Below are 55,892 nucleotides of genomic sequence, written 5' to 3' on the forward strand. Positions count from 1 at the left end.
GGGGTGGCGGGGGGGGGGGGGTGGGGGGGGCCGGCGGGGGGGGGGCGGCGGGGGCGCCCCCCGGCGGCGGGGGCCCCCCCCCCCCCCCCCCCCCCCGGGGGGGGTACCGCCCACGGCGTGGTGACCGGGTGCGCCGGCCCTCACCGGACGCGGATGGTCAGGCCCGCATCGCGTCCAGCGACTTCTTCAGCGCCTTGGGCGCCGTCGGGCTCCGGGGCGCCTCCGGACGGCGGTCGATCATCCGCTGCCCCATCTCCTGCAACTCCTTGCGCCCCATCGACTCGCGCACCTTCGGGAACCACTCCTGCTCCTCCTCCTCGACGTGGTGCAGGACGTTCTCGATGAGGACCGTCGTCTTGGCGTTGAAGTGTTCGTCGTCGGGCTGCATCGAGGACAGCTCGAAGCAGAGCACGTCGGCGACGTGGTGCTCCTCGTACGACTCCAGGATGTGGTCCTCCAGCTCCGGCAGCCGCTCGCGGACCTCCGGGTACATGATCTCGTTCTCCAGCCAGGTGTGCACGGTGAGCGCCTCGAGGATCTGCTTCACCAGCTTCCCGCGCTTGCTGGCCGGTGCGTCCTCGCTGGCCTGGAACTCCTTGAACAGCCGGCGCATCTCCTGGTGGTCCTCTTTGAGCAGCACGATGGCATCGGTGGACATGTGGCAGACCTCCTCGGATCACTTCGAGGTCTGCCCTCCTACCCGGCCGGAACCGGCGGAAACTGCGGGTCAGGCTGATGTCTGCCGCTGCCGCCGACCACGGGTGGGGGAGTCGCCGCGGCCCGGCGTGCGGCGGTGGCCCGCCGGGCCGGGTGTCGCGTCGTACCCTCTCAGGTGTGGCCACGGCGGCGGAGGCGATCCAGGTGGGGCGGCGGACGGTCCGCGTCAGCAGCCCGGACAAGCCGTACTTTCCCGAGCGGGGGCTGACCAAGCTCGACGTGGTGCGCTACTTCCTCGCGGTCGGCGACGGCATCCTGCGTGCGCTGCGGGACCGGCCGACCATGCTCGAGCGGTGGCCGCGCGGCGTGTTCGAGGGCGCGACCATCGCCACCCGGCAGGACAACCGGGGTGACGCGTTCTACCAGAAGCGGGTGCCGGCCGGCGCGCCCGACTGGGTGGGCACCGCGCACATCACCTTCCCCAGCGGACGCACCGCCGACGAGGTCGCTCCGGGGGAGCTGGCCGTGGTGATCTGGGCGGTCAACCTGGGTACGCTGCGCTTCCATCCGTGGCCGGTGACCAGGGCGGACGTGGAGCGGCCGGATCAGCTGCGGATCGACCTCGACCCGCTGCCCGGTGTCGGGTTCGACCAGGTGGTGCCGGTGGCCCACGAGGTGCGCGCCTTCCTCGACGAACTGGGGCTGACCGGCTATCCGAAGACCACCGGCGGGCGGGGGCTGCACGTCTACGTCCCGATCGAGCCGAGGTGGAGCTTCGGCGACTGCCGCCGGGCGGTGCTGGCCCTCGGTCGGGAGATGCAGCGGCGCCGGCCGGACCTGGTCACCACCACCTGGTGGCGTGAGCAGCGGGACCGGCCGGTCTTCGTCGACTACAACCAGATGGCCCGCGACCACACCATGACCTCGGCGTACTCGATCCGGCCGACCCCGGCCGCGCTGGTCTCCGCACCACTGGACTGGACGGAGCTGGACGACGTCCGACCGGAGGACTTCGACGTGACCACCATGCCGGGTCGGTTCGCCGACCGCGGCGACCCGCACGCGGGCCTGGACGAGCGGCGCTTCTCGCTGGAACCTCTGCTGGAGTTGGCCGACCGGGAGGGCCTGGAGTCCCCGCCCGAACGCTGAGCGGGTCATTCCCAGGGGCTGCGCGTCCCGTCGTACTCCTCGAAGACCAGCCAGCTGCGGGTGGCGAGCACTCCGGAGATGCGCTGCACCCGGTCCAGCACCACGTCGCGCAGCGTGGCGTTGTCCGGCGCCCGGACCAGGGCGAGCACGTCGTGCTCGCCGCTGAGCAGCGCCACGTGTTCGACGTAGCGCACCCGGGCCAGCTCCGCCGACACCTCCCGCCAGGTGTTCTGCCTGATCGTCAACGCGATGTACGCCGAGGTGCCCAGGCCGGCCGGTTCCGGGGCGACCCGGGCGGCGAACCCGGTGATCACGCCGTCGCGCAGCAGCCGCTCCACCCGCGCGTACGCGTTGGTGCGCGAGACGTGCACCCGTTCGGCGAGCGTCCGGATGGAGAGCCGACCGTCCCGGGTCAGCTCGTCGAGGATGCGCCGGTCGACCTCGTCGAGGGCGACGGCCGAACGTCCCGTTCCGACCCGTCGGTCCGCCTCGTCGGCGGTCTCCTGGCTCATCGAACCCTCCTCTGGGTGCCATCCATCCCGCGTTCACTGGCCATCTTGAGTCAATCATCCGACAGCAGGAGCATAGGGCCACCACTCGTCCAGGAGGTTCCGCCGTGACCACCACCCCCCAGGCGGCCCGCAGGGCATCTCCGCGCAAGCGGCGGCCGGCGACCCCGACCGCGCCCGACCCCGCCGCCGGCCTGCTGCCCGAGACCGAACCGGTCCGGCTGCTCGACCCGGACGGCACCCTGCTGCCGGCCCGCGCGGACTATCCCGAACCACCCGTCGAGGCGCTGCGCGAGATGTACCGGCGGATGGTCGTCGGCCGGCGCTTCGACGCCCAGGCCACCGCGCTGACCAAGCAGGGTCGGCTGGCCGTCTACCCGTCCTCCCGGGGCCAGGAGGCCTGCCAGGTCGGCGGCGTCCTGGCGCTGCGCGACGACGACTGGGTCTTCCCCACCTACCGGGAGTCGATGGCGCTGACCGCCCGCGGCATCGACCCGGTCGAGGTGTTGACGCTGCTGCGCGGCGACTGGCACTGCGGGTACGACCCCGCGCTGCGGCGCACCGCACCCCAGTGCACGCCGCTGGCCACCCAGTGCGTGCACGCCGCCGGTCTGGCCTACGGGGAGTCGTACCAGGGGCGTGACACGGTGGCCCTGGTCTACATCGGTGACGGCGCCACCAGCGAGGGCGACTTCCACGAGGGGGTCAACTTCGCCGCCGTGTTCAAGGCGCCCGTCGTGTACTTCGTGCAGAACAACAGGTACGCCATCAGCGTCCCGCTGTCCCGGCAGACCGCCGCCCCGTCGCTGGCCTACAAGGGGGTCGGCTACGGCGTACCCAGCGAGCAGGTCGACGGCAACGACCCGGTGGCCGTGCTCGCCGTGCTCACCCGGGCGGTCGCGCACGCGCGCGCCGGCAAGGGACCGTTCCTGGTCGAGGCGCACACCTACCGGATGGAGCCGCACACCAACGCCGACGACGCCTCGCGCTACCGCGACACCGACGAGGTGGAGGCGTGGCGCGACCGCGATCCGCTGGCCCGGTTGGAGGCCTACCTGCGCGGCCGGGACGTGCTCGACGACGCGGCGGTCGCCGAGATCGCCGAGCAGGCCGAGACGTACGCGGCCGACCTGCGGGAGCGGATGAACGCCCAACCCCCGGTCGACCCGCTCAGCCTCTTCGACCACGTCTACGCCGAACCCACCCCACAGCTCGTGGAACAGCGGGAGCAGGTGCGCGCCGAGCTGGCCGCGGCGACGGAGGAGGACGCCTGATGGCCACCATGACCATGGCGAAGGCGCTCAACGCCGCGCTCGCCGACGCGATGCTCGACGACGAGCGGGTGCTGGTCTTCGGCGAGGACGTCGGGCAGCTCGGCGGGGTCTTCCGGATCACCGACGGACTGCAGGCCCGCTTCGGCGACAAACGCTGCTTCGACACCCCACTGGCCGAGGCCGGCATCGTCGGGTTCGCCGTCGGGCTGGCCATGTCGGGGCTGCGGCCGGTGGTCGAGATGCAGTTCGACGCGTTCGCGTACCCGGCGTTCGAGCAGATCGCCTCGCACGTGGCGAAGCTGCGCAACCGCACCCGCGGCGCGTTGAGCGTGCCGATGGTGATCCGGGTGCCCTACGCCGGTGGGATCGGCGGCGTGGAACACCACTGCGACTCCTCGGAGGCGTACTACGCGCACACCCCCGGCCTGAAGGTGGTCACCCCGGCCACCGTCGACGACGCGTACTCGCTGCTGCGGGAGGCGATCGACGACCCCGACCCGGTGGTGTTCATGGAGCCGAAAAAGCTCTACTTCGCCGGCGCCGAGACCGCGCTGCCGACCCGGACCGAGCCGTTCGGCCGGGCGGTCGTGCGGCGGGCCGGACACGACGCCACGCTTGTCGCGTACGGCCCGGCGGTGCCGGTCGCGCTGGAGGCCGCCGAGGCCGCCCGGGACGAGGGATGGGACCTGGAGGTGGTCGACGTGCGCACCATCGTGCCGTTCGACGACGCCACCGTCGCCGCCTCGGTACGCCGCACCGGGCGGTGCGTGGTGGTGCAGGAGGCGCAGGGCTTCGCCGGAGTCGGCGCGGAGATCGCCGCCCGGGTGCAGGAGCGCTGCTTCCACGCGCTGCACGCCCCGGTGCTGCGGGTCTCCGGGCTGGACATCCCGTATCCGGCGCCGATGCTGGAGCACACCCACCTCCCGTCGGTCGACCGGGTGCTGGACGCGGTGGCCCGGTTGCAGTGGGACGACCAGCCCGACCGGCGCTGGCTGACCGAGGGCGGCGCGGCATGACCGAGAAGGTTTTCCTGCTGCCCGACCTCGGTGAGGGTCTCGCCGAGGCGGAGATCGTGCAGTGGCGGGTAGCGGTCGGTGACGTGGTCACCGTGGACCAGACCGTGGTCGAGGTGGAGACCGCCAAGGCCGTCGTCGACGTGCCCTGCCCGTACGCCGGTCGGGTCGTCGCCCTGCACGGCGCCGAGGGTGAGGTACGCCCGGTGGGTCAACCCCTGATCACCGTCGCCGCGCCGGTGAGCGGTCGCGCCGACGGTGGCGAGCCGTCCGGGCACGCGGTCTACCGCGAGGAGGAGCGGGCCGGCTCCGGCAACGTGCTGATCGGGTACGGCACCGGGCACGGCGGTTCCCGCCGGCGTAGGCGACCACGGCTCGCGGCCGGCGTACCTGACGCTTCGGCGGCCCCGCCCGCGCCGGCGGCACGGCAGTCCGGTCCCGGCCTGCCACCGGCGGCGGCCGGTCCGCAGCCGGACCCGTCCGGAGCGGCCCCGCCCCTGGTCATCTCGCCGATCGTGCGGCGGTTGGCCCGGGAGCATGGGGTGGACCTGGCGTCGGTGCGCGGCAGCGGCCCCGGCGGCGTCATCCGGCGGGCCGACGTGGCGGCGGCGGCCGGTGCGGTCACCGCGCCAGCCGTTGTGGGTGCACCGCTGACCGCGGCGTCGGAGCTGCCGGCGACGTCGGCGGAACACCACCCGGCGCCGGCCGGCGCGGCCCGGCCCGGTGCCGAGGACCTGGTCGTCCCGTTGACCGGAATCCGGCGCACCATCGCGGACAAGCTGTCGCGCAGCCGGCGGGAGATCCCCGAGGTGACCATCTGGGTCGACGCCGACGCGACCGCCCTGCTCCAGACCCGGGCCGCGATCAACGCCGCCCGCCCGGACCGACCGGTGAGCATCCTGGCCCTGCTCGCCCGGATCTGTCTGTCCGGGCTGCGTCGCTACCCCCAGCTCAACGCACGGGTGGACACCGAGGGGCAGCGCATCGTCCAGTCCGCCGGGGTGCACCTGGGCATCGCCGCCCAGACCGACCGGGGCCTGGTGGTGCCGGTGCTGCGGGACGCCGAACGGCTCACCACCACCGAACTGGCCGCCGAACTCGCCGCCACCACCGCGGCGGCTCGGGCGGGCGACCTGCCGCCGGCCCGGCTCACCGGAGGAACCTTCACGCTCAACAACTACGGGGTGTTCGGCGTCGACGGCTCGACCCCGATCATCAACCACCCGGAGGCGGCGTTGCTCGGCATCGGCCGCATCGTGGACAAGCCGTGGGTGGTCGACGGGCAGCTCGCGGTCCGCAAGGTGACGCAGCTGAGTCTCACCTTCGACCACCGGGTCTGCGACGGCGGCGTGGCCGGCGGATTCCTGCGGCACGTGGCGGACTGCGTCGAGCAACCCGGGTTGCTGATCGCGGCGGTCTGACGGCTCAGGTCGATCGAGGGCCCGTCCCACCCGGGACGGCGCGCCCTCGATCGACCGCCGTCCGGGTGCGGACGCGTCCGGCCGGATCAGTGGTACGGCGGCGGACATCGCGCCACAGTCGGCCGAGTTTCGCCCGAAACGTCGTCGTTGGCATTTTCCGTTCCCCCCGGTGCGATTACGGAAAAGCCTCTCCAGGCAATGTTTCCCGCTCTTGGTCGAAACCACGGAAACGTCGGTGCCGAGCTGGCGAGAATGTGCGGAGGAAGCGGCGACAACGGGGGGACGCATCATGATGTTTAGGCGGCGACTGACGCTGTTGGCGGTGAGTGTCGCGGCGGCACCGCTGGCGCTTGGCGCGTGCACCGGCGACCGCAGGACCGGGCAGCCAGCCGAGGCGCGAGCAAACCCGGAGCTGTCCGTGACGCCGGCCGAGGGCACCCGCGACGTGCCGGTCACCGGGGAGATCGGCACCGTGGTCAAGCACGGGCGGGTCACCGCCGTGCGGATCACCGACGACAAGGGCACGGCGGTCGCGGCGGAGCCCCGGGAGGACGGTAGCGGCTGGGTGCCGAGCCGGACACTGGAGCCGAAGCGGACGTACACCGCGGAGGTCACCGCGACCGGCGACTCCGGAAAGTCCGTCACCCGCCGGACGACGTTCACGACCCAGCCCAAATCATCCAAACCAGCCATCGTCAGCACTTTGTATTTCGCCGGTGACCGGACGTACGGAACGGCTATGCCGGTTACCGTCGCCTTCGACCCGCCAATTCCCGAAGAGGCGCGGGCGGATGTGCAGCGCCGTTTGTTCGTGAAAACCGATCCGCCGCAGCCGGGCACCTGGTCCTGGGTGTCCGACGGCAGCCAGGTCTACTACCGGGCGCCCGATTTCTGGCGGCCGGGTACGACGATCAAGGTTCGCTCGGCGCTGGAGGGCCTGCCGATCGGCAAGGACAGCGTCGGTGACGCCGACCGGCGGGCCACCTCGAAGATCGGTCGGCAGGTCGAGTTGGAGATCGACAACGCGACCAAGCAGATGTCGGTGATCCGCGACGGCAAGTTGCTGCGCCGGCTGCCGGTCAGTCTCGGCAAGCCGAGCACACCGACCTCCAGCGGCAAGATGGTGATCATGGAGAAGCACGACTTCACCACGTTCGACACCCGGGGCTCGGCCGACCCGTACGTGGTCGACGTCGAGGACGCGCAGCGGCTCACCTGGGGCGGCGAGTTCATCCACGGCGCACCCTGGTCGGAGGGGGATCAGGGCTACACGAACGTGTCGCACGGCTGCACCAACCTGTCGGCCGCGAACGCGGACTGGCTGATGGGTGTCACCCAGGTCGGTGACCTGGTCACCGTCAAGGGCACCGAGGTCTCACTCAACGAGGGCAACGGCTGGACGGCATGGAACGTCAGCTGGGAGCAGTTCGCCAGGGGCAGCGCGCTGCCGGTGCCCGCCGGCCTGCGGCCCACGCCCACCCAGGCGCCGGACCCGGGGGCGGTCGCCGGAGGCTCGCCCGAGCCGCAACCGTCGGCGAGCGGCGGCTGACCGAGGCGTACGCCGGGCCGCCCGCCGTGGGTCGGCCCGGCGTCTGCTCGCGGCTGGTCACCCGGGCCGGGGTTCGTCCCTAGGGTGGAGCCGGTCGGCCTGCGGGTCATGCCCTGGGCTTACCCGGAACCGCCGCTCAGCAGGGTGGAAGTGTCGGTGGTGGGGGATAGGTTCGTCGTATGCGAGAGCGCGAGGAGCGGTTCCACGTCGAGACGACCGTGTCCGACGACGCGGTGTGCGTTCGCGTGGTCGGTGTGATCGACATCGCCACGGTCGCGGCGTTCCGCGCCGCGCTCTGGGCGGCCCCCGCCCGCACCGAGCTGCGGGTGGATCTCTCCGAGGTCCGGCTGCTCTCCGCGGCCGGGGTCCGCACCCTTGTCGCGGCCCGGCTCTGGGTGCGGTCGCAGGGCGGCAACCTGGTGCTGGTCGACCCGCCACCGATGGTGGAGCGGGTGCTGCGGGCCACCGGCCTGGGGCGGGTCATCCCGGTCGTCGAGGGCACGCCGGAGCGGGTGCTCGCCGCGGCGTGAGGCTCGACGCCGCCCAGCCGCCGGTGCCGGCATGCCGGTAGCTGGGTAGCGGGCGTCCGGCGCCGGGCACGGGGCCGGCGCCGGACGCGTGCTGTCAGCGGACGCCGAGCAGGTCGACCACGAAGACCAGCGTCTCGTTCGGCTTGATGACGCCGCCGGCGCCCCGGCTGCCGTACCCGAGGTGCGGCGGGATGGTCAACCGGCGACGACCGCCGACGCGCATCCCCACCACGCCCTGGTCCCAGCCGGCGATGACCCGTCCACCACCGAGCGGGAAGTCGAACGGCTCGCCCCGGTTCCAGGAGGCGTCGAACTCCGCGCCGGTGGAGTGGGACACCCCGACGTAGTGCACCCGGGCCACCTGCCCGGGCTGGGCCTCCGGGCCCTCGCCCACGGTGATGTCCTCGATCACGAGGTCGGCCGGCGGGGCGCCCTCGATCGGGCCGATCTCGGGCTTGCTCGCTGCCTGGTTCATGCGGATTCTCCTGGTGCGTCGGTTCCGGTCAGCACCATCCTGCCGGATGCTCCGGCCCGGTGCGCGACGTGCACCGACGCGGACCGCCGGCGGCCGGACCGGACGGACACGGTGTCGGCGGGCGCCACCGGTGGGTGACGCCCGCCTCGGGGAGGTGATCAGGGTCAGCGGAGCCAGCCGAACCGCTTGACGATCGGCAACCGCGCCCAGGTGCGACCCAGCCCCCAGGTGTCACCGGCGTTGGTCACCGCGATCAGGGCCAGCACGCCGGCGTAGACGAGGTGGTCGTCCATGAAGGGGTTGTTCTCCGGCGGCAGGACGGCCGTCCACATCAGCACCAGCAACAGGCCACCGGTCGCCGCGGCGACGCGCACCCCGATGCCGAGCAGCAGTGCCGTGCCGATGGCGGCCAAGCCGATCATGAAGAGCCAGTCGGCCCAGGCGGCTCCGGCGATGCTGTTGTAGAAGCCCTGGAACGGGCCGGCGGCACCGAAGCTGAGGAAGCCCTTGGTCGGGCTGCCCCCGTTGATCCAGGCGTTCTTCGTCTCGGTGGCGAAGCCCAGGCCGAACACCTTGTCCAGGAAGGCCCAGAGGAAGACCCAGCCGAGCGCCAGGCGGAGCCCGGCGAGCAGCCAGCGGGCGGCCCGGGTACGGAGGTTCTGGTCCTGGCTGGTCTCGGCCACCGGGGTCTCGGCGGCGGTGTTCCGCTCGATCATCGCGGTCATCATGTCCACGTCCCTTCTCTGCTTCGCACCGCGTGTCCCGGTGGCACTTCCATTGGACGTGGGAAGGGCAGGTGGCGATCAGGGCCGGCGGGCCGTTACCGGCCGGGACCTTCGACCCCTGTTCGTCGGGACCGGTGACCGGGACCGGCCGCCACCGGGACGCCCGCCCGGTCAGTGGGCGACGTGCAGGTCGGCCAGTTGCGCGGCCAACCGGGCGGGAGCTTCGGCCAACGAGGGTCCGTACCAGGTCAGGTGCCGGCCGGACACCAGGGCGCAGGGAATCCCGGAGAACGCCTCGGGCCCGTCGTCGCGGGTGAAGCGGTACGGCTCGTCCGGCAACACGACGAGCTCGGGTGCCTGGTCCCGCAGCTGCGGCAGGCTCGGCCGCGGATACCGCTGCGGCTGGTCGGCGTACGCGTTGGCGATGCCGAGCCGCCGCAGCACATCCCCGGCGAACGTGTCGGCGCCGAGCACCACCCAGGGACGCCGCCAGACCGGGACCACCGCGCGTCGGAGCACCGGGGTCGCCGGGAGCGCGGCCCACTCGGCACGAGCCCGGGTCAGCCACCGCGGTTGCCCTACGCAGCCCAGAGCGCGCAGCAGTTCGGCCAGCTCGGCCAGCGCACCGTCCACGGTGCGCGGATAGGTCACCCGGACCGGTACGCCCGCCGCGGCCAGGGCGTCGGCGTCCGCGCGCCGGTTCTCCTCGACGTTGAGCAGGACCAGGTCGGGGCGCAGCGAACGGACCCGATCCAGGTCCGGGTACTTGGTGCCGCCGACCCGTGGTACGTCCAGGTCCGTCGGATGGGTGCACCAGTCGGTGGCGCCGACCAGCAGCCCGGGCAGGGTCGTCGCCACCGCCTCGGTCAGCGACGGCACCAGGGACACCACCCGCACCGTCCACCTCCTCGGCCCGGCCGCCGGGTGGCCGCCGTCGACCATCGTCCGGTCACCGGCGGCCCGCCGGGGGAGCCGCCGGCATGATCGTCATCCTAGACTCGGTCGGCCGGCGGGAGGAGACCCTTGTCGAGCCGGTCGCGCGCCGCGGTTCCGCGGCCGCCGCCGGCCCGCCAGGAGAGGTTGGGAAGGACTCATGGGTACCACGATGGACGGTGACCACGAGCTGGCCCCGGTGCCGGAGAACGCGGGCCGCGGCCCCGTGCTGGTCCGGGGGGAGCAGCGGGTGCACGCCGGCCTGCGCCTGGGTGAGATCGTCCGGCGGCGCCCACCGGGTCTCACGGCCAGCCAGTGGAACACCGCCAGCCGGACGCTGTTCGACCACGTGGTCTGCACGGCGGCGACCGGACGGCCCGAGTTCGCCGTCGAGTTCCACGCTCCGTCGACCGACGCCACCGCCAGGCGGGCCGCGCGGACCACGGAAGCCGTCGCCGCCGCTACCGGGCTGCCGCTGCTGCGGATCGTCTCCACCACCCTGCGTACCGCCGGACACGGGCCACGGATCGTCGCGTACCTCGTCGACGCCCGCCGGTACGCCGCCGGTGCCGCCGGCTCGGACGTGGTGGCCGTCGGATTCCGGGACATCGTGGGCCGACTACCCGACGGGCGCGAAGGCGCGGTCAACGACCTCGGCGCGCTCGCCCGCGTGGAGGCGGTGCAGGCGTACGTGGCGCGCCGACTGGCCGACCCCATCCTGCGCGGGCTGCACGTGCACTGGACGCGAGGTCCGGCCGAGGGTTGGAGCTGGGCCGAGGTGCGTCCGGGCCAACTGCTTGTGGAACGGGTGACTGTGCAGGCGTACGGGCTCTCCTGCGGCGTCGAGCCGTCCCGGTTCGCCGAGGACCTGGCCGTCCTCGCGGTCGGGGAGCGGTTGCGGACGGTCGAGGCGGACGAGCCGCCGTTGCTGCCCCGCGAGGATCTGCTCGCCGACATCCGGCGGCTACGGGACCGCCGTGACGAACTCGTGGGTGACTTCGCCTACGACCATCTGCTGCCCGCGGTGACCGCATCCTGAACGGTGCCGGGCTGGGCGGACGGTGACCAGCCGGGCGCGGAAAGAAACATCGAAAAAAATTCCGCGGCCTTTGAACCGCCGTCGGAGCGGGCCCGTACCTCACCGCGAATGGACAGGAACTCCCCAACCCGCACCGGCAGGCGCGGGAGACGGTGCGGAAAGGGCATCGTCGTTCGTCGACGTGCCACCGGCACGTTCAGGCGGTCACCGTCGAGCGTGCCACCAAGATTCCGTTCGGTCCGTCGAGTCACGAATCAGGAACCGGATCGAGAAGGAGAGCAATTCGATGCGCAGGTCAACCCGGTCGCGCCGACCAACCGGTAACGCGCGGACCAAGCGACTTCTGGCCGTTGGCGCCACGCTCGCTGTCTTCGGCGGCGTCGTCGCCGTGACCCAGATCTCGTCGGCCGGTGACCGACGGTCAAACCAGCAGCAGCGACCGGTGGCGGCCGAATGCGTCGCGCCCAGCCCCGGCGCCACCGCGCCGCCGGCTCGCGGTGCCACCACGACCCGCACCTGGCAGAACGGCCGCTGGGTGGTCAACCACTGGGGCGACGGGCAGCAGACCGTCGAGGAGTGCCAGGAGACCCGCGACGGCACCGATGACGCGACCACCGGCGCCCTCGCGGTGGCCTGCCCGGACGTGGTCAGCCGACTGCCGCAGGTGCCCGACCGGGCCCGCGCCGAGGTCGACCGCAACCTGAACGCGTTGCAGACCCAGATCACCGAGGCCGACGAGCGGCTCGCCAGGGAGGGCGACAGGGGCGAGGGGTTCATCCGTAACGCCATCCTCAACCCGCTGGCCAGCAAGCGTCGGGCGACCCTCGGCCGGATCACGATCGCCATCGACCGCTTCGGCCCCCGGCCGCGCGGCCTCGGCAACCTCGCCACCTGCCAGGTGCAGCCGGTCGACAACAACAACGGCGGCAACAACGGTGGCAACAACGGCGGTGGCAACAACGGCGGCGACAACGGCGGTGGCAACAACAACGGCCTGGATGTGCTGGCGAACAACTGTGACAACAGCCAGCTTCAGGCGCACGACGGTTTCCAGAACGGCAACCGCTGCATCAGCACCGCCTTCGGCGAGGTCGGTGCCGCGGCCAACAACCCGTCGCTGCTGATCACCGACTTCCCGCAGGAGATCAACCGCAACGAGGGCTTCTCGATCCAGGTCAGCACCCGCAACCTCGTTCGGGACCGGTTCCTGCCGGCCGGGCAGGGCGGCTACTACCTGGAGAGCTCGCTGCTCAACGGGCAGGGCCTGACCCGTGGCCACTTCCACACCGCCTGCCGGATGCTGAACAACACCGACGAGGCGCCCGCGCCGGAGCCGGTGCCGGCCTTCTTCGTCGCCACCGAGGACGGTGGCGGCGGGGCCGAGCCGGACCAGGTGACCATCCAGATCCCGGGCCTGCCGGACTCCGGTATCGCACAGTGCGCGGTCTGGGCCGGTGACGGTTCGCACCGCATCCCGATGTCGGAGCGGGCCAACCAGACGCCCGCCTTCGACGCGGTGCGTATCCAGGTCAACTGACAGCGAACACGCGGCGGGGCCGCCCGGAATTCCGGGCGGCCCCGTCACATGCCGGAAAGCCGAGCAAACCTGTGGTAACCCGGCCCCGGGCCGCGACATACCCGACCCAAACCGTTCCGAGCGGTATTCTCGCTGCTCAGCGGTTCTTGTACGCCTCGGTCACCTCGACCGGGATGCGACCCCGCTCGGAAATCTTGTAGCCGTTCTGGATCGCCCATTCGCGGACGGCGCGGTTCTGCTCGCGGTTCATTCCGGGGGTGCCTGAACCGATGGTACGACGTGGGTTACGGCCCGTGTCGGCGGCGCCACGGCCGAGCCGCCGGCCGGCATTGATAAACGGATCCAGCGCCTTGCGCAGGACGCCCGCGTTCTCGTCGGAAACGTCGATGGTGTATGCCACGCCATCCAGGCTGAACTCGACCGTGCGGTCGGCCTTTCCGCCGTCGAGGTCGTCGGTCAGCACCGTGATTACTTGTTTGGCCATCGTGGATTACTCCCTGTGTCTGGCGGGGTGTGCTCAAAGTTTGACTGATCGTCCGCCAATTGCGCAACAAAAGCGCTTCCGGCGGCGGTTCGCGTTTTGCGCGGCATCGGAATCCCCGATTTCGGATCTGCTCCGCGTGGGCACGGCCCGTCGCGGCGGCCGGTCGACGCCGCCGCGGCGGCCGGCGGGCCGTGTGCCGGGTCACACCGAGGAACAACCTGGGCCCGCCGTGACTTGAGCCAGACACGCTCAACCCAACGCGATAGCAGGTGTTCGATGGCAACTCTTCCGGTACTTCCACTGACCGACGCCGTGCTGCTGCCCGGCATGGTCATCCCGGTGACCCTCGACCCGACCACCCAGGCCGCGGTCGACGCGGCCCGGGCCACCGGCGACCGCCGGCTGCTCGCCGTGCCCCGCCTGGACGGCGAGTACGGCTCCGTCGGCGCGATCGCCACGATCGAGAAGGTGGGGCGGCTGCCCAGCGGCGAACCCGCCGCGGTCATCCGTGGTCTGTCCCGTGCCCGCATCGGCTCGGGTGTGCCCGGCCCCGGCGCCGCGCTGTGGGTCGAGGCGACCGAGATCGACGAACCCGCCCCCGCTGGTCGGGCCCGCGAGCTGGCCCGCGAGTACCGCGCGTTGATGACCTCCGTGCTCCAGCAGCGGGGCGCGTGGCAGGTCATCGACGCGATGGAACGGATGACCGACCTCTCCGAACTGGCCGACTCGGCCGGTTACGCCCCCTGGCTCAGCCCGGGGCAGAAGACCGAACTGCTGGCCGCGCCGGACGTGACGGCCCGGCTGGAACTGCTCGTCGGCTGGGTCAAGGACCACCTGGCCGAACAGGAGGTCACCGAGCAGATCAACTCCGACGTCCGCGAGGGGCTGGAGAAGTCGCAGCGGGAGTTCCTGCTGCGGCAGCAGCTCGCCGCGATCCGCAAGGAACTCGGCGAGGACGCCCCGGACGGTTCCGCCGACTACCGGACCCGCGTCGAGGCCGCCGACCTGCCCGAGAAGGTACGCGAGGCGGCGCTGCGCGAGGTCGGCAAGCTGGAACGGGCCAGCGACGCCTCCCCGGAGGCGGGTTGGATCCGTACCTGGCTGGACACGGTGCTGGAGATGCCGTGGAGCACGCGTACCGAGGACAACACGGACCTGGCCGCGGCGCGGGCCGTGCTCGACGCCGACCACGCCGGCCTGGCCGACGTCAAGGACCGCATCCTGGAGTACCTGGCGGTGCGCAACCGGCGGGCCGAGCGCGACCTCGGGGTGGTCGGCGGTCGTGGCTCCGGTGCCGTGCTGGCCCTCGCCGGCCCGCCCGGCGTCGGCAAGACCAGCCTCGGCGAGTCGGTCGCCCGGGCACTCGGCCGGACGTTCGTCCGGGTCTCCCTCGGCGGGACCCGGGACGAGGCGGAGATCCGGGGACACCGCCGCACCTACGTGGGCGCGCTGCCCGGCCGGATCGTGCGGGCGCTGCGTGAGGCGGGCTCGATGAACCCGGTGGTGCTGCTCGACGAGGTGGACAAGGTCTCCGTGGGGTACGCCGGCGACCCGGCGGCGGCCCTGCTGGAGGTGCTCGACCCGGCGCAGAACCACACCTTCCGGGACCACTACCTGGAGGTCGACCTCGACCTGTCCGATGTGCTGTTCCTGGCCACCGCCAACGTGGTGGAGGCCATCCCCGGCCCGCTGCTGGACCGGATGGAACTGGTCACCCTGGACGGGTACACCGAGGACGAGAAGGTGGCCATCGCCCGCGACCACCTGCTGCCGCGCCAGCGGGAGCGGGCCGGGCTGACCGCCGACGAGGTCGACGTGGACGCCGAGGCGTTGGCCCGCGTTGCCGGGGAGTACACCCGCGAGGCCGGCGTACGGCAGCTGGAGCGGGCCCTGGCGAAGATCATGCGGAAAGTGGCCGTGGCCCTGGCCGACGACCCGACGCCGGTCCGCGTCGCCGCCGACGACCTGGTCCGCTACCTGGGCCGGCCGAAGCACACGCCGGAGTCGGCGGAACGCACCGCGACACCGGGCGTGGCCACCGGACTGGCGGTCACCGGCGCCGGGGGAGATGTGTTGTTCATCGAGGCGACGAGCATGGAGGGTGAGCCGGGGCTGACCCTCACCGGTCAGCTCGGCGACGTGATGAAGGAGTCGGCGCACATCGCCCTGTCCTACCTGCGCGCCAACGGCCGCCGCCTCGGCCTGGACCCGAACGCCCTCGCCGGACGGCGGATCCACCTGCACGTCCCGGCGGGCGCGGTGCCCAAGGACGGCCCCAGCGCCGGCATCACCATGGTGACCGCGCTAGCGTCGCTGGCCAGCGGCCGGCCGGTACGCCCCGAGTTCGGAATGACGGGCGAGGTGACCCTCTCCGGCCGGGTGCTGCCCATCGGCGGCGTGAAGCAGAAGCTGCTCGCCGCCCACCGGGCCGGGCTGACCGAGGTGATCATCCCGGCCCGCAACGAGCCGGACCTGGACGACCTGCCCACCGAGGTGCGCGAGGCGCTGACCGTGCACACCCTGGCCGACGTCGCCGACGTCCTCGCCCTGGCGCTGCGCCCGGCCGAGATCGACCCGGCGTCGCTGGGCGGGCAGCGCGTGACGGCCGCCTGACCGTGCTCGCGCCCCCGGTCACCCGACCGGGGGCGCGTCACGGCGAAGCGGCGACGGAGTCTCCGGGTGCGGAGGGGACCGGACTCAGCGGCGGTCGCGGCGGTCGCCGCCGTCGAAGCGGCCCTCGGGACGTCCCTCGCGGTCCCGGCGGACGGTGGCCTTACGGCCCTTGATGGTGCTGCCACGCAGCCCGGCGATGACCTCGTCGGCCACCGCCACGGGCACCTCCACCAGGGAGAACCGATCAGCGATCTCGATCGAGCCGATGTCCCTGCCCCGGACCCCGGTCTCGCCGGTGATCGCACCCACCAGATCCTGCGGGCGTACCCCGGCCCGTCGGCCCACCCCGATGAAGACCTGGGTGGTGCCGGCGGTGCGGGGACGCGCCGGCCGGCGCTCACCCCGGCCCTCGTACCCGGCCGCCCGGCCCTCCCGGGGCGGGCGGACCGCGACCTGCGGGATCTCCTCCTCGGCCTCGTCGGAACCGGGCAGCGTCGCCTCGTGGGCCAGCTTCACCGCGGCGAGCGCCACCTCCATCAGGTCGAACTCGTCGCTCAGCGTCTCGACGATCACCCGGAACGGATCCAGGTCGTCCTCCAGCAGGCTCTCCCGCAGCGCGGCCTGGGTCAGCTCCAGGCGGCGGGTCCGTAGGTCGGCGACCGTGGGAATCTTGTCTATGGTGATCCGCTGGCCGGTGACCCGTTCGATGGTCTTGAGCATCCGGTGCTCCCGGGGCTCGGCCAGGGTGATCGCGACCCCCTCCCGACCGGCCCGGCCCACCCGGCCGATGCGGTGCACGTACGACTCGGGCGCCGACGGCACGTCGAAGTTGACCACGTGGCTGAGCTGCTCGACGTCGAGCCCACGGGCCGCCACGTCGGTGGCGACCAGCAGGTCCGCGGTGCCGGCGCGCAGCCGCCCCATCACCCGGTCCCGCTGTTCCTGGCTCATGCCGCCGTGCAGTGCCTCGGCCCGGTAACCGCGACCGTTCATCGTCTCGGTGAGCCGGTCCACCTCCTCCCGGCTGCGGCAGAACACGATCGCCGCGGTGGGGGACTCGACGTCCAGCACCCGCCCCAGCGCCGCCGGCTTGTGCGCCCGTGCCACCAGGTACGCGCTCTGCCGTACCCGGGGGGCCTCGCCGGCCACCGGCTGCTCGCGGGCGATCAGGATGCGTACCGGGTCGGTCAGGTGCGCTCGGGCCATCCCGTCGATACGCGCCGGCATGGTGGCCGAGAAGAGCACCGTCTGCCGCTGCTCGGGGGCGTGTTCCAGGATCGCCTCGATGTCCTCGGCGAAACCCATGTCGAGCATCTCGTCCGCCTCGTCGAGCACCACCGTGGCGAGGTTGCCCAGCCGCAGCGTGCCCCGGGCGATGTGGTCCAGGGCGCGACCTGGCGTGGCCACCACGACGTCGACCCCGGCGTCCAGCGCCCGCAGTTGCCGACCGATCGGCTGCCCTCCGTAGATCGGCAGCACCCGGGCACCGAGGTCCTTGCCGTAGCGGTGGAACGCCTCGGAGACCTGCACCGCGAGTTCCCGGGTCGGCACCAGCACCAGCGCGACCGGGTCCTCGCCGGCCCGGTCGTCGGGCATCCGCTGCAGCAGCGGCAGGGCGAACGCCGCCGTCTTGCCGGTGCCCGTCGCCGCCTGCCCGAGCAGATCCCGGCCGGCCAGCAGCGGCGGGATCGCCTCCCGCTGGATCGGCGTCGGCTCCTCGTACCCGAGCGCGGCGAGCGCGGCGAGCAGCTCGGGCCGGAGGCCGAGGTCCGTGAAGGCGGGCGGCTCGGTGGACGGGTCGGGCAGTACGGACGTGGAACTCATGGGTCAAGCCTTTCATCACGCCCACCGGTCCGCTGCGGCGACCACCCGAAGATGTGCGCGGGGTCGCCCGAGGCGGCGCGACCACGGACGACGCGGGCTCATCGACAGCTGATCGGCAACCCGGGCGGGGACCTGCGGTGACCTAGCATCGGGTCGTGACAGTCACGGTGCCGGCCGGCGGCCCGCAGGAGGCTCTCCTGCGGCGGGTGATCGCGTACTTCGCGGCCAACGGCGTCGGCGACACGAGTCTGCGTACGCTCGCCGCGGAGATCGGCACCAGCCACCGGATGTTGATCTACCACTTCGGCTCCCGCGAGGGGGTGCTCACCGCGATGGTCGAGGCCGTCTGGCGGACCCAGCAGGAACTGCTCGAATCGCTGCTCCGCGAGGTGATGGACGACCCGTACGACGGCGCCTGGCGGTTCTGGGTCCGGCTCGCCGACGACCGGGCCTTCGCGCCGCTGTTCTTCGAGATGTCGGCGGCGGCGATGCAGGGGCACGGGTGGGCCGATGCGCTGCGCACCTGGATCACTGTCTGGACCGACCAGCTCGGTCGGTTCTTCGAGCAGGTGGGCCACCCGCCCGGGCGGGCACGGACACAGGCGCGGATGGCGATGGCGATGACCCGGGGCGTGCTGTTCGAGTTGGCGCTCACCGGTGACCGGGCAACGGCCGACGCCACCATGGCGGCCTTCCTGGATTCCACGCGTCCGACCAGCCGAGCCGGGTGACCTCTCGCCGCGGCCGGTGACCCGGTGACGCGTTCGGTCGTGGGCGGACTCAGTGACGTGGGCGGTTCACCTCGGTGCTGACGAACCGGGCGAGTTCCGCCGCGAGCCGGCGGGGCTGGTCCTCGGGTATCAGCGTGTAACTGTCGTCGATCTCGACCAGCCGGCCCCGCCGAAACAGCGCCGCCAGCCGGGGCCCGTGCGACCGGGGCATGAGCTTGTCCTCGCGGGCCCAGACCACGAGGACCGGCCGGTCGAACGACGCCACCCGGTCGGGCAGGGCCCGCAGTTCCGCCTTCGACGGGGTGGACAGCGCGAAGGTGCGCAGGTCCCGTCGGATCGCCCGGTCCTGCTGCGCGGGCCGGAACCAGGCATCCATCACCTCGTCGGGAATCGGGTACTTGCTCATCCATCCCCAGGCACCGGGGGCGCGGCGGAACCAGCCGAACCGCTGCAGGTGCATCGACAGCCGGAGCGCACCGGGCAGTCGCGCGCTCTTCGCCACCGCCCTGCCCGGTCTTCCCGGTGGGAAGTTGTCGAACGCCTCGCAGGCGACCAGCGCCAGAGCGGCGATCCGGTCGGTCGGTCCGTCGGCCACGAGGAACTGCACGCCACCCCAGTCGTTGGCGACCAGGGTCACCTCGCGCAGGTCCAGCGCGTCGAGCAGTTCTCCCACGAGCGCGGCGACGCCGCGGTGGGTGACCAGCTCCGGTCGGGCCATCGGTCGCCGGTGGCTGCCGAGCGGCAGTGTGGGGCAGACGCAGCGCACGGCCGGACCGAGTTCGGCGACCACCCGACGCCACAGTGTCGCGTCCATGTTCACCCCGTGCAGCAGCACCAGGACCGGTCCGTCACCGCCGGTGTCGGTGTAGTCGATCGTCCCGGCGGTCAGGGTGATGGTCGGCATCGACCGGGCCTCCTGTCGATCGGGCGTACCTCCGCGGCACGGTCATGTACCGAATGGTACATGACTCGGTCGGGTCCGTTCTGTCCGTCGCCGAGGCGGTGCCCGCCCGTCGGCGTGTTCTGCCACGCCTTAGGGGTATACGGGAGTATTGCTCAGACTCATCCGGATCGGTGACGTTACTTTCTGTTACGAGCGATCATCGCGGCCGCAGAGAGGACCGATCATGCGAGTGCCCAGCCGAAGCCCGGGACACCGATCCGGTCCTGCCGTCACACCAGCTCGCCGTCGCCCCCGTGGCGTCGTGCGACCGCTCGCCGCGGCCCCGCCCGACCTGGCGGCCTACCGCGACGCCGTGGCCGAGCTGTTGGTCGAGGTGAGCGCGCTGGCCGGAGAGGGCAGCGCGAAGGCCCGTCAGGTGCTGATCGACCAGCGACTGCGGGAGCCGGCCATCGTGCGGGTGCTCGACGCCACCTCCCAGGGCCTGATCGGAGCCCGCGAGACCCTGCTGCTGGAGATGGCCCGCTACCAGCCGAACGAGCGCAGCTCCGCCACCGACCTGGCCGCCCTCGTGCGGATCTACCTGCTGTCGCGGGTCGACGTGATGTGGTGGCGCGACGCGGCCACGTTCCTCACCGACACGCAGGTGAACCACAGCGCCGAGCTGGTGGACCTCGAATGGCTGCGGCGCCGGGACCTGCTGCGGTTCCAGTACACCGAGCAGCCCCGCACGATCGTCGGCCGGGGCGTGCGGGCGCTGCGTCGTCGGGTGCTGCCCGACGCCACGCCGCGTACCGCCGGGCTGTTGTTCCGCCGGGCCCGCCGCGAGGTGATCGCGCTGCTCAACGACATCGGGCGTGAATTCGCCGCCGCCACCCCGGCGGGCGCCCCGCCGCTGTGGGTGACCAGCCTGGTCCGCAGCGCCGAACACCAGTACCGGTTGCGACGCCTCGGGTACGCCGCGATGGTGCCCAGCGGCCACTGCCTGGGCTGGGCGGTGGACGTGGAGATGGACTGGTACCGCCGCTTCGGTGTGCGCGAGACCCTGGCCGGGCTGCTGCTGAACCGGCAGCGAGCCGGCGAGATCAACGTGATCGACGAGGGGCAGGCGTGGCACATCTGCCTCGCGCCGTCGGCGGCGCTGCGGCTGCGCCGCGCGTACGAGGCCGAGATGGGGATCTGACGATGTGCGGGATCATGCTCAGCATCGGCCCGGAGGCCGATCCCGCCATCTTCCGGCGAATGCTCGGCACGCTCGCGCCACGGGGCGAGGTGACCGAGACCCGGCACGAGAACGGACTGCTCGCCGGAACCCGACGGCTGCGGGTGGTGGACCGGGAGCGCGCGGTGCAGCCCTGGGTCTCCGCCGACGAGCGTTGGCTGCTCTGCTACAACGGCGAGGTCTTCAACCACCACGAGCTGCGGACCGAGCTGACCGCTCTCGGCCACCGGTTCCGTAGTGCCAGCGACACCGAGGTGGTGCTCGCCGCGTTCGAGCACTGGGGCGAGCGGATGGTGACCCGGTTGCGCGGCGAGTACGCCTTCGTCGTGGTGGAACGGGCCACCGGGCGCGCGTACCTGGTTCGGGATCCGCTCGGGGTCAAGCCGCTGTACTGGGCGTGGACCCCGGGCTGCCTGCACCTCGCCAGCGAGATCAAGGCGCTGGTCCGGCTGGGCGCGCCGGTGGCCGAGGTGCCGCCGGGGCACCATGGCTGGGCCGACGCCGACGGTCAGGTCCAGCTACGACCGTACGTGGATCTGCTCGCCCTCGGCGCGGGCCGGCCGGTGGTGGCGGACCCGGACGAGGCCGCCCTGCTCGTCCGGGCCGCCCTCACCGACAGCCTCCGGGTGCGGTTGGACACCGATCTCACGGTCGGCGTGGTGCTCTCCGGTGGCCTGGACAGTTCCCTGGCGCTGTTGCACGCGGCGCGGTACCACCCGGACTGCGTCGCCGTCACCGTCGGCGTGCCGCAGAGCCCCGACCTGGCGTACGCGCGGCGGCTGGCGAAGGACCTCGGGGTCGCGCACGAGGTGGTGGAGTTGCGTCCGCGCGACATCCGCCTGGCGGACGTGCGGGAGGCGATCCGGATATCGGAGCTGACCGAGTACGGCGACATCATCAACGCCGTGGTCTCCGTACCGATCTTCCGCAGGATGCGGGAACTCGGCGTCAAGGTCGTGCTCACCGGGGACGGATCCGACGAGCTGTTCGGCGGTTACCCGATGTATCACGAGGTCGGCCCGGAGGCGTCCCGGCGACTCTTCCTGCACAAGATCCGGAACCTGTGCCGGACCGAGTTGCAGCGGGTCGACCGCACCAGCATGGCCTTCGGCGTCGAGGCCCGGGTGCCCTTCCTCGATCTCGCGCTCGTCGAGTTGGCGATGCGGTTGCCGATCGAGTTGAAGATGCGGGACGGCCAGGAGAAGTGGATCGTCCGGCGGGCGTTCGCCGACCTGCTGCCCGACTACATCCGGCGTCGGCCGAAGAACCCCATGTCGTACTCCTCCGGGCTGCACGAGCGGACCCGGCTGTACAAGCCGCTCTTCGCCCGCCTGCACCGCTCCTTCGGCTACCACCTGCTGGAGCCGGTCCGCCGCGACTTCGACAGCGTGCTGACGCGCTGCGGTAACGACCTGGACGCCGCGCTCGCCGCCGGCCGGGCGAGACCCGACTACACGGTGCTCGAACACGCCCGCGACCTGGTCGGCGCGGCGAAGTGGAACGCCACCCCGATCATGCGCCGGCTGGTGTCCCCACGCCGCAACCGTGGCGACGAGGCCCCACTGCCCGGCTGAGCCGTTGCCGGCGGCCGGTGGGCCAGGCTTGACTCTGACACGGTGTCAGCGCCGACCGTGGAGGTGCCATGTTGACCATCGGAGACTTCGCCAGCCTCGGCCGCGTGTCGGTACGGATGCTGCGGCACTACGACAGCCTCGGGCTGCTACCGCCGGCCGCCGTCGACCCGCACAGCGGCTACCGCTACTACACCGCCGCCCAGTTGGGTCGGCTCAACCGGGTGATCGCGCTGAAGGACCTCGGGCTGACCCTGGCCCAGGTGCGGTCGATCCTCGACGAGACTGTCGACCTCGGTGAGCTGCGGGGCATGCTGCGGCTGCGCCGGGCCCAGTTGGCGGCCCAGGTGGTGGCGGACACGGCGCGGCTGTCGAGCGTCGAGGCGAGGCTCCACATGATCGAGACGGAGGGTCAGATGACCAGCCAGGATGTCGTGCTCAAGCAGGTGCCGCCGATCCGGGTCGCGGAGCTGAGTGCCGTCGCCCGCAGCTACGAGCCGGCGGACATCGGTCCGGTACTGACGCCGCTCTACCCGGAGCTGTTCCGCCGGTTGGAGGAGGCCGGGGTGAACCCGGCCGGACCGGCGGTGGCCTGGTACGAACAGGCCGCCGACGGTGAGGGCGTGGTCGTGCACGCCGGGGTGGGGATCGAAGGCGCAACGGCGGCCGGTGACGTCGCCGTGGTGGAACTGCCGGAGATCACGGCGGCGACGACGATCCACCACGGCCCGATGGACACGGCCGACCGCAGCATGCAGGTGCTGGCCCGGTGGATCGAGGAGAACGACTGGCGGCCGGACGGCTACGCTCGCGAGTTCTACGTGGAGTACTGGCCGGAGGAGGCCGACAAGGGGGTCACCGAGCTGCAACTGCCGGTGCGTCGGGCCTGAACCGGGCGGGTGGCCGGGCTGGTGGCCGGCCACCCGCCGCGCGGTGGTCCAGGTCAGCCCGTGAGCAGCAGGGCACCGACCGCCACGAGCGTGCCGAGCACCGCGACCGCGGCACTCGTCACCAGGAACCGCACCACCGGTACCCGGACCCGGGCGGCCCGGCAGCGTTCCAGCCACAGCAGCGTCGCCAGCGACGCCCAGGGCAGCGCCAGCGGTCCCACGTTGGTGCCGATCAGCAGCGCCAGCAGTCGCTGCCGTTCCCCGGCGGGCAGCGCCACCTCACCGGCCAGGTATGCCGGCAGATTGTTCACCAGGTTGGCCAGCAGGGCTCCGGTACCGCCCGCGCGCAGCGCGCCCAGCGCCCCACCGTCCCGCCCGACCAGCCCGACCACCAGGTCGTTCAACCCGTGCCGACCGATCGTCTGGATCACCAGGAACAGTCCGGTGACGAAGAGCAGCAACCGCCAGGGGACCAGCGCGCACCGCAGCGCGGCGGGCGAGCGGATCGCGAAGGCGACCACCAGCAGACCGGCGGCGACGGCCGAGCCGAGGCCGACCGGCACGCCGGTCAGGATCGCGCCGACGAACACCAGGCAACCGGCGAGCGCGACGCGGTACAGCACCGGGTCGGGCGGGCGGTGCGGCGCCGGTGTCGGGAACCGGTTGCCCGGCGGTCGGTCCGGCCGCCACCAGCAGTACCAGAGCAGCACCGTGGTGACCGCGAGCACGGCCAGTTGCGGCAGCCACATCAGGCTCGCGTACGTGAGCGGGTCCAGCCCGATCCGGTCCGCGGCGAGCAGATTGGTCAGGTTGGACACCGGCAGCAGCAGGCTGGCCGTGTTCGCCAGCCAGACGGTGGTGACCGCCAGCGGCGCCACCGCGGTGCGCAGCGTGACCGCGAGGGTGAGCATCACCGGGGTGAGCAGCACGGCGGTGGTGTCCAGGTTGAGCACGACGGTGGTCACCGCGGCGAAGCCGACGCAGAGCGCGAACAGTGCCGGCCAGCTGCCTCCGGCGGCGCCGGCCAACCGGGTCGCGAGCACGTCGAACACACCGGCGGCCGCGGTCAGTTCGGCGAGGATCACCACGGTGCCGAGGAAGATCAGCAGCGGCAGGATCCGGCCGAGGGTGGCGGCGGCCTCGGGACGGGGCAGCAGCCCGGTCGCCACGCAGCCGGCCCCGACGACGGCGAGCGCGACGGCGATCGCGTCGAGCGGGTGCGGGCGTCGTCGGGTCGGTCGGATCGGGGCGGGCGGGGCAGCCCCGGCGGAGGTCACGGTCGGCCATCCTGACACGCCCGGCGTACGCTGCCGGTTCCGGTGCCGTTGCCGGTGACGGCGGGCACGGCCGACGGTGACAGCGCAACCGCGACGGCGGCCTGCCGACCGCACCCGGAGTGGATGGTGTCGGCAGGCCGCCGCCGGTGTGGCCCGCTCAGCCGGCGGGCGGGTACGGGTCGTCCTGGTAGGTGTACTCGGTCTCGATCTTCCCGTCGGCGGTGTGCACGACGAGCTGGCTGGGCTCGTTGCCGTGCGCCGTCTCGCGCCCGACCTCGACCGCCCGCTGCTTCGTGTCGTACGTCCCGACGACGGTGCTACCCTGCTCGACCTTCCAGCCGGTGCCGTCGGGCACCACGTGGTACTCGTTGCGCGTCATCTCCCACCCCTTCCCTGCGTGACGGACGAGGTACCCGGGACGGGCGGGGGAAAACGTGGCCACTGCGGCGGCTGGTGGGCGTGGTCCGGCACGGACCGGGCCCGGCCACCCCCCGCGGGGGCGACCGGGCCCGGTCGGTGTGCTGGTCCTACCAGCTCAGGTAGCTGGGCTGGGTCTGCACGTTCAGCTCGCGGAAGTAGGCGAGCTTGGCCGTCCACGTCCGCCAGTCGTTGAGCTCGAGCACGTCGAGCCCCTTCTGGATGTCGGAGGAGTAGATGTGCCCGTTGTAGTAGTAGGCCGACCAGGAGCCGCCGATGATGAGCTGGTCGCCCGACAGCGGGCCGCGTTCCCAGTAGCCGATCTCCTTGGGCTTGCGGGAGTTGGTGAAGTCCCACACCGAGACGCCGCCCTGATACCAGGCCTGGACCATGATGTCCTTGCCGAGGACCGGGATGAGCGAGCCGTTGTGGGCCACGCAGTTCTCGGTGTCGCCGTTGGTCCGAGGAATCTTGTAGTAGCTGCGGAACTCCAGCTGGCGCGTGTCACCCCGACCGGTGATGTCGTAGATGGCGTTGGCGCCGCGCTCCGGGCCCACGGTCTCGTTGCAGGTGGCGCCGCCACCACCGCCCAGCTCGTCGGTGAAGACGACCTTGGTGCCGCGGTTGTTGAAGGTGGCCGAATGCCAGAACGCGAAGTTGGTGGTGTCCCGCACGGTGTGCAGCACCCGCGGCGCCTCCCGCTTGCTGATGTCCAGCAGCACCCCGTCACCCATGCAGGCGCCGGCGGCGAGGTCCTTGGACGGGTAGGCGGTGATGTCGTGGCAGCCGGAGGTCGCCGAGCCCCCGGTGCGACCCCCGTAGCCGCCGTCGGGGAAGAGGTTCGGCGTGGCGACCACGGCCGCGTCGGTCGGCTTCTTGAGCGGCACCTTGACGATGCTGATCGAGTCGTGCGGCGGCTGGCAGTCCGGGAAGGCGGCGTTCGGGCTGTACGAGGAGACGTACAGGTAGACCGACTTCCGGTCCTTCGCCGGTACCAGCGTGTGGGTGTGCGAGCCGCAGGCCGTCTCGACCGCCTTGATGTACCGCGGGCTGGCCTTCTGGCTGATGTCGAAGATCTTGATGCCCTCCCACGATTCCTTGATCGTGGCGGACTGGGAGGCGCTGCTGCACGAGTCGTCGTTGCGGGACGCGTCCGTGGACAGGAAGAGCAGGTCACCGTAGACGGAGACGTCGTTCTGCGCGCCCGGGCAGAGCACCTGGGAGACGATCGTCGGCTTGCTCGGCTTCGCGACGTCGTAGATGACGAAGCCGTCGTAGTTGCCGACGAAGGCGTACCTGCCCTGGAAGGCGATGTCGGTGCCGAGCGCCGCGGTGGTGTTGAACGGCGCCTGCTTCGGCAGGTTGGCGATCAGTTTGAGGTTGGGGCTGCTGGCGATCTCGTCGACACCGAGCGGTGCCTCGACGGCCGCGGCCGGCTCGGTTGCCGCTGACGAGACCGTCTGCGCGTTGCCGGGTGAGGCAACGGCGACGCTGGCGAGGAGGAGCCCGGTGGCGGCCACACTGACGATACGCAGTTGCCGCCCCCGTGGCAGGGTCAATCCGACCATCGGCGACGCCCTTCGAGAGGGTAGTGACGTTGGCCGTACCCTACTCGCAGATGAGTTTCGTCGATGTGATCCAGCTCACATTCGGCGTCCAATGTGAATGGACGCGATCGCGGCTACCTCGACTCGGAGAAGGTGTGGCATGACCGCCCGGCGTGGACGTCCGTTCGCCACCGTCACACATCAGAGGCGTTCCACGGTGGGGCCGGCGCAGCGGTTGCGGGTGTCGAAGACGTATCGGGCATGGCGGGCCACGAGGTCGTAGTCGAACACGTCGTGGTCGGTGACCACCACGACCCCGTCGGCCTCGCGCAGCTCACGCTCGGTCAGGCTCACCGTCAGCACCCCGCCGGGGAGATGGTGCGCCTCGGCGTACGGCTCGACCGCCCGGACCTCGGCGCCGAGTTCCCGTAGCCGCCGGGCGACCTCGACGGCCGGCGAGTCACGCATGTCACCGGTGTTGCGCTTGTACGCCAACCCGAGCAGCAGCAGCCGGGCGCCCCGGACCGCCCGCCCGGAGCGGTTCAACCCGGCCATCACCCGCTGGGCCACGTGCTCGGGCATCTCGTGGTTGACGTCGTTGGCCAGTTCGATGAACCGGAACTGCCGGCCGAGCCGGCGCTTGACCTGCCAGGAGAGGTAGCAGGGGTCGATCGGCAGGCAGTGTCCGCCGACGCCGGGCCCGGGCCGGAACGGCATGAATCCGAACGGCTTCGTCTCGGCCGCCCCGATGGCCTGCCACACGTCGATGTCCAACTGGTGCGAGAGCATCGTCAGCTCGTTGACCAGCGCAATGTTGACCTGCCGGAAGGTGTTCTCGATGAGCTTGGTCAGCTCGGCGACCCGGGTCGAGTCGACCGGCACCGTCCGCTGGACCAGCCGCCGGTAGAACGAGTCGACCCGCGCCAACGCGGCGGCGTCCACCCCGGAAACCACCTTCGGCGTGTTCGCCAACTGCCACGTCGGGTTGCCCGGATCGATGCGTTCGGGGCTGTACCCGAGGTGGTAGTCCCCGGGACTGCGCAGGCCACTGGCCGCCTCCAGCAGCGGGCGGAGCAGCTCCTCGGTGGTGCCGGGGTAGGTGGTCGACTCCAGGACCACCGTGCAGCCGGGCCGCAGGTACGGTCCGATCCCCGTACCGGCCTGTTCCACGAAGCTCAGGTCGGGGGTGCCGTCGCGCAGCGGAGTGGGCACGGTGATGACGCAGACGTCGAAGTCCTTCGCGTCGGCGTACTCGGTGCTCGGCTGGTAGCGACCGCTGGCCAGGGCCCGGCCGAGCCGGTCGGCCGGGATGTCCGACACGAACGACTCGCCGGAGGCGAGCCGTTTGATCCGGTCGGCGTCGACGTCGAGGCCGACCACGTCCATACCGGCTTCGACGGCCTGCATGGCCAGTGGCAGACCGACGTAACCCTGGCCGACGACGACCAACTTCTCCACGCTCACCCGAACTCCCGCACCGTAGGAGATAACTGCTGGTGAGGAGCCTAGAGCGCGGTGTGGTGTCGTACGTCCGTTTCGGGGATTTCGGGAAGGTTGAGGCTGGTGTGGTCAGCCGTCCCCGCCGTCGCCGGTGCCCGGATCCACCTCGGGTGTGGTGGCGGGCGTCGACGGGGTGGTAGGTGTCGACGACGCCGGGCTGCTGGGCGTGTCCGTCGGCTCCGGGCCGGTGCTGGGCGTGGTCGGTTCCGGCGACGGGGGTGCGCTCGACTCGCTGGGCTGCGGCGAGGACGGCGAGGGCGAGGGGGATTCGGTCGCCTGGGTCGTCGAATTGGCCGGACGCAGTGACGGCACCTGGGCAGGTGCGCTCTCCTGCGGGCTCGGCGGTGCCTCGTCCTCGGCGCTGGACTCGACCGTCGGCGCGGTGGTCGGCAGCTTGACCGCCGGGGTGTTCGCCTCCTGCGTGGCGCCGAGCGCCGCACCGAGCGCCGTCATCCCGACCAGCACGGCGGTCAGCGCGCCGACCAGCTTGCCGCGCCGTCGTCGTCCCGGTGGCCGTGGGTCGAACACCGGCTGCCCGGTGCGCGTGTCCGGTCCCGCGTCGCGCAGCGCCGGGCCCATCGGGGTCACCGTGCTGGGCAGGCTGCCCTCCGAAACGGCCGCCCGGGCCGCCTCCGCCATCGCCGCGCCGCTGCTGAACCGGTCGGCCGGATCCTTGGCGAGCGCCCGGTCGACCAGCACCCGGACCGCTTCGGGTATGTCGTGCGGCAGTTCCGGTGGCGGGTCGTCGAGGTGCCGGACGGCGACCTGGAGGGGGTTGTCGCCGGTGAACGGCGGACTGCCGGTCAGGCAGCAGTAGGCGACCGCGCCGAGCGCGTACAGGTCGGTCGCCCCGGAGACCGGTCGCCCGGCGGCCTGCTCGGGAGCCATGTAGAGGGCGGTGCCCGGGACGGCGTTCGTGCTGGTGATGCTCGTGACGTCTGTCGACCGGGCGACCCCGAAGTCGACCAGGACGACCGTGCCGTCCTCCTGCATCAGCAGGTTGCTCGGTTTGACGTCGCGGTGCACGATCCCGCCGAGGTGCGCGGCGTGCAACGCCTGCGCCGCCTGGGCCACCACGGACATGGCCACGCCCACGTCCAGGCGGCCCTCGGCCTCGATCCGCTTGGACAGCGGTTGACCGGTGACGAACTCCATGACCAGGTAGTCGGCTCGGCCACCGTCGGGCAGATCGTCCTCACCGCAGTCGTAGACCTGCACGATCCCCGGGTGCCGCAGCGCCGCCATGATCCGCGCCTCGGCGCGGAACCGGGCGATGAAGTCAGGATCGGAGACGAGCGCGGGTAGCAGCACCTTGACCGCGACCTGCCGGCCCAGGATCAAGTCGGTTGCCCGCCAGACGTCGCCCATGCCGCCGGTGGCGACACGCTCGTCCAAGCGGTACCGGCCGCTGAGTACGACCTCCGAAGACAACACGGCACCACCGTACCCACAGCTGGCTCGACCGGCGCGTCGGCGGGTCGGGCCGTCCCGGTGCCGCTACCGACACGTCCGTCGGCGTCGGGCCACGGACGTGTCAGCTGGTGACCGCGCCGGCACCGGGCGCGACATCGTCGTCGGTACCGCCCGGTACGTTCGGGCTGCCGGTGGCCGCAGCGTCGTCGCCCCGCGCCGCGTTACGGCGAACCGCAGCGACGACGGGTAGACAATTCTCACTGCCGGTACGCCCGCTCCGCCCGGTCGAGGGGCGTCGGCGGTCCCGACCTCAGCCCGATCAGGTCGGCGGCGCGGGTCGCGCGGGTCCAGGTTGTGGTCCCCGGCGTTGTCGGCGAGAATCCGCTACCGGGCCGCACCGGCCCGGTTCGGTCGGGGGTGGAATGCGGATCTCGGTTCGGCGCGCGCAGCGGGCCGAGCCGTCGCGTGCCCCGGCCAGGCGGGCGGCGCGTGAGCGGCCGGTGGGCCGGCGGCGGTGCGACCGTGCCCGGTGAACTGGACCACCTGGTATCGGCAGCCCGGGCCGGTGACGAGGACGCCTTCCGCCAGCTCTACCGCACCCTGCAGCCCGGGCTGCTGCGCTACCTGACCGCCCTGGTCGGCGCGGACGCCGAGGACGTCGCGTCGGAGACCTGGTTGCAGGTCGCCCGGGACCTGCCCACCTTCACCGGTGGGGAATTTCGTGCCTGGGCCGTCACCATCGCCCGGAACCGGGCCATGGATCACCTGCGCCGGCAGCGCCGTCGCCCCGCACTGTCAGTGCCGGTGCAGGAACTGAGCGAGTTGGCCGGGGACGCGGACACCGCCGAGCGGGCGGGCGAGACCCTCGGTACCGAGGCGGCGCTCGCGCTGATCGCCAGCCTGCCGCCCCGGGAGGCCGAGGCGGTCCTGCTGCGTGCCGTGATCGGGCTCGACGCGGAGACCGCCGGACGGGTGCTCGGCCGTCGGGCCGGTGCGGTGCGTACCGCCGCCCACCGCGGCCTGCGCCGACTGGCCGTCCTGCTGGACCAGCGAGGAGCGGCCACCGCCCCGGGCGACGCGGCGGCCGGACAGGACGAGGGCCCGAGCCGGACCGACACCCGGCGGGCCGGCCTCCCGCCCCAGATCGAACCGGTGGACGGCTGACATGCGCGGACTGCTGCTGATGTTGCGCCGGTCGCGTCGTGCCGACCACGAGCGGCTGCTGGACGCCGCCCCGGACGCCCGGTCGGCACCGGGCCCGACCGGCCCGCTGGCCGACCTGTTGCGGGCCGCCGCCGCTCCGGCCCGGGAGCGGGAACTTGCCGGCGAGGAGGCCGCCGTCGCGGCGTTTCGGGCCGCCCGCCGGTCGGAAGCGGCGGTACCGGCGGCCCGGCGACGACGGCACCGGTTCACCGCCGGTGCCGTGGCCTGGATCGCCGGATTGGTGGCCGCCGCCACGGCGGGCGCCGCCCTGGCCGGGGTCGGCCTGAACCGCGCCGGGCCGGGCACGTCACCGGTGGTCACCAGCCCGTCCGTGCCGGCACCCGGCGCCGACGACCGCGCGCCCGCCGGCGAGGCCACCGCGACCCCGACCGGCGCGCCCACCGATACGGCGACCTCCGTGCCCACGCGGTCACCGAGCGCCTCGGTGTCGCCGAGCGCGTCGGCGACGCCGAGCCCCGGGACCAGCGGGTACGTCGGTCCCGGCAACTCGGACAACACCACCGACCGGCCGGGGCTGTGTCGGGCCTACCTGGCCAAGTCGGAACGGCAGCGGGAGAAGGCGCTACGCAAGCCCGCGTTCGAGGAGCTGGTGGTCGCGGCCGGCGGCGCGGAACACGTCGAGGAGTACTGCCGGGAGCTGCGGGCGGGCACCGACGCGGGGCCGACCGCGAGCCCCGGCGGCTGAGTCCGGCCGGCCGGCCGGCAGGCGTCCCACCCGGACCGAATTCGACCGAATCGTGAAATCCTTTCGACGCGCGGTGTGCCCCTGCTAGACAGGTTGTGGCGACATCGTCCGGGCCGACATCGGACGAAGCGCCTCGTCCCCAGCCGGTCACGGCGACGTGCCCGGCGTTCGGAGCCGGTGCGCCGGCACCGGGTGGTTCAGCTTCACCGGGCGGCGATGTCACCGGGGTGGGCTACCGTGGCGGCGGATCCGATCGGGAAGGGAGCCAAGCATGGTGATGTCACCGGAGCTGGACCGGATCCCGGTGCTGCGGGACCGCGCCGCCGCTGCCCGGCACCTCGCCCGGATCTGCTTCAAGACCGGTCCACCCACCCTCACGGGGGTCGAGCTGGAATGGACGGTCCACGACGCCGTCGATCCGGCCCGCCCCGTCGACGCCGCGCGGCTGCGCGCGGCGCTGGGGCCGTACGCCCCCACCACGCTGGACCCGACCAGCCCGGCCCTGTGCCTGCTCCAGGGCGGCGCGATGACCGTCGAGCCGGGCGGGCAACTGGAGATCTCCACCCCACCGCGAGCCCGCGTCACCTCGTTGATCGACGCCACCCAGTCCGACGTGGCGCAGGCGACCAGACTGTTGGACGCCGCCGGCCTGACTCTCGGCCGATCCGGCATCGATCCGTACCGACCACCCCGGTCGGTGATCGACACCCCCCGCTACCGGGCGATGCGCCAGGTCTTCGACCGGCGCGGCCCGGACGGGCGGACGATGATGTACAGCACGGCCGGCCTGCAGATCTGCCTCGACGCCGGGCAGCCCGAGCAGCTGCGGGCCCGGTGGCAGTTGGTACACGCGGCCGGCCCGACCCTGCTCGCCACCTTCGCCACCGCCAGCCGGCACGCCGGCCGGGACACCGGCTGGGCGTCGGCCCGGATGGGCGCGTGGTGGCGCATCGACCCGGCCCGGACCGCCCCGGTCTGGACGCCGGACCGGGCCGACCGGGATCCGGTGGCCGCCTGGACGGCCTACGTGCTGGCCGCGCCGCTGCTCTGCGTGCGGGGTGACGGTCCGGACTGGACCGCACCACCGGAGGTGACGTTCGCCGACTGGATCGACGGGGCGCTGCACCGGCCGCCGCGCGTCGACGACCTGGAGTACCACGTCAGCACGCTCTTCCCGCCGGTGCGTCCGCGTGGCTACCTGGAGATCCGATACCTCGACGCCCAACCGGGGCGGGGCTGGATCCTGCCGTTGGCGGTGTTCAGCGCCCTGCTCAGCGGCCCCGACACGATCGACGCGGCGATCGCGGTGACCGCGCCCGCCGCCGACGGCTGGCACCGCGCCGCGCGGTACGGCCTGCGGGACGCGACCCTGGCCCGCGCCGCCACGGATCTGCTCGACCTGGCCCGGAGCGCGCTCCCGAGGCTGGAGCTGCCGCCCGCCCTGCACCGCGAGATCGACCAGGGACTACGACGGCGGTGTGCCGCCGCGGAGAGGAGTCAGCCGTGACCGACACCAGCACCGACCGTGACACCGAGGGGTTGCGCGACCGGATCGCGGCGGAACTCGCCCGGACCCGTGCCCGGACCGCCCTGCTGACCGAGGCGGTGGACGACGCCGATCTGATGCGCCAGCACTCACCGCTGATGTCCCCGCTCGTCTGGGACCTGGCGCACGTGGGCAACCAGGAGGAGCTCTGGCTGGTGCGCGACGTGGGCGGGCGGGAGGCGGTCCGGTGCGACATCGACGACCTGTACGACGCGTTCAAGCAACCGCGTCGGGACCGCCCGTCGTTGCCGCTGCTGCCCCCGGCGGAGGCCCGGGCGTACGTGGCCACGGTTCGGGAGAAGGTCCACGACCTGCTGGACCGCGTCACCTTCGACAGTTCCCGGCTGGTCGCCGACGGGTTCGCCTTCGGCATGATCGTGCAGCACGAGCAGCAGCACGACGAGACCATGCTCGCCACCCACCAGTTGCGGTCCGGCCCGGTGGCGCTGCACGCGTCGCCGCCACCCGAGCCGACCGTCCGGGTGCCCGCCGAGGTGCTGGTGCCCGCCGGCCCGTTCGTGATGGGCACCGACACGGACCCCTGGGCGCTGGACAACGAGCGGCCGGCCCACCGGGTGGAGCTGCCCGCGTACGTCATCGACGCCGCACCGGTGACCAACGGCGCGTACCGCGCCTTCATCGCCGACGGGGGATACGACGACCCGCGCTGGTGGACCGAGGTGGGCTGGCGGCACCGCCGACAGGCCGGGATCGCCGCGCCGATGCACTGGCAGCGGGACGGCGACGGCTGGTCCTACCTGCGGTTCGGCCGTTGGGAGCGGGTTCGCGACGACGAGCCGGTGGTGCACGTCTGCTTCCACGAGGCGCAGGCGTACGCCACCTGGGCGGGCAAGCGGCTGCCCACCGAGGCGGAGTGGGAGAAGGCCGCCCGGTGGGATCCGGCCACCGGCCGGTCCCGACGCTATCCGTGGGGCGACGACGACCCCACCTCCGCGCACGCCAACCTGGGCCAACGGCACCTGTCGCCGGCACCGGTGGGCGCCTACCCGGCCGGCGTCTCGCCGCTGGGCGTGCACCAGCTCATCGGCGACGTGTGGGAGTGGACCGCCACCCCCTTCCGGGGCTATCCGGGCTTCGCGGCCTTCCCCTACCGGGAATACTCCGAGGTCTTCTTCGGCGACGACCACCAGGTGCTGCGGGGCGGCTCGTTCGGCACCGACCGGGCGGCCTGCCGCGGCACGTTCCGCAACTGGGACTACCCGATCCGGCGGCAGATCTTCAGCGGCTTCCGCTGCGCTCGCGACGCCCGGCCCGACGAGGCGCACCGGTGACGGTCGGAAAGCCGGTCGTCTGATGTGCCGACACCTGGCCTATCTGGGGCCGCCGGTGACCCTGCGGGAACTGCTGTTCGACCCGCCGCACTCACTGCTGCGCCAGTCCTGGGCGCCACGCGACATGCGTGGCGGCGGGACCATCAACGCCGACGGCTTCGGCGTCGGGTGGTACCCGGACGGCGCCGCGCCGGTGCGGTACCGCCGGGCACAGCCGATCTGGAGCGACCCGACGATCGCCGAGCTGGCGGCGGTCACCTCGGCCGGCGCGGTGCTGGCCGCCGTCCGCTCGGCCACCGTCGGCATGGCGATCGTCGACACCGCCGCCGCACCGTTCGCGGACGGGCGGTGGCTGTTCAGCCACAACGGCGTGGTGCGCGGCTGGCCCGACTCGATGGTCCCGCTCGCCGCCGAGCTGCCCGTACGGGACCTGCTCACCCTGGACGCGACCACCGACTCGGCGCTGCTGTGGGCGCTGGTCCGCGACCGGTTGCGCGCCGGTGTCGCGCCGGCCCGGGCGGTCGCCGAGACGGTCACCTCGGTCGCCGCGACGGCACCCGGGTCCCGGCTCAACCTGTTGCTCACCGACGGTCACACGGTGGTCGCCAGCGCGGCCGGGCACGCCCTGTCGTTGCGCGCCACCGCCGGCTCGGTGCTGCTGGTCTCCGAGCCGCACGACGACGAACCGGGGTGGCGTGAGGTGCCCGAGGGACAGCTCGTGCAGGCCACCGCGACCGAGGTGCGCCAGCGGGAACTGGCCGCATGGTGAGGCTGGCCGACGACGCACCACCGGGCGTGCGCGCAGCCGCACGCACCTGTCAGACACGACGGAAGGGGACAGCAGATGGGCGCTGAGCCACTCGAGATCCACCTCGACGACCAGGACATCAGCCGCAGCCTGCGGCAGGACGTACGCCTCGGGCTGACCGCCACGGAGAAGTGGCTTCCGCCGAAGTGGTTCTACGACTCCCGGGGCAGCGAGCTGTTCGACGAGATCACCCGCCTGCCGGAGTACTACCCGACCCGGGCCGAGCGGGCCGTCCTGGCCGAGCGGGCGGTCCAGATCGCGGAGTTGACCGGCGCGAAGACGCTCATCGAGCTGGGTTCCGGTTCCTCGGAGAAGACCCGCCTGCTGCTGGACGCCTTCACCCAGCGCGGCGGCCTCGGGACGTTCGTGCCGCTGGACGTGTCGGTGAGCGCGCTCGCCGGGTCCGCCGCCGCCCTCGCCGCCGACTACCCGGGGCTGCGGGTACGCGGCATCGTCGGCGACTTCACCCGCCACCTGGACCACCTGCCGACCGGTGGACGGCGGTTGGTCGTCTTCCTGGGTGGCACCATCGGCAACCTGCTGCCCGTGGAACGGGCCGAGTTCGTCGCCGCGATGCGGGCCGCCCTGGAGCCGGGTGACTGGCTGCTGGTCGGCACCGACCTGGTCAAGGACCCGGCGGTGATCGTGCCCGCGTACGACGACACGGCCGGGGTGACGGCCGAGTTCAACCGCAACGTGCTGCGGGTGCTCAACCGGGAACTCGACGCCGACTTCGATCCGGCGGCGTTCGCCCATGTCGCGCTCTGGAATCCGGAACAGGAGTGGATCGAGATGCGGCTGCGGGCGGAGCGGTCCATGCGGGTGCGGGTGCTCGACCTCGATGTGCGCTTCGCCGCCGGTGAGGACCTGCGGACCGAGGTGTCGGCGAAGTTCCGCCCCGAGGGGATCGCGGCTGAGCTGGCCGCCGCGGGTTTTCGTACCGAGCGGTTCTGGACCGACCCGGACGGCCTGTTCGGGGTGACCCTCGCCCGCGCCGAGTGAGCGAAGCGCACCGTCCGCGCGGACCATGTCGCCGCCGGCCCGGCCGCCCCTGTACCGCGGTGCGGCACCGGAGGGTGATCGGCTAGGGTGGGCACAGCGAAGGGGAGTAGCCCATAACGGCGTGGTCGACATACTGGTGCGTTCCGCATCCGGCCACCCGGCCTCGTTTCGGCGACGGCGGGCGAGACCTTCGACCAGGCTGTCGTGGCCGGGTCGAGGGCGTCCCACCCCTTTTCCCGGCCTGATCCGGGAAGGACATCATGGACGGGTTCCTCGCCGCGCTGGTGGTCAGCTTCGGCGTCATCTTCGTCGCCGAGCTGGGAGACAAGTCCCAGCTCATGGCGCTGGCCTTCGCCACCAGGTACCGCACGCTGCCGGTGCTGATCGGCATCACCGTGGCCACCACCCTGGTGCACCTCGCGTCGGTGGCGATCGGCCACGGCCTCGGCGCGACCCTGCCGACCGGCTGGATCTCGCTGCTGGCGGGTCTGGCCTTCCTCGGCTTCGGCGCGTGGACGCTGCGGGGGGACCGGCTCACCGCCGACGACGAGCGTCGTGCCGCCCGCGGCGGCCGGTCGGCCGTGCTCACCGTCGGCGTCGCGTTCTTCCTCGCCGAACTGGGTGACAAGACGATGCTCGCCACCATCACGCTGGCCACCCAGTACGGCTGGTTCGGCACCTGGATCGGCTCGACCATCGGCATGGTCGCGGCCGACGCGTTGGCGATCGTCGCCGGCCGGCTGCTCGGCCGGAAACTACCGGAACGAACCATCAGGTACGGCGCCGCCACGCTCTTCGCCCTCAGCGGTGTCTGGCTGATCGTCGACGCGGTGACCCAGCTGCGCTGAGCGCCGTCGACACCCGGCCCGCGACCGCGCTGACCGGGGCTCCACCCGTGCGCCCGCCGGGCGTCGACTACCCGGATGCAGGCCGGGTAAGGCGCCGGGGTGGACGTCGAGGTCATCCTCCAACGAGGTCACCAGCTGCTGGTGACCGGGGTCGAGCTGGTCGGCGCGTTCGTCATCGTCGTCGGTGCGGCCATGGCCGCGCTGCGATTCGTGGTCGAGGGGCTGCGCCACCGCGACGCCGCGGTGTTCACCCGGATCCGACTGTCCCTGGGGCGCTTCCTGACCCTCGGCCTGGAGTTCCAGCTGGCGGCGGACATCCTGCGTACCGCGCTGTCGCCGACCTTCGCGCAGATCGGCCAACTGGCCGCCATCGCCGCCATCCGGACGGTGTTGAACTACGTGCTGGGCCGGGAGATCGAACACGAGCAGCGGCAGGTCGACGACCGATGAGGATGCTGCTGTCCGCGCTCATCACGGCCTTCGGCGTGCTCGGCGCGACCGTGGCGCTGCTGACCACGCGCTCCCGCGCGACGGCCCTGGGGGTGCTGCTCGACATGCTGCTCGCCGCCGGCCTGCTGCGGCTGACCGGCGCGCAGTCCTGGACGGAGATCGCCGTGCTGGTGGCGATCGTGGCGCTGCGCCTGCTGGTGCGTACCGCGCTGAGCGCGGACTTCCGCCGACGGGCGCGAGACGGGCAACGCCCGGCCGAACGGGTCGACCGGGCGTTGCCCGGGTGAGTACGCGGGCGCGGTGGTCAGCCGGCCGGCTTCTGGTAGACGTCCGGCACGCCGTCCTGGTCCTCGTCGGCCTGCTCCTTGAGGGCGATGGCCCGGTACACCTTATTGCGCCGCCGTAGCACGACGGTGGCCAGCAAGGCCGAGATCAACGAGCCGGCCAGCACCGCCGCCTTGACGTTGTCGCCCTCGGCGCCGTCGGAGCCGAAGGCCAGTTCGCCGATGAGCAGCGACACGGTGAAGCCGATACCGGCCAGGAACGACACCCCGAGCAGGTCCGACCAGCTGATGTCCTCGTCCAGGCTGGCCCGGGTGAACCGGGCCAGCAGGAAGGTGGAGCCGAGGATGCCGACGCACTTGCCGACGACGAGGCCGAGCACGATGCCGAGGACGATCGGGTCGGTGACCACCGCGCCGAGGTCCGCGCCGCGCAGCGAGACGCCGGCGGCGAAGAACGCGAAGACCGGCACCGCGAAGCCGGCCGAGACCGGTCGCCACACGTGCTCCAGGTGCTCGGCGAGACCCGGCATCGGGCGACGTGCGTCGCCGCCCTTGCCGGCGAGCACGGGTACGGTGAAGCCCAGCAGTACGCCGGCCACCGTGGCGTGCACGCCGGAGGAGTGCACCAGGGTCCAGGCCACCACGGCGAGCGGGATGAGCGCCCACCACCAGGTGCGCCGACGCTGCACCAGCAGGCCGAACACCGCGATCGGCACCAGCGCGCCGAGCAGCGGGAGCACGCTGAAGTCGTCGGTGTAGAACACCGCGATGATGGTGATGGCCAGCAGGTCGTCGACCACGGCCAGGGTGAGCAGGAAAGCCCGCAGTCCCTGCGGGAGGTAGGCCCCGATCACGGCCAGCACCGCCAGCGCGAACGCGATGTCGGTGGCGGTGGGGATCGCCCAACCGCGCAGTCCGTCGCCACCGCCGGCGACGTTGACGGCCACGAAGATCAGTGCCGGCACGACCATTCCGCCGACCGCCGCCACCACCGGCAGCGCGGCCCGGCGCGGATCGCGCAATTCACCGGCGACGAACTCGCGCTTGAGTTCCAACCCGACCACGAAGAAGAAGATGGCCAGCAGGCCGTCGGCGGCCCAGGTGGCGAGGTCGAGGTCGAGGTGCAGCGCGGCACCGCCGGACCAGGGCACCCACCGGCCCAGCTCCGCGTAGGCGTCACCCCATGGTGAGTTCGCCCAGACCAACGCGATCACGGCACCGAAGAGGAGCAGGGCCCCACCGACGGTCTCGGTACGCAGCACGTCGGCCAGGAAGCGCGCCTCCGGCCAGGAGGTACGGGAGAACAGGCGGCTCACGCCGCGGCGCTCAGGGGGCGGGTTCTGGTCGGTCATACGTGAGGTCCACCTCGTCCGTCGGAGGGCAGCACGGCACCATCGCCGACCAGGCTTCCCGGCACACCCGTGCAAGACCCTATCCAGTGCCGACGGCCGTCGCGAGCGGAGCCGACGCGACTCTTCCCACAGGAGAGAGCCGAGCCGCCCGGGGCGCTCGGCGACGACATCGCATTTTTTCCGGATCGGAGCGATTCCGACGGACCGCTGGTCCGGTTGGTCACTGCGGACGAGATCGGCTATTCAGAAAATACCTAACTCCGGACATAAGCCGCATGAGCCGCTTTAATGGTTTCACGAGATTGAGTCGACCTTGGGGGTTTTCGTGAAGTTCTTTGGCGTTACCGGCCCGGTACGGAGGCCCGCCTGATGGACCTGTACCGCCAACTACGCCTGGTGCGCCGGCACTGGTGGATCGTCCTGGTCACCCTCATGGTGGCGCTGGGCGTGACCGCGCTGGTCACCGTGCGGGCCCAGCCTCGTTACGTCGCTTCGGTCACCTTCTTCGTCACCACGCCGAGCCAGGGCGTCACCGACGCCTACCAGGGCGGGCTCTTCCTCCAGCAGCGGGTGAAGTCGTACGCGGAGCTGCTGACCAGTGACCGGTTGGCGCAGGCCGCGGTCTCCGACAGCCAGCTCGGCTTGACCGCCGAGGAGATCCAGCGTCGGGTCAGCACCTCCACCGAGACCGGTACCGTGCTGCTGCGGGCGTCGGTGACCGACACCGACCAGGCCCGGGCGTTGCGGGTGACCGAGGCGCTCTCGGCGACGTTCGTCGAACTCGTGCAGAAGGTCGAGACGCGACCGGACGGCAGCCCCGGGCCGATCAAGATCGAAGTGGTGAGTGGACCGCGGGTGACCCCCACGCCGGTGTCGCCGCAGCCGGTGCGCAACACCGCGATCGGCGCCCTGCTCGGCCTGCTGGCCGGCATCGGCCTGGCGCTCCTGCGGGGCATGGCCGACGTCCGGCTGCGCGACGCGGCCGGTCTGCAGCGGGTGACCGGCAGTCCGCTGCTCGGTGAGATCCCGATCGACACCAGCGCGCGGTCGGCCCCCCTGATCGTCGGCGAGGCCGCCACCTCGGCGCGCGCCGAGGCCGTCCGCAAGCTGCGCACGAACCTGCGCTTCGTCGACGTGCACGAGCCGGCCCGGGTCATCGCCGTCACCAGTGCCCTGCAGGGCGAGGGCAAGACCACGCTGTCGTGCAACCTGGCGATCGCCCTGGCCGAGGCGGGTTGGCGGGTCCTGCTCGTCGACGCCGACCTGCGCCGGCCCAAGGTCGGCGACTACCTGGGCATCGACCGGGGCGTGGGGCTCACCGACGTGCTCGTCGGCGACGTGCAGGTGGGCGACGTGGTCCAGCGCTGGGGCGACAAGTCGCTGCTCGTGCTGCCCAGCGGCTCCGCGCCACCCAACCCGAGCGAACTGCTCGGCTCCAAGGCGATGTCGGACCTGCTGCTCGCCCTTCGGGAGTCCGCCGACATCGTCATCATCGACACCGCGCCGCTGCTCGCGGTCACCGACGGTGTGGTGGTCGCGGTGCAGGCCGACGGCGCGCTGCTGGTCACCCAGCAGGGGCGTACCTCGCGGGCCCAGGTCGCCGCGGCCGCCCGGGCCCTGCACTCGGTGTCGGTGCGGCTGCTCGGCTGCGTGCTGAACATGGCCCGGGTGCCCAAGGCCGAGGCGTACCAGTACGAGGCGTACCGGGTGGTGGCCGCCGCGAGCGGTGGTCAGTCGGTGCCGACCGACCGGAGCAGGGCCGGCCGGCATGCCGAGCGGACCCGCGCCGGCGAGGTGAGCGACCACACGCAGGAACTCACCCGGCTGTCCCGATGAGCGTCGCCAGTGGCCGCAGCGCCCGGTCGATCTCCTCCGCGCAGCGTCGGAAATCCTCCGGGGTACCGCCCACCGGGTCCCGTAGGTCGTCGGCGTCCCCGGGGGCGGGCTGCAACCGCCCCCGGGCCAGGGCCGCGGCAGCCACCGCGGCCCGGACCGGATCGTCCTGCTCGCTCCCCGCCGGCTCGGCCGCCGCGGCGAGCCGGCCGAACTGGCGCAGCGTGAACGTCCGGTGCAGCGCGGCCGGTGCCAGCGCGGTGCAGATCGAGCGCTGGCGCCGGGTGGCGGTCAGCACCAGCACCGCCCCGGTGAGGTGTTCCGGCAGCAGCCGCCGGCTGCGGAACGACGTCGGGTCGTCACCGGTCTCGGCGGCGATCGTCGCCGCGTACGGATGCATGGCCAGTCCCTCGACGGCGTCGGTGCCGGCGCTGGCCACCGTCACCGGTTGCCCGGCGAGCAGGCGACGCGCGGCGTACTCGGCCATCGGTGACCGGCACAGGTTGGCGTGGCAGACGAACAGCACCCCGCTGAGCATGTGGAACCCCCTGGACGACGCGGTCGCGGGCGGTGGCACCGCGACGACGGGCGGTCGCCGGCGGCGTCCACCCGATGAGGGGATGCCGAGATCGTACGCAGTCGTCGCGTCCCCGGTCCCGGGCGGCGCGCCGAACCGGAACGCGGAGACGGGGGTGTCCCGGTGCGAATCGGGATCGTGACGTACCACTTCCCACCGGAGCCGGCGTTCATCCCCGGCAGCCTCGCCGAGGAACTGGCCGCGCGGGGACACGAGGTACGGGTGCTGACCGGGTTCCCCGACTATCCGGGCGGGCACGTCTACCCGGGTTGGCGGCAGCGCTGGCACCACGAGACCCGCAGCCGGGGGCTGACCGTGCGGCGGGTGCCCCGGTACAGCACCGGCGACGCCACCGTACGGGGCCGGATGGCCTCCTGGCTCACCTTCGCCGGCAGCGCGGCGCTCGTCGGCCGGCGCTTCCTGGCCGGCGTGGACGTGCTGTACGTGCATCAGCCGCCGGCCGCCGCGTTCGCCTCGGCGGCCCTGCTCCGCCTGCTCGGCCCGGTGCCGCTGGTGCTGCACGTGCCGGACGTCTGGGCCGAACAGCTCCCCGATTCCGTCGACGACGGCCGGTGGGCGGCTCGGGTCCGGGCGGCCACGCTCCGGACCTACCGGGCCGCCAGCCGGGTCGCGGTGACCTCTCCCTCGCTGCGGGACGCGGTGCTGACGGACGGGATCGACCAGGCGCGGGTCCGGGTGGTGCTCAACTGGACCGACGAGCGGATCTTCCGTCCGGTGCCGGCCAGCCCGGCCGCCCGACGGCTGGTCCGCCGGGACGAGCGGTGCGTCGTGATGCACGCCGGCACCATCGGTGCGCGGCAGGGGCTGGACACGGCGGTACGGGCGGCGGCCGCGCTGGGCGACACCGTGGACCTGGTCCTGGTGGGCTCGGGTGCCGAGGAGCGGCGGGTGCGCGGCCTCGCCGCCGAGCTGCGAGCCGACAACGTCCGGTTCGTGGACCGGCGTTCCCCGTTGGACATGCCGGAGCTGTACGCCGCCGCCGACTACCAGCTGGTGATGATGCGTGATCTGCCGGAGTTGCGCGGCAGCGTGCCGGACAAGCTCCAGGCGTCGCTGTCGTGCGGTGCGCCGGTGGTCGCCTCGGCCGGCGGCGACACCGCGGCCCTCGTCGAACGGGCCCGGGCGGGGCTGTCCTGCCCGCCGGAGGACTGGGCCAGCCTGGCGGACCGGTTCTGGCTGGCGGCGCAGATCCCCGCACCGGCGCGGGTCGAGATGGGGCGGCGTGGTCGGGATGCGTACCTGCGGGAGATGTCGCTGCCGTCGGGCGTGGACCGGATCGAGGAACTGCTGCGCGAGGCGGCGGCCGGCGACACGAGACGCGACACGGAAGCCGAGCGGATCTCCCGTAACGCCTGATTCCGTCATTAACGCACCCGAATCGCCGTTAGGTGCTAGGAACAATGTGGTCTTCTGTCCGTTTCGGAAAGAGGTATGACGTGACGCAGAGCGAGAGCCCTCGACGGCGGCGTAGTCGGTCCCGCCGTCGTCGGCGCGCCCGACTGCGTCGTGTCCTGCTGACCACGTTGGTGGTCGGCTCGTTGCTGCTGGGCCTCGCCGGCTGGGTCGGCTTCCGGGGTTGGCAGGCCCGCGCCCACCTGGTCAACGCCGCCGGTCTGGCCGGTGAGCTGAGCGCCCATCTGGTCGGTGGCGACACCGCCCGCGCCCAGCGCACCCTCGCCGCCCTGCAGGAGCAGTCCGGGGCGGCGCGGCGGGCCACCGGGGATCCCGGCTGGTGGCTCGGCCGGCAGGCCCCGGTCGCCGGGGCGAACCTCGCCGCGGTCCGGCAGATCGCCGTCGCCATCGACGACCTGGCGCGCCAGGCCTTCCCGGCGCTGCTCCGCGTCGATCTCGGCGGGCTGGTGCCTCAGGAGGGTCGGCTGGACCTGACCGGCCTGCGGGCCGTCACCGACGATCTGGTCGCGGTGCACGCCGAGGTGCAGCGGACCCGCACGGAGCTGGCCGAGGTCTCCGACGACCGGCTGGTCGGGCAGGTCCGGCGCGCCCTGGCGGAGCTGCGTGGCGAGATCGACCGGTTGGCCGCGATGACCTCGGCGGCGGACCGGGCGAGCCGCCTGTTGCCGCCGTTGCTCGGCGTGGACGGGCCGCGACGCTACCTGCTGGTGTCGCAGAACTCCGCGGAGTTGCGCGCGACCGGCGGCATGTTCGGCGCGTACGCGGTGATCGAGGCGGACAAGGGCCGGGTCAAGATGGGTGCCCAGGGCAGCAGTTCGAGCCTCGGTCGGTTTCCCGCGCCCCTGAAGATCCCGGCGGAGGTGCGCGCCCTCTGGGGTGAGCTGCCCGGCATCTACCCGGCGGACGTCAACCTCAGTCCGCACTTTCCGACCGCCGCCGCGCTGTACCGGGAGATGTACCGGCGGCACAGCGGGGAGAAGGTGGACGGCGTCCTCGCGGTCGACCCGGTGGTGCTGTCGTACCTGCTCAAGGCCACCGGGCCGGTGCGGGTGCCGGGCGGGGTGGCGTTGAGCGCGGAGAACGCGGTCCGGACCCTGCTCAGCGACACCTACCAGCGGATGAGTCCGGGGGAACAGGACGGCTTCTTCGCGGGGGCGGCAGCCACGGTGTTCGACACGCTTTTCGCCCGGAACATCCACCCGAATGGGTTGTTGTCCGCATTCGACCGCTCTATACAGGAACGTCGGATACTGTTCTGGAGTGCCCGACCGGAGGAACAGCGGACGCTCGGCGACAGCCGGATGGCCGGGGCGCTTCCGGAACAGGACACCGTGCCGACTGTCGGCGTGTTCCTCAACGACGGCAGCGGCGCGAAGCTCGGCTACTACCTCCGGCAGACCGCCGACCTCAGGGTCGGCGACTGCCACGCCGACGGCCGCCGTGAGTTGAGCCTCCGGGTGACGCTCCGGTCCACCGCACCGGCCTCGGGGCTCAGCGAGTCGGTTCTCGGCCTCGGTCGGGCCGGGGACCCGTACACCGTCCGCACCCTGGTGTCGGTGTACGGCCCCACCGGCGGGGCGGTGCTCGACACCCGACTCGACGGTGCCGAGACCTCCGTGGGCAACGGCACCGAACGGCGGCGGCAGGTCGCCACCGTGAACGTCGAGATCGGACCGGGCGGGACCCGCACGTTGGAGGTTTCGCTGCTGACCGGGAAGACGGACAGCGGTACGGCCGAGCTGTGGCTGACCCCGACCGCCACCCCATGGACCACCCATGTTGTTACCGCACCAAGCTGTTCTCAGTAGGAGGGAACGAACCATGCGGCTTTCCCGCATCATCATGGCGCTCACGGTCGGTCTGGCCGTGGTGGCCGTGCCGACCGCGGCGGGGGCGGCACAGCCGCAGCCGACGCCATCTGTCGACGGTACGCCCCAGCCACCGCCGTATCCGCCGGTGCTCGCGTCGCTGACGGTGAACCGACCCACCATCTTCATCGGTGAGACGGTCATCCTCACCGGCCGCAACTTCGGGCCGAACGAGACGGTGGACATCGTCGTCTCGGTGTCGCCGCTGGCCGCACCGGCCGCCGGTACGGCACGGCGCAGCGACGGCAGCACCGTCGCCATGGCACCGGTGGCCTTCCAGGCCAGCGCGCCGTTGAGCTTCACCGCCCGGACCAACTCCGATGGGGTCTTCACCCGGCGGTACACGCCCTCGGTGACCGGCCTGCTCACCTTCACCGCGACTGGCCGGGAGTCCGGGCGGACCGCCTCGACCCAGCTGCGGGTGCTGCCGAAGAAGAAGCCGCACCTGCCGGTCACCGGCAGCAGCCTGGACACGCCGATGAAGGTCGGCGGCGGGCTCGTCGCCGCCGGTGCCGTCCTGCTGCTCGGCACGCTGGCCTGGCGGCGGCGCAACCGCTTCGGTGCGGGTGGCGCGAGCTGACCCACCATTCCGGGCAGGGCCCGGAGACCAAGGTACCGGTGCCCGCCGCTCCCTCCGACGGGCACCGGTACCGTTGCGCCCAACCCCAGGCGGGTGCCGGCACCGCCTCGGCGACCCGGCCGAACCCGTCGGTGTCCGCCTCGGCCGGGCCTCGGTGGCGCCGCGCGCCCTCGGACACGGTCCGTCACCACCGTCCGGTCCACTGCGACTCGTTGCCAGCTCAGGCCCGGGTTCGACGCCCGGCAGACTGATCCGTCCCGCCTCCTGGCGCGTACCCCTCGGTAGGGGACCGTGGAAGGGGAGGCCGATGGCCGGATCGGTGCGGAACGGACAGGATCGAACACCAGCCGGGCCGATCCCGGCGTCGCAGGCCGAGGTGTCACCGGCGACGCCCGCCGACGTCAGAGCGGCACCACCGGATCGGCCGGTCTGGTCGCCGGCTGCCCGGCTGCTGGTCGCCGCCGTGGTACTGGTGCTGGGGCTGGGAGCGGTCGCGGTCGTGGCGATCCTCTCCGACCCGCACCGGCTCGGCCTGGTCTTCTCCGGCGGAACGGACCCGGTGGCCGGCGCGACCGCCGCGCCGGACGACGCCAGCGGACTGGGCGGTGCCGCCCGGGCCGCGCGAGAAAGCCCCGAGCAGGTGTGGACCGCACCGCTGCACGACCGACGGCGGGCCAGCTTCGAGCTGGTCGACGGGCTGGACCGCGTCGACCTGCGGGTCACCGAGTTGGGGGAGGAGCTGTACCGCGTGGTCAGCCCCGCCGGGTCCGGCGCGCGGGCACGTCCGGAACTGGTGGGCGATCGGTTGGCACTGCGGATGGAGCGGGTCGGCGAACAGCCGGGCACGGTCGAGGTGCTGCTGAGCGCCCGGGTGTCCTGGCACCTGCGGCTCACCGGCGGGGCCGCCGAGCGACGGGTGGACCTGAGCGCCGCCCGGCTGTCCGGACTGGAGCTGGTGGGCGGCGCGACCCGGACCGACCTTCGGCTGCCCGGCGTCGACGGCCCGCTCGTGGTGCGGGTCACCGGTGGGGTCAACCAGCTCGACGTCACGGTCACCGACGGCGTGCCGGTACGCGTCCGGGCCGGCTCCGGCGCCGGAACCGTCGAGGTGTACGGCGAGCGCCGCGACGGCGTCGCCCCGGGTACGGTGCTCGGCTCAGCGGGCTGGGACCGGGCCGCCGGACGGATCTTCCTGGACCTGGTGGCCGGTGCCAACGTGGTGACCGTACGCGGCGGCTGAGGCCTCCCCGGGCGTCGGCTCGCCGACGAGCGGGGCGGGCGACCGGTGCGGGCGTAGAGTCGAACCGTGGAGCGTGCCGAAGCGATGCCAGCAGAGACCCGGCCACCCGGTGTGGCGACGGTCGACCCCGGCAGCGTGCTGCTGCCCGGCCACGACGTGCCGCTGGGGCGCTACACCACGGTGCGCCGGCTGCTGCCGCAGCGCACCCGACGGCTGGTCGGTGCCTGGTGCTTCGTCGACCATTTCGGACCCGACGACGTGGCCGAGCGGCCCGGCATGGAGGTGCCGCCGCACCCGCACACCGGCCTGCAGACCGTGACCTGGCTGCTCGACGGCGAGATCCTGCACCGCGACAGTCTCGGCAACCAGCAGCCGATCCGTCCCGGTCAACTGAACGTGATGACCTCGGGTCACGGCATCGCCCACTCCGAGCGCTCGCCGGCGCGGCATCCGCCCCTGATGCACGGTGTGCAGCTGTGGGTGGCGCTGCCGGACGGGGCCCGGGCCGGCGCGCCCGACTTCGCCCACCATGCCGAGCTTCCCCGGTGGCGCGACGGGGACCTCGACGTCACTCTGCTGGTCGGGGAACTGGCCGGGGAACGCTCACCGGCGCGGGTGCACACCCCGCTGCTCGGTGCGCAACTGGAACTGGCCGGGCCGGCACCCGCCGGACTGCCGCTGCGGCGTGACTTCGAGTACGCGCTGCTGGCCCTCGACGGTGCCGGCGAGGTCGACGGCCTGCCGCTGACCCCCGGTGCGCTGCTCTGGCTCGGCTCGGGACGGGACACGCTGAGCCTGCGTGGTGAGCCGGGCAGCCGGTTGATGCTCCTCGGTGGCACACCGTTCGAGGAGCCGCTGGTGATGTGGTGGAACTTCGTCGGCCGGGACCACGACGAGATCGCCGCCGCCCGGGAGGACTGGATGGCCGGCCGGCGGTTCGGGGTCGTCGCCGACGACCCGGACCCGCCGCTGCCCGCACCGGCGCTGCCCACCGTCCGACTCAAGGCCCGGGACCGCTCCGGCGGCTTCCACGGCTAGGTGGTCGCTGGCAGGTCTGTCCCGATCCCACGCCGATGACGGCCAGCAGCGTGTCCAGGGTGTCCAGGACCGCGGTCAGCCGCCAGGAGGAGACGATGTCGAACGCGTGCTGGCCGCCGGGCAGTTCGAGGTGGACCACCGGCTGCGACGACTCGGCCCGCAGCTTCTCCGCCAGGGCGCGCGCCGTGCCGGCGGAGGTGTAGTTGTCCAGGCTTCCGTGCGCGATCAGAAACGGCGGTGCGTCGGAGGCCGGCAGCGCGAACGGGGTCGACGCGACCGCCTCGTCGGCGCCGCGGCCGTAGTAACGGCCGTAGTAGCCGTAGAGGCAGACCGCCGCGGCAGGTCGCTCGTCGGGCTTCGCGCGCAGTGCGTGGAGAGCGGTCAGGTGAGCCCCTGCGGAGCTACCCGCCAGCACGACCGTCGTGGCGTCCGCGCCGTGCTCTCCGGCGTGCGTACGCGCCCAGGCCATCGCGGCCTCGGCGTCGGCGAGGTGCTCCTCGAAACCCGCCCCGGGACGCAGCCGGTACGTCGCACTAACGCACACCCAGCCGCGTGCGGCGAGGTGATGCAGCAGGCCACGAGCCTCCCAGTTCTTGCTGCCCGAGAAGTAGCCGCCACCGTGGAAGTAGACCAGCACCGGGCCACCCGTGGGTCGGTCCCGGCGGCGCAGGACGTCGAGGCGCTGACGCCGGTGGCCGCCGTAGCGCAGGTTGCGCAGGCGCCGCACGGAACGGGGTCGGATCGGAAGCGGGGTGAGGGCGGTCCGCCACCAGCTTCGCCTAGCCGGTGCGCGGTCCATGCCGGCCGCTCGCAGTGCGGCGCCGGCGACGGACCCCGAACGGGCGGCCCGGCGGGTCAACAGGATCAGCATCACCGCGGTCGCCACCGCGCCCGCCAGCAGGACGCCCGACAGCACGTCGGTGCGCAGGTCTCCGCTCCAGATCGCCGCGGCGGTCGAGGCCGCGAGCAGCGCCAGGACCAGGTGCGGCACCTCGTTCACGACCATCCCGCCCAGGAAGGCGGCCCGCGCCAGCAGCCGTGGTCGAGCGGGTGGGACCAACGCGGCGGTGGTGGCCAGGCCGAGCACGAGGACGTGCACCAGGTAGTCGTTCGACACGGGCTCCTCCTCTACAGCTGTGGTGGCCTGCTACTCTACACCTGTAGAGCAGCAGGAGGGGAAGCCCATGGTGACCGAGCGTCGGACCGTGATCGCGGATGCGGCGATCACCACGCTGGCGAGGGCGGGTGGACGTGGACTCACCCACCGGGCCGTGGACCGGCAGGCGGGGCTTCCGATGGGCTCCACCTCCTACTACTTCCGTACCCGGGCGGACCTGCTCCGGGCGGCCGTCGATCGGCTGGCCGAGCTGGACGAGGCGGCCATCGCCCCCGCCGCCGCCGGGACGCTCGCCGCAGACCTCGCGAACGTGGTCGACCAGCTGCTCGGCGCCGACCGGGAGCGGCTCCTCGCCCGCTACGAGCTGGCCCTCGAATCCGTACGACGCCCCGAGCTGCGCGGGTTTCTGGCGGCCGGCACGCACCGGGTGCGCGGTGCCGTCGAGCAGCGACTCCGTGAGCGGGGCGTGACGAGCCCACGGGAGGTGGCTGACGCCGCGCTCGCGCTCATCGACGGACTGCTCCTCGCCGAACTCACCGCGACCGAGGGACAGCAACGCGGCCGCGCCGAGCTGGAACGCGTGCTCGCGAGGCTGGTGGGCACCGAGTGACCCCAGGCCCCGGCCGGACCGCCGGCACCGCCGTCGAGCTGGTCCGCGCCGACGCCCTCGACCGGGTCCGCAGCCTCGAACAGGACGGCAGCGCGCTGGGCAGCTGGCTGGTCGGCGGCGGTACGTTGGCGTACTGACGCGGGACCAGCGCTGAGATCTGGGCCCAGGCAGCCGGGCGTGGTCCGGCGTACTCACCCCGGGCGCGGGTAACAGCCGCCCATGCCCACCACGGTTGCCACGATCGAGGACAGGAAGCGGTTGGCGCGCCGGCTCGCCGGCAGTGGCCGGGGCTTCGCCGAGCAGTACGGCTTCCGGGTCACCAACAACCCGTCCAGCCTGTTCCAGCTGCTCTGCCTGTCGGTGCTGCTGGCCCGACGAGGGGACTTCCGCCGGGCCCTCGACGGTGCGCACGCGCTGCCCGACGCGGGCTGGGACAGCGCGGCCCGGCTGTCCGGTTCATCCCGCTCCGACCGGGTCAGGACGCTGCGCGACAGCGGCCAGCGCGGTGACGTCGAGGCGCTGGCCGACCTGCTGGGCGAGTTGGCCGATGCGGTCGTCGGGCGCTACCGGGGCGACCTGCGGCGGTTGCGGTCGGCGGCGCACCGTGACCCGGTCCGGGAGCGTGCGCTGCTCACCGCCCTGCCGGGGGTCGACGACCGGGTCGCGGACCTGTTCCTGCGCGAGGTGCAGGCACTGTGGGGCGAGGTCGCGCCGGGCGCCGACCGGCGGGCGCTGACCGCGGCCCGACGGCTCGGACTGGGGCGCTCGGCCGAGGATCTCGCCGGGCTGGCCGGGGGCCGCGAGTCGGAGCGGCTCGCCTGGCTGGTCGGCGCGCTTGCCCGGGTCGACCTGGAGGGGCGATACGCCGAGCTGACAGGATGAGGCCCTTTGTCGGCACCCACTGTCCGTTCGGCTGATGGCATGCGATAGGCTGGCCGCAGTAACGCACAGTCACCCGGTTCGGGTGGCTGTCGGCCGCCTGGTGGCCGCGACCCGGTTCGGGCGCACACCGTCGCCAGGGCAGGCGGTTACTCAGGAGCGCCCCCGGCCGCGGTTCGCGGCCGGGGCGTACCCCTGTCTGAGCCGCCCGGCTAGATGCCGCGCAGGTGCTGTGACACCCGCTGGTGCCGCTTGTCGCGCCCCTGGGCACCACGCTGCGCGTCGGTGATCTCGGGCGCCGCGTCGATGCCGGCCGACCGGGCCACCTGGTTGCCGTTGGCGTAGTCCACCGGAGGCAGGGCGCGCAGGGCCCGCAGTACCTCCGGCGGCGCCCCTTCCCGCTCGGCCTCGCGCAGCACCTCGTCCTTCCCGGCGGGGTAGTCCAGGCTGGACAGGTACTGCAGGACGTCGGCGTAGCTCGCCATGGTGTCGACTCCTCCCGGGCCTCGATCCGGCCACGACCGGGCGCGGATACCCGACGCGGGACGGCTCACGCGCCGAGGGCGACGAAAATGCGGCCGCCGTTTCCGTACCGGTCGGGTGGGTAAGCGCCGGCCGGAGGGGGTACGCGATGAACTACGACACCTTCGTGGACCAGGTTGCCCAACGCACCGCCACCTCGTCGTCGCGGGCGGCGGAGCTGATCCGGGCGACGCTGGAAACGCTGGCCGAGCGGCTCACCGGTGGCGAGGTGCTGGACCTGGCCGTCCAGCTGCCGGCCCCGCTGCGGCTGCCGATGCGCCCGACACCGGACATCGAGGCGGCGCAACGGTTCGGTGCCGCCGAGTTCGTCGCCCGGGTGGCCGTGCGTGCCGGGGTGGCCGAGCCGGCCGCCCGGGACGCGGTCCGGGCCGTCTTCACGACACTTCGGGAGGCGGTGACCGGCGGGGAGTTCGACGAACTGGTGGTCCAGCTGCCCCGCGACTACCGCGACATGGTCGAGCCCGCCCTGGCCCCCGGCGCGACGCTGCGTCGTCGTTGAGGCGCCGTCGCGTTCCGGTCGGTGCCGATGTCAGCCGACCGCTCCGCTGGCGCGTAGCTGGGCGACCCGGTTCCGGTCGAAGCCGGCCTCGGCGAGCACCTCGTCGGTGTGCTCACCCGGCCAGGGCGGCGGCCGGCGGATCGCGGTCGGGGTGGCGGAGAACCGGGGCGCCGGCGCCGGCTGGACGACCCCGTCGCGGAGCACGAACGTCCTCCGGGCGGCCAGGTGCGGGTGCTCCGACGCCTCCTGCCAGTCCAGCACCGGCGCGGCGCAGGCGTCGGAGGCGGTGAGCAGCGCCGCCCACTCGTCCCGGGTACGGGTGCGGAACAGGCGCGCCCAGGCGGCCCGCAACGCCGGCCAGTTCGCCGGGTCGGTCCGGTCGATCGGCTCGTCCGGCGGGAGTGGGAAGCCGGTGCGCCGGACCAGTTCGTCGTAGAAGCGTGGCTCCAGTGCGCCGACGGCCAGGTATCGCCCGTCGGCGCACTCGTAGGTGTCGTAGAAGGGCGCACCGCCGTCGAGCAGGTTGACCCCGCGCGGGGTGCGCCACATGCCGAGCTGGTGCAGCGCGTGGATCTGGGTGCTGAGCACCGCGACGCCGTCCACGATGGCCGCGTCCACCACCTGGCCGGTGCCGCCGCCGCGGACCGCGTACAGCGCGGAGACGACACCCAGGGCGAGCATCATGCCGCCGCCGCCGAAGTCGCCGAGCAGGTTCATCGGCGGCACCGGAGGCTCGCCGGCCCGCCCGATGCCGTGCAGCGCGCCGGTCAGCGCCAGGTAGTCGATGTCGTGTCCGGCGTACGGGGCGTTCGGGCCGTCCTGACCCCATCCGGTCATCCGGCCGTAGACGAGTGCCGGGTTGACCGCGTGGCAGTCGGCCGGGCCGACGCCGAGCCGCTCGGTGACCCCGGGCCGGAACCCCTCGACGAGGGCGTCCGCGTCGCCGATCAGGGCCAGCACCACCTCGCGTCCGTCGGCGGACTTCAGGTCGACGCCGATCGAGCGGCGTCCCCGGTTGAGCAGGTCGGGGTGCGGGGTGCCGAAGGCCGAGGCGTCCACCTCGGTGACCCGGTCGACCCGGATCACGTCGGCGCCCAGGTCGGCCAGCATCATGGCGGCGAACGGCCCGGGGCCGATCCCCGCCAGTTCCACCACGCGTACGCCGGCCAGCGGGCCGGTCGCCAGGTCTGCGCTCACCGGGTCACGATAGGCGCCACCGGCGGGCCGCTCGTCGTGAGCGGAGCCACCGACCGCGGCAGCGCCCCGCGTGGCGGGCCGAATTCGGCTGCCCTAACCTTGTCAGCACGAGGGGAGTACTTCCCACGAACCATGCCGGTCAGTACGGCGCGCCCGGAGCGCGCCTCGGGTGGTTGCCCACGAAACGTGGGTGAAGGAGACCTCGAACATGACACGGTGTTCGAGGAGGCGTCATGTCCGATTTGTCTGTGGCGGCCGGTCTGGATTCGGTAGGCACGCCCTCGCTGTGGGCGATCACCATCCTCGGCGTGCTCGCTCTGCTGGTGCTGGACTTCCTGGTGACCCGACGCCCACACGAGGTGTCGCTCAAGGAAGCACTCGGGTGGTCCGCCTTCTACATAGCCCTGCCGCTGGCCTTCGGTGCCTGGGTCTGGCAGCGCTACGGCTCGCAGCGTGGCTTCGAGTACCTCACCGGTTACCTGGTCGAGAAGTCACTGTCGGTCGACAACCTCTTCGTCTTCATGCTGCTGCTGGCCGCCTTCGCGGTGCCGACCGAGCTCGCCCAGCGGGTGCTGCTGTTCGGCATCACCGGAGCGCTGGTGCTGCGCGGCGTCTTCATCGCCCTGGGCGCCGCAGCCCTGCAGACCCTGGACTTCGCCTTCCTGATCTTCGCGTTGATCCTGCTGTTCACCGCCGCCAAGCTGCTCCGCGACGCGTTCACCGGGCACGAGCAGTCGGTGGACATCGGCACCATGCGCTCGGTGCGCCTGCTACGCAAGTTCATGCCGGTGGTCCACGAGTACCACGGCACCAAGATGACCGTGCGGGTCGACGGACGCCGGGCACTCACCCCGCTCGCCCTGGTGGTGGTGGCGGTGCTCGCCACCGACGTGGTCTTCGCCGTCGACTCGGTGCCGGCGGTCTACGGCATCACCGAGGACCCGTACCTCGTCTTCGCCACGAACGCCTTCGCCCTGCTGGGCCTGCGGGCGCTGTACTTCGTGCTGCACGCCGCGCTGAGCCGGCTGGTCCACCTCACCTACGGCCTGGCGATCATCCTGGCCTTCATCGGCGTCAAGCTCGGCCTGCACTGGGCACACGGCATCTGGGACGGCGTCCCGGAGATCCCCACCGTGGTCTCGCTGCTGGTCATCGTCGGCGTGCTGACCGTGGTCACCTTCACCAGCCTGCGGGCCACCCGCAACGTGGTGCCGGGGGCCAAGGAGGTCGTGACCGAGCGGAAGTGAGAGTTCCCGGCCGGTACGCCCGGGCCGGTCGAACCGGCCCGTGGCGGTGTGCGCCGTGGTAGGACTGAGCGGTGGGTATCGTCACACCGGGCTTCCAGGGTCGGCCGCGCGTCGACGCCGCGGATCTGCCACCCGGCCAGTATCTGACGCCTGACTTCCCGGTGCTCTCCGCCGGCCCGACCCCTCGGGTGCCGCGCGAGCAGTGGGAGTTCGTGATCAGCACCGAGACCGGTACGGAGCATCGGTGGAGCTGGGCCGAGATGATGGCGCTGCCGCAGGAGACGCCGACCGTCGACATCCACTGTGTCACCCGGTGGTCAAAGCTCGGCACCACCTGGCGGGGCGTCTCGCTGGACACGCTGCTCGACGGCGTGGACACCGCCGCCGACTACGCCCTGGCCCACTCCTACGGCGGATACACCACGAACCTCCCGCTGGAGGACCTGCGGGACGGGCAGGCCTGGCTCGTGCACAGCTACGACGGCGACGACCTGCCGGCCGAGCACGGCGGGCCGGCGCGGCTGCTGGTGCCACACCTCTACTTCTGGAAGTCGGCCAAGTGGGCGCGCGGCATCCGGCTCACCGTCGAGGACACCCCCGGTTTCTGGGAGACCGCCGGCTACCACGACTACGGCGACCCGTGGCGTGAGCAGCGGTACCAGGGCGATTGACCGGGCGGATGAGCTGGCGGGCGGCCCGGTTGGTGGCGGACCGGGCCGAGACACCGACAGCGAGAACCCTGGTGCTGCAGGTGCCGGGCTGGCCGGCCCACCTGCCCGGCCAGCACGTCGACATCCGGCTCACCGCACCGGACGGATACCAGGCCGCCCGGTCGTACTCGCTCGCCGCGCCCGCCGACGGCGACCGGATCGAGGTGTGTGTCCAGCGGGTGACCGACGGCGAGGTGTCGCCGTTCCTGGTCGACGGCTACCGCGAGGGCGACCCGGTCGAGGTACGCGGCCCGGTCGGCGGCTGGTTCGTGTGGCGGCCACAGCAGACCGAACCGGTGCTGCTGGTCGGCGGCGGGTCGGGCGTGGTGCCGCTGATGGCCATGATCAGGGCGAGGCGGGCGGCCGGAAGCCGGGTCCCGTTCCGGCTGATCTACTCCGTGCGTAGTCCCGACGACGCGTTCTACACCGAGGAGCTGCGCCGCCGGGTACGTGACGACGCCGGTCTCGACGTGGCCCACGTCTACACGCGTCAGGCGCCCGAGGGATGGCGCGGCGAGCCGCACCGGCTCGGTCTGGCCGATGTCAACGACCACGGCTGGCCGCCGGAGCTGGAGCCGCTGGTTTACGTGTGCGGACCCACCGGCTTCGTCGAGGTCGTCTCCGATCTGCTCGTCGGGCTGGGCCACCCGGCGCGGCGGGTACGCACCGAACGTTTCGGCCCGACCGGTTGAGAGGAGGCCGCGGATGACCGCGCTGCCCTACGTGGACGGCAACATGCTCGATGGTCCGTTGGGGGAGGTGTTCGCTGTCGACCTGAGCAGCGCCACCGCCCGGTGCGCCCACTGCGGCACCCCCGGCCCGGTGGCCGGGCTGCGGGTCTACTCGCAGGCGCCCGGCCTGGTGGGCCGCTGCCCGACCTGCGTCGAGGTGATGTTGCGGCTGGTCCGTGCCCCTGACCGTGCCTGGCTCGACCTGCGCGGCGCCACCTTCCTCCAGTTCCCGTTGCCACCGGAACGCACCCGCTAGACCCGGCGACGGGTGGTTGGACGTTTGCCGGCGCGGATCGCGGGAACCGGGCCGGAATGACGAAGCCTCGTGTAGTGATCGTGGGGGCCGGGTTCGCCGGGTACCACGCGGCGAAGACGTTGACCCGGTTGGCCCGCGGTCGAGCCGAGATCGTCCTGTTGAACTCGACCGACTACTTCCTGTACCTGCCGCTGCTGCCCGAGGTGGCGGCGGGGGTGGTGGAGCCGGGCCGGATCGCGGTGCCGCTGTCCGGCACGCTGGACGGCGTGCGGGTGGTCATCGGTGAGGCGGACAGCGTCGACCTGCAGAACCGGTGGGTCGGCTTCACCCAGCCGGAGGGTGACCGCAACCGGCTGGCGTACGACCGGTTGGTGCTGGCCGTCGGCAGCGTGAACAAGCTGCTGCCGATTCCCGGCGTGACCGAGTACGCGCACGGCTTCCGTGGCCTGCCCGAGGCGCTCTACCTGCACGACCACGTGGTCCGGCAGATCGAGCTCGCCGAGCAGGCCGAGGATCCGGCCGAGCAGCAGGCCCGCGCCACGTTCGTGGTGGTGGGTGCCGGATACACCGGTACCGAGGTGGCCGCGCACGGCATCCTGTTCACCGACGAACTGGCCGCTCAGCACCCCCGGCTGAAGATCCGGCCGAGGTGGCTGCTGCTGGACGTCGCCCCCCGCGTGCTGCCGGAACTGGACCGACGGATGTCGGTCACCGCCGACAAGGTGCTGCGACGACGCGGGGTCGACGTGCGGATGGGCACCTCGGTGGCGGTCGCCACCTCCGACGGCGTCAAGCTCACCGACGGCGAGTACGTGCCCACCTGCTCGCTGGTCTGGTGCGT

At 72.6% G+C, this 55,892-nt stretch carries 55 protein-coding genes (1 of these 55 running past the window's edge); 37 read left to right on the forward strand and 18 right to left on the reverse strand.

All coding sequences use genetic code 11. The annotated features are described in order from the left end of the window. Positions 1 to 157: 157 nt before the first annotated feature. Entirely contained in the window at positions 158 to 658 is a 501-nt protein-coding gene (locus V5O40_RS16100) for a hemerythrin domain-containing protein (RefSeq protein WP_332906190.1), read from the reverse strand. 176 nt (positions 659 to 834) lie between these two features. Here V5O40_RS16100 and V5O40_RS16105 point away from each other — a divergent pair, with 176 nt between their 5' ends. Continuing rightward, positions 835 to 1,806, forward strand: coding sequence for a DNA polymerase domain-containing protein (locus V5O40_RS16105; protein ID WP_332906191.1), 972 nt, complete (start codon positions 835 to 837; stop codon positions 1,804 to 1,806). Positions 1,807 to 1,811: 5 nt separating this feature from the next. Here V5O40_RS16105 and V5O40_RS16110 read toward each other — a convergent pair whose 3' ends face one another. Further along, positions 1,812 to 2,318: an Lrp/AsnC family transcriptional regulator gene (locus V5O40_RS16110; RefSeq protein ID WP_332906192.1), complete on the reverse strand. Its 507-nt coding sequence runs from the start codon at positions 2,316 to 2,318 to the stop codon at positions 1,812 to 1,814. Positions 2,319 to 2,422: 104 nt separating this feature from the next. Here V5O40_RS16110 and pdhA point away from each other — a divergent pair, with 104 nt between their 5' ends. From pdhA to V5O40_RS16135, 5 genes are all read left to right on the forward strand, one after another. Beyond that, entirely contained in the window at positions 2,423 to 3,589 is a 1,167-nt protein-coding gene (gene pdhA / locus V5O40_RS16115; protein WP_332906193.1) for a pyruvate dehydrogenase (acetyl-transferring) E1 component subunit alpha, read from the forward strand. Then, positions 3,589 to 4,605: an alpha-ketoacid dehydrogenase subunit beta gene (locus V5O40_RS16120; RefSeq protein WP_281580839.1), complete on the forward strand. Its 1,017-nt coding sequence runs from the start codon at positions 3,589 to 3,591 to the stop codon at positions 4,603 to 4,605. The genes pdhA and V5O40_RS16120 overlap by 1 nt, the downstream gene beginning before the upstream one ends. After that, entirely contained in the window at positions 4,602 to 6,023 is a 1,422-nt protein-coding gene (locus tag V5O40_RS16125) for a dihydrolipoamide acetyltransferase family protein (protein WP_332906194.1), read from the forward strand. Before V5O40_RS16120 ends, V5O40_RS16125 begins: the two co-directional genes overlap by 4 nt. 289 nt (positions 6,024 to 6,312) lie before the next feature. After that, positions 6,313 to 7,572 carry a L,D-transpeptidase gene (locus V5O40_RS16130; RefSeq protein WP_332906195.1) on the forward strand — a complete coding sequence of 420 codons (1,260 nt, stop codon included), beginning with the start codon at positions 6,313 to 6,315 and terminating at the stop codon, positions 7,570 to 7,572. A gap of 179 nt (positions 7,573 to 7,751) precedes the next feature. Next, positions 7,752 to 8,102, forward strand: a complete 351-nt coding sequence (locus tag V5O40_RS16135; RefSeq protein ID WP_332906196.1) for an STAS domain-containing protein — start codon at positions 7,752 to 7,754, stop codon at positions 8,100 to 8,102. A 94-nt stretch (positions 8,103 to 8,196) separates the two neighbouring features. Here V5O40_RS16135 and V5O40_RS16140 read toward each other — a convergent pair whose 3' ends face one another. The 3 genes from V5O40_RS16140 to V5O40_RS16150 form a co-directional block, all read right to left on the reverse strand. After that, entirely contained in the window at positions 8,197 to 8,577 is a 381-nt protein-coding gene (locus tag V5O40_RS16140) for an FKBP-type peptidyl-prolyl cis-trans isomerase (protein ID WP_332906197.1), read from the reverse strand. 164 nt (positions 8,578 to 8,741) lie between these two features. Then, positions 8,742 to 9,302, reverse strand: coding sequence for a hypothetical protein (locus V5O40_RS16145; RefSeq protein WP_408631891.1), 561 nt, complete (start codon positions 9,300 to 9,302; stop codon positions 8,742 to 8,744). Positions 9,303 to 9,473: 171 nt separating this feature from the next. Further along, complete coding sequence (locus V5O40_RS16150) at positions 9,474 to 10,199, reverse strand: helical backbone metal receptor (RefSeq protein WP_332906199.1); 726 nt, start codon at positions 10,197 to 10,199, stop codon at positions 9,474 to 9,476. Positions 10,200 to 10,395: 196 nt separating this feature from the next. Here V5O40_RS16150 and V5O40_RS16155 point away from each other — a divergent pair, with 196 nt between their 5' ends. Both V5O40_RS16155 and V5O40_RS16160 read left to right on the forward strand, forming a co-directional pair. Next, on the forward strand, positions 10,396 to 11,274 hold the full coding sequence (locus V5O40_RS16155) for a PDDEXK family nuclease (RefSeq protein ID WP_332906200.1): 879 nt from the start codon (positions 10,396 to 10,398) through the stop codon (positions 11,272 to 11,274). A 442-nt stretch (positions 11,275 to 11,716) separates the two neighbouring features. After that, entirely contained in the window at positions 11,717 to 12,811 is a 1,095-nt protein-coding gene (locus V5O40_RS16160; protein ID WP_408631890.1) for a hypothetical protein, read from the forward strand. 136 nt (positions 12,812 to 12,947) lie between these two features. Here V5O40_RS16160 and V5O40_RS16165 read toward each other — a convergent pair whose 3' ends face one another. Beyond that, on the reverse strand, positions 12,948 to 13,295 hold the full coding sequence (locus tag V5O40_RS16165; protein WP_164447337.1) for a histone-like nucleoid-structuring protein Lsr2: 348 nt from the start codon (positions 13,293 to 13,295) through the stop codon (positions 12,948 to 12,950). Positions 13,296 to 13,571: 276 nt separating this feature from the next. Here V5O40_RS16165 and lon point away from each other — a divergent pair, with 276 nt between their 5' ends. Then, the gene (gene lon / locus V5O40_RS16170) at positions 13,572 to 15,908 is read left to right on the forward strand and encodes an endopeptidase La (protein ID WP_332906202.1); all 2,337 of its coding nucleotides are present in this window, start codon (positions 13,572 to 13,574) and stop codon (positions 15,906 to 15,908) included. Positions 15,909 to 15,992: 84 nt separating this feature from the next. Here the strand turns inward: lon and V5O40_RS16175 are convergent, their stop codons facing one another. Beyond that, positions 15,993 to 17,732 (reverse strand): DEAD/DEAH box helicase, encoded by a 1,740-nt coding sequence (locus V5O40_RS16175; RefSeq protein ID WP_332906203.1) that lies wholly within the window; start codon positions 17,730 to 17,732, stop codon positions 15,993 to 15,995. A 155-nt stretch (positions 17,733 to 17,887) separates the two neighbouring features. Here V5O40_RS16175 and V5O40_RS16180 point away from each other — a divergent pair, with 155 nt between their 5' ends. Further along, a complete protein-coding gene (locus tag V5O40_RS16180) occupies positions 17,888 to 18,463 on the forward strand; it encodes a TetR/AcrR family transcriptional regulator (RefSeq protein WP_332906204.1) in 576 nt (191 codons plus the stop codon). A gap of 49 nt (positions 18,464 to 18,512) precedes the next feature. Here V5O40_RS16180 and V5O40_RS16185 read toward each other — a convergent pair whose 3' ends face one another. Continuing rightward, entirely contained in the window at positions 18,513 to 19,367 is an 855-nt protein-coding gene (locus tag V5O40_RS16185; RefSeq protein ID WP_332906205.1) for an alpha/beta fold hydrolase, read from the reverse strand. A gap of 223 nt (positions 19,368 to 19,590) precedes the next feature. Between V5O40_RS16185 and V5O40_RS16190 the strand changes: the two genes are divergently transcribed. The 3 genes from V5O40_RS16190 to V5O40_RS16200 all read left to right on the forward strand — a co-directional run bounded on the left by V5O40_RS16190 (position 19,591) and on the right by V5O40_RS16200 (position 23,047). Continuing rightward, positions 19,591 to 20,547, forward strand: coding sequence for a DUF5715 family protein (locus V5O40_RS16190; protein WP_332906206.1), 957 nt, complete (start codon positions 19,591 to 19,593; stop codon positions 20,545 to 20,547). A 2-nt stretch (positions 20,548 to 20,549) separates the two neighbouring features. Continuing rightward, positions 20,550 to 22,160 (forward strand): asparagine synthetase B family protein, encoded by a 1,611-nt coding sequence (locus V5O40_RS16195; protein ID WP_332906207.1) that lies wholly within the window; start codon positions 20,550 to 20,552, stop codon positions 22,158 to 22,160. Between the two features lie 68 nt (positions 22,161 to 22,228). Continuing rightward, positions 22,229 to 23,047 (forward strand): MerR family transcriptional regulator, encoded by an 819-nt coding sequence (locus V5O40_RS16200; RefSeq protein WP_332906208.1) that lies wholly within the window; start codon positions 22,229 to 22,231, stop codon positions 23,045 to 23,047. A 53-nt stretch (positions 23,048 to 23,100) separates the two neighbouring features. Here the strand turns inward: V5O40_RS16200 and V5O40_RS16205 are convergent, their stop codons facing one another. From V5O40_RS16205 to V5O40_RS16225, 5 genes are all read right to left on the reverse strand, one after another. Next, the gene (locus V5O40_RS16205) at positions 23,101 to 24,324 is read right to left on the reverse strand and encodes an ArsB/NhaD family transporter (RefSeq protein ID WP_332906209.1); all 1,224 of its coding nucleotides are present in this window, start codon (positions 24,322 to 24,324) and stop codon (positions 23,101 to 23,103) included. Positions 24,325 to 24,481: 157 nt separating this feature from the next. Continuing rightward, entirely contained in the window at positions 24,482 to 24,703 is a 222-nt protein-coding gene (locus V5O40_RS16210) for a DUF2188 domain-containing protein (RefSeq protein WP_164447321.1), read from the reverse strand. Between the two features lie 148 nt (positions 24,704 to 24,851). After that, complete coding sequence (locus V5O40_RS16215) at positions 24,852 to 26,309, reverse strand: LVIVD repeat-containing protein (RefSeq protein WP_332906210.1); 1,458 nt, start codon at positions 26,307 to 26,309, stop codon at positions 24,852 to 24,854. 180 nt (positions 26,310 to 26,489) lie between these two features. After that, on the reverse strand, positions 26,490 to 27,752 hold the full coding sequence (locus tag V5O40_RS16220) for a nucleotide sugar dehydrogenase (RefSeq protein WP_332906211.1): 1,263 nt from the start codon (positions 27,750 to 27,752) through the stop codon (positions 26,490 to 26,492). A gap of 105 nt (positions 27,753 to 27,857) precedes the next feature. Next, entirely contained in the window at positions 27,858 to 29,222 is a 1,365-nt protein-coding gene (locus V5O40_RS16225) for a serine/threonine-protein kinase (RefSeq protein WP_332906212.1), read from the reverse strand. Positions 29,223 to 29,723: 501 nt separating this feature from the next. On the opposite strand from V5O40_RS16225, the gene V5O40_RS16230 reads away from it, so the two are divergent. The 9 genes from V5O40_RS16230 to V5O40_RS16270 all read left to right on the forward strand — a co-directional run bounded on the left by V5O40_RS16230 (position 29,724) and on the right by V5O40_RS16270 (position 37,343). Beyond that, positions 29,724 to 30,365, forward strand: coding sequence for an RNA polymerase sigma factor (locus V5O40_RS16230; protein ID WP_332906213.1), 642 nt, complete (start codon positions 29,724 to 29,726; stop codon positions 30,363 to 30,365). 1 nt (position 30,366) lies between these two features. Next, positions 30,367 to 31,110, forward strand: coding sequence for a hypothetical protein (locus tag V5O40_RS16235; RefSeq protein WP_332906214.1), 744 nt, complete (start codon positions 30,367 to 30,369; stop codon positions 31,108 to 31,110). 271 nt (positions 31,111 to 31,381) lie between these two features. Further along, positions 31,382 to 32,617 (forward strand): ergothioneine biosynthesis glutamate--cysteine ligase EgtA, encoded by a 1,236-nt coding sequence (gene egtA, locus V5O40_RS16240; protein WP_332906215.1) that lies wholly within the window; start codon positions 31,382 to 31,384, stop codon positions 32,615 to 32,617. Continuing rightward, positions 32,614 to 33,948, forward strand: coding sequence for an ergothioneine biosynthesis protein EgtB (gene egtB, locus V5O40_RS16245; RefSeq protein WP_332906216.1), 1,335 nt, complete (start codon positions 32,614 to 32,616; stop codon positions 33,946 to 33,948). The genes egtA and egtB overlap by 4 nt, the downstream gene beginning before the upstream one ends. Positions 33,949 to 33,970: 22 nt before the next feature. Next, positions 33,971 to 34,717, forward strand: coding sequence for an ergothioneine biosynthesis protein EgtC (gene egtC / locus V5O40_RS16250; RefSeq protein WP_332906217.1), 747 nt, complete (start codon positions 33,971 to 33,973; stop codon positions 34,715 to 34,717). 75 nt (positions 34,718 to 34,792) lie between these two features. Continuing rightward, entirely contained in the window at positions 34,793 to 35,758 is a 966-nt protein-coding gene (egtD, locus tag V5O40_RS16255) for an L-histidine N(alpha)-methyltransferase (protein ID WP_332906218.1), read from the forward strand. 260 nt (positions 35,759 to 36,018) lie between these two features. Next, on the forward strand, positions 36,019 to 36,606 hold the full coding sequence (locus tag V5O40_RS16260) for a TMEM165/GDT1 family protein (protein ID WP_332906219.1): 588 nt from the start codon (positions 36,019 to 36,021) through the stop codon (positions 36,604 to 36,606). A 99-nt stretch (positions 36,607 to 36,705) separates the two neighbouring features. Next, the gene (locus V5O40_RS16265) at positions 36,706 to 37,056 is read left to right on the forward strand and encodes a DUF1622 domain-containing protein (RefSeq protein WP_332906220.1); all 351 of its coding nucleotides are present in this window, start codon (positions 36,706 to 36,708) and stop codon (positions 37,054 to 37,056) included. Then, positions 37,053 to 37,343, forward strand: a complete 291-nt coding sequence (locus tag V5O40_RS16270; protein ID WP_332906221.1) for a hypothetical protein — start codon at positions 37,053 to 37,055, stop codon at positions 37,341 to 37,343. Before V5O40_RS16265 ends, V5O40_RS16270 begins: the two co-directional genes overlap by 4 nt. A 17-nt stretch (positions 37,344 to 37,360) precedes the next feature. Here the strand turns inward: V5O40_RS16270 and nhaA are convergent, their stop codons facing one another. After that, complete coding sequence (nhaA, locus tag V5O40_RS16275) at positions 37,361 to 38,692, reverse strand: Na+/H+ antiporter NhaA (RefSeq protein ID WP_332906222.1); 1,332 nt, start codon at positions 38,690 to 38,692, stop codon at positions 37,361 to 37,363. Positions 38,693 to 39,061: 369 nt separating this feature from the next. On the opposite strand from nhaA, the gene V5O40_RS16280 reads away from it, so the two are divergent. Further along, positions 39,062 to 40,528 (forward strand): polysaccharide biosynthesis tyrosine autokinase, encoded by a 1,467-nt coding sequence (locus tag V5O40_RS16280; RefSeq protein WP_332906223.1) that lies wholly within the window; start codon positions 39,062 to 39,064, stop codon positions 40,526 to 40,528. Here the strand turns inward: V5O40_RS16280 and V5O40_RS16285 are convergent. Next, a complete protein-coding gene (locus tag V5O40_RS16285; protein ID WP_332906224.1) occupies positions 40,509 to 41,063 on the reverse strand; it encodes an arsenate reductase/protein-tyrosine-phosphatase family protein in 555 nt (184 codons plus the stop codon). The two genes, V5O40_RS16280 and V5O40_RS16285, sit on opposite strands and share 20 nt — an antisense overlap. 162 nt (positions 41,064 to 41,225) lie before the next feature. Between V5O40_RS16285 and V5O40_RS16290 the strand changes: the two genes are divergently transcribed. The 5 genes from V5O40_RS16290 (at position 41,226) to V5O40_RS16310 (ending at position 47,262) form a co-directional block, all read left to right on the forward strand. Then, entirely contained in the window at positions 41,226 to 42,479 is a 1,254-nt protein-coding gene (locus V5O40_RS16290; RefSeq protein WP_332906225.1) for a glycosyltransferase family 4 protein, read from the forward strand. Between the two features lie 80 nt (positions 42,480 to 42,559). Further along, complete coding sequence (locus tag V5O40_RS16295) at positions 42,560 to 44,344, forward strand: DUF4012 domain-containing protein (RefSeq protein WP_332906226.1); 1,785 nt, start codon at positions 42,560 to 42,562, stop codon at positions 44,342 to 44,344. Positions 44,345 to 44,357: 13 nt separating this feature from the next. After that, positions 44,358 to 44,984, forward strand: coding sequence for a hypothetical protein (locus V5O40_RS16300; RefSeq protein ID WP_332906227.1), 627 nt, complete (start codon positions 44,358 to 44,360; stop codon positions 44,982 to 44,984). 307 nt (positions 44,985 to 45,291) lie between these two features. Continuing rightward, positions 45,292 to 46,224 carry a hypothetical protein gene (locus tag V5O40_RS16305; RefSeq protein WP_332906228.1) on the forward strand — a complete coding sequence of 311 codons (933 nt, stop codon included), beginning with the start codon at positions 45,292 to 45,294 and terminating at the stop codon, positions 46,222 to 46,224. A gap of 84 nt (positions 46,225 to 46,308) precedes the next feature. Beyond that, positions 46,309 to 47,262 (forward strand): pirin family protein, encoded by a 954-nt coding sequence (locus tag V5O40_RS16310; protein ID WP_408631892.1) that lies wholly within the window; start codon positions 46,309 to 46,311, stop codon positions 47,260 to 47,262. On the opposite strand, the gene V5O40_RS16315 is transcribed toward V5O40_RS16310, so the two are convergent. Then, complete coding sequence (locus tag V5O40_RS16315) at positions 47,225 to 48,379, reverse strand: alpha/beta hydrolase (RefSeq protein ID WP_332906230.1); 1,155 nt, start codon at positions 48,377 to 48,379, stop codon at positions 47,225 to 47,227. The genes V5O40_RS16310 and V5O40_RS16315 overlap by 38 nt on opposite strands. A gap of 70 nt (positions 48,380 to 48,449) precedes the next feature. Between V5O40_RS16315 and V5O40_RS16320 the strand changes: the two genes are divergently transcribed. The 3 genes from V5O40_RS16320 to V5O40_RS16330 all read left to right on the forward strand — a co-directional run bounded on the left by V5O40_RS16320 (position 48,450) and on the right by V5O40_RS16330 (position 49,871). Further along, positions 48,450 to 48,989 carry a TetR/AcrR family transcriptional regulator gene (locus V5O40_RS16320; protein ID WP_332906231.1) on the forward strand — a complete coding sequence of 180 codons (540 nt, stop codon included), beginning with the start codon at positions 48,450 to 48,452 and terminating at the stop codon, positions 48,987 to 48,989. Then, the gene (locus tag V5O40_RS16325; RefSeq protein ID WP_332906232.1) at positions 48,986 to 49,126 is read left to right on the forward strand and encodes a hypothetical protein; all 141 of its coding nucleotides are present in this window, start codon (positions 48,986 to 48,988) and stop codon (positions 49,124 to 49,126) included. The genes V5O40_RS16320 and V5O40_RS16325 overlap by 4 nt, the downstream gene beginning before the upstream one ends. An 82-nt stretch (positions 49,127 to 49,208) precedes the next feature. Then, positions 49,209 to 49,871, forward strand: a complete 663-nt coding sequence (locus V5O40_RS16330; protein WP_332906233.1) for a hypothetical protein — start codon at positions 49,209 to 49,211, stop codon at positions 49,869 to 49,871. A 209-nt stretch (positions 49,872 to 50,080) separates the two neighbouring features. On the opposite strand, the gene V5O40_RS16335 is transcribed toward V5O40_RS16330, so the two are convergent. Beyond that, positions 50,081 to 50,353, reverse strand: a complete 273-nt coding sequence (locus tag V5O40_RS16335) for a DUF2795 domain-containing protein (protein WP_164447302.1) — start codon at positions 50,351 to 50,353, stop codon at positions 50,081 to 50,083. A 146-nt stretch (positions 50,354 to 50,499) separates the two neighbouring features. Here V5O40_RS16335 and V5O40_RS16340 point away from each other — a divergent pair, with 146 nt between their 5' ends. Beyond that, positions 50,500 to 50,910 carry a DUF2267 domain-containing protein gene (locus tag V5O40_RS16340; RefSeq protein WP_332906234.1) on the forward strand — a complete coding sequence of 137 codons (411 nt, stop codon included), beginning with the start codon at positions 50,500 to 50,502 and terminating at the stop codon, positions 50,908 to 50,910. 30 nt (positions 50,911 to 50,940) lie between these two features. On the opposite strand, the gene V5O40_RS16345 is transcribed toward V5O40_RS16340, so the two are convergent. Then, positions 50,941 to 52,107 carry a CaiB/BaiF CoA transferase family protein gene (locus V5O40_RS16345; protein WP_332906235.1) on the reverse strand — a complete coding sequence of 389 codons (1,167 nt, stop codon included), beginning with the start codon at positions 52,105 to 52,107 and terminating at the stop codon, positions 50,941 to 50,943. Positions 52,108 to 52,340: 233 nt separating this feature from the next. Between V5O40_RS16345 and V5O40_RS16350 the strand changes: the two genes are divergently transcribed. The 5 genes from V5O40_RS16350 to V5O40_RS16370 form a co-directional block, all read left to right on the forward strand. Then, on the forward strand, positions 52,341 to 53,354 hold the full coding sequence (locus V5O40_RS16350; protein ID WP_332906236.1) for a TerC/Alx family metal homeostasis membrane protein: 1,014 nt from the start codon (positions 52,341 to 52,343) through the stop codon (positions 53,352 to 53,354). 71 nt (positions 53,355 to 53,425) lie between these two features. Beyond that, positions 53,426 to 54,025, forward strand: coding sequence for a sulfite oxidase-like oxidoreductase (locus V5O40_RS16355; protein WP_332906237.1), 600 nt, complete (start codon positions 53,426 to 53,428; stop codon positions 54,023 to 54,025). An 8-nt stretch (positions 54,026 to 54,033) separates the two neighbouring features. Then, positions 54,034 to 54,756 carry a ferredoxin reductase gene (locus V5O40_RS16360; RefSeq protein ID WP_332906238.1) on the forward strand — a complete coding sequence of 241 codons (723 nt, stop codon included), beginning with the start codon at positions 54,034 to 54,036 and terminating at the stop codon, positions 54,754 to 54,756. A gap of 13 nt (positions 54,757 to 54,769) precedes the next feature. Beyond that, complete coding sequence (locus tag V5O40_RS16365; protein ID WP_332906239.1) at positions 54,770 to 55,051, forward strand: DUF6510 family protein; 282 nt, start codon at positions 54,770 to 54,772, stop codon at positions 55,049 to 55,051. Positions 55,052 to 55,107: 56 nt separating this feature from the next. After that, a protein-coding gene (locus V5O40_RS16370) for an NAD(P)/FAD-dependent oxidoreductase (protein WP_164447295.1) crosses the window boundary here: on the forward strand, positions 55,108 to 55,892 show its 5' portion. The gene runs 517 nt beyond the window's last position; the window shows 785 of its 1,302 coding nt (coding positions 1–785); it begins with the start codon at positions 55,108 to 55,110; its stop codon lies beyond the right edge, outside the window.

It is taken from the genome of Micromonospora palythoicola, from assembly GCF_036689795.1.
GTDB lineage: Bacteria > Actinomycetota > Actinomycetes > Mycobacteriales > Micromonosporaceae > Micromonospora > Micromonospora palythoicola.

Excerpts from the sequence above, each read along its gene's own strand:
- V5O40_RS16155 (WP_332906200.1), top strand. The coding sequence starts at position 10,396 with ATGGGTACCACGATGGACGGTGACCACGAGCTGGCCCCGGTGCCGGAG.
- V5O40_RS16145 (WP_408631891.1), bottom strand. The coding sequence starts at position 9,302 with ATGACCGCGATGATCGAGCGGAACACCGCCGCCGAGACCCCGGTGGCC.
- V5O40_RS16165 (WP_164447337.1), bottom strand. The coding sequence starts at position 13,295 with ATGGCCAAACAAGTAATCACGGTGCTGACCGACGACCTCGACGGCGGA.
- egtC (WP_332906217.1), top strand. The coding sequence starts at position 33,971 with ATGTGCCGACACCTGGCCTATCTGGGGCCGCCGGTGACCCTGCGGGAA.
- V5O40_RS16280 (WP_332906223.1), top strand. The coding sequence starts at position 39,062 with ATGGACCTGTACCGCCAACTACGCCTGGTGCGCCGGCACTGGTGGATC.
- lon (WP_332906202.1), top strand. The coding sequence starts at position 13,572 with ATGGCAACTCTTCCGGTACTTCCACTGACCGACGCCGTGCTGCTGCCC.
- egtD (WP_332906218.1), top strand. The coding sequence starts at position 34,793 with ATGGGCGCTGAGCCACTCGAGATCCACCTCGACGACCAGGACATCAGC.
- V5O40_RS16365 (WP_332906239.1), top strand. The coding sequence starts at position 54,770 with ATGACCGCGCTGCCCTACGTGGACGGCAACATGCTCGATGGTCCGTTG.
- V5O40_RS16285 (WP_332906224.1), bottom strand. The coding sequence starts at position 41,063 with ATGCTCAGCGGGGTGCTGTTCGTCTGCCACGCCAACCTGTGCCGGTCA.
- V5O40_RS16190 (WP_332906206.1), top strand. The coding sequence starts at position 19,591 with ATGCGAGTGCCCAGCCGAAGCCCGGGACACCGATCCGGTCCTGCCGTC.
- V5O40_RS16125 (WP_332906194.1), top strand. The coding sequence starts at position 4,602 with ATGACCGAGAAGGTTTTCCTGCTGCCCGACCTCGGTGAGGGTCTCGCC.
- V5O40_RS16130 (WP_332906195.1), top strand. The coding sequence starts at position 6,313 with ATGATGTTTAGGCGGCGACTGACGCTGTTGGCGGTGAGTGTCGCGGCG.
- V5O40_RS16235 (WP_332906214.1), top strand. The coding sequence starts at position 30,367 with ATGCGCGGACTGCTGCTGATGTTGCGCCGGTCGCGTCGTGCCGACCAC.
- V5O40_RS16340 (WP_332906234.1), top strand. The coding sequence starts at position 50,500 with ATGAACTACGACACCTTCGTGGACCAGGTTGCCCAACGCACCGCCACC.
- V5O40_RS16215 (WP_332906210.1), bottom strand. The coding sequence starts at position 26,309 with ATGGTCGGATTGACCCTGCCACGGGGGCGGCAACTGCGTATCGTCAGT.
- V5O40_RS16305 (WP_332906228.1), top strand. The coding sequence starts at position 45,292 with ATGGCCGGATCGGTGCGGAACGGACAGGATCGAACACCAGCCGGGCCG.
- V5O40_RS16310 (WP_408631892.1), top strand. The coding sequence starts at position 46,309 with ATGCCAGCAGAGACCCGGCCACCCGGTGTGGCGACGGTCGACCCCGGC.
- V5O40_RS16270 (WP_332906221.1), top strand. The coding sequence starts at position 37,053 with ATGAGGATGCTGCTGTCCGCGCTCATCACGGCCTTCGGCGTGCTCGGC.
- V5O40_RS16200 (WP_332906208.1), top strand. The coding sequence starts at position 22,229 with ATGTTGACCATCGGAGACTTCGCCAGCCTCGGCCGCGTGTCGGTACGG.
- V5O40_RS16140 (WP_332906197.1), bottom strand. The coding sequence starts at position 8,577 with ATGAACCAGGCAGCGAGCAAGCCCGAGATCGGCCCGATCGAGGGCGCC.
- V5O40_RS16210 (WP_164447321.1), bottom strand. The coding sequence starts at position 24,703 with ATGACGCGCAACGAGTACCACGTGGTGCCCGACGGCACCGGCTGGAAG.
- V5O40_RS16195 (WP_332906207.1), top strand. The coding sequence starts at position 20,550 with ATGTGCGGGATCATGCTCAGCATCGGCCCGGAGGCCGATCCCGCCATC.
- nhaA (WP_332906222.1), bottom strand. The coding sequence starts at position 38,692 with ATGACCGACCAGAACCCGCCCCCTGAGCGCCGCGGCGTGAGCCGCCTG.
- egtA (WP_332906215.1), top strand. The coding sequence starts at position 31,382 with ATGGTGATGTCACCGGAGCTGGACCGGATCCCGGTGCTGCGGGACCGC.
- V5O40_RS16330 (WP_332906233.1), top strand. The coding sequence starts at position 49,209 with ATGCCCACCACGGTTGCCACGATCGAGGACAGGAAGCGGTTGGCGCGC.
- V5O40_RS16260 (WP_332906219.1), top strand. The coding sequence starts at position 36,019 with ATGGACGGGTTCCTCGCCGCGCTGGTGGTCAGCTTCGGCGTCATCTTC.
- V5O40_RS16110 (WP_332906192.1), bottom strand. The coding sequence starts at position 2,318 with ATGAGCCAGGAGACCGCCGACGAGGCGGACCGACGGGTCGGAACGGGA.
- V5O40_RS16175 (WP_332906203.1), bottom strand. The coding sequence starts at position 17,732 with ATGAGTTCCACGTCCGTACTGCCCGACCCGTCCACCGAGCCGCCCGCC.
- V5O40_RS16335 (WP_164447302.1), bottom strand. The coding sequence starts at position 50,353 with ATGGCGAGCTACGCCGACGTCCTGCAGTACCTGTCCAGCCTGGACTAC.
- V5O40_RS16185 (WP_332906205.1), bottom strand. The coding sequence starts at position 19,367 with ATGCCGACCATCACCCTGACCGCCGGGACGATCGACTACACCGACACC.
- V5O40_RS16360 (WP_332906238.1), top strand. The coding sequence starts at position 54,034 with ATGAGCTGGCGGGCGGCCCGGTTGGTGGCGGACCGGGCCGAGACACCG.
- V5O40_RS16120 (WP_281580839.1), top strand. The coding sequence starts at position 3,589 with ATGGCCACCATGACCATGGCGAAGGCGCTCAACGCCGCGCTCGCCGAC.
- V5O40_RS16100 (WP_332906190.1), bottom strand. The coding sequence starts at position 658 with ATGTCCACCGATGCCATCGTGCTGCTCAAAGAGGACCACCAGGAGATG.
- V5O40_RS16135 (WP_332906196.1), top strand. The coding sequence starts at position 7,752 with ATGCGAGAGCGCGAGGAGCGGTTCCACGTCGAGACGACCGTGTCCGAC.
- V5O40_RS16300 (WP_332906227.1), top strand. The coding sequence starts at position 44,358 with ATGCGGCTTTCCCGCATCATCATGGCGCTCACGGTCGGTCTGGCCGTG.
- V5O40_RS16350 (WP_332906236.1), top strand. The coding sequence starts at position 52,341 with ATGTCCGATTTGTCTGTGGCGGCCGGTCTGGATTCGGTAGGCACGCCC.